Origin of the sequence: Snodgrassella sp. ESL0323 (assembly GCF_013346865.1) — a bacterium.
Taxonomy (GTDB): Bacteria; Pseudomonadota; Gammaproteobacteria; order Burkholderiales; family Neisseriaceae; genus Snodgrassella; species Snodgrassella alvi.
The window spans coordinates 57,672-115,342 of the sequence record NZ_JAAEDT010000028.1 but is presented as its reverse complement, the minus strand read 5'-3'; the positions used below and the strand labels follow the sequence as shown (position 1 = coordinate 115,342).

At 40.7% G+C, this 57,671-nt stretch carries 55 protein-coding genes (2 of these 55 cut by a window edge); 35 read left to right on the top strand and 20 right to left on the bottom strand.

Translation table 11 applies throughout. The annotated features are described in order from the left end of the window. From miaB to GY065_RS11825, 12 genes are all read left to right on the top strand, one after another. Nucleotides 1–987, top strand: partial view of a tRNA (N6-isopentenyl adenosine(37)-C2)-methylthiotransferase MiaB gene (gene miaB, locus GY065_RS11880; protein ID WP_037394635.1) — the 3' portion only. Its footprint begins 342 nt before the window's first position; only the last 987 of its 1,329 coding nucleotides appear in the window; its start codon lies beyond the left edge, outside the window; its stop codon occupies nt 985–987. 204 nt (nt 988–1,191) lie between these two features. Further along, nucleotides 1,192–2,505, top strand: coding sequence for an NCS2 family permease (locus tag GY065_RS11875; protein WP_174834260.1), 1,314 nt, complete (start codon nt 1,192–1,194; stop codon nt 2,503–2,505). 125 nt (nt 2,506–2,630) lie between these two features. Continuing rightward, nucleotides 2,631–3,194: a carbonic anhydrase gene (locus tag GY065_RS11870; RefSeq protein WP_025331681.1), complete on the top strand. Its 564-nt coding sequence runs from the start codon at nt 2,631–2,633 to the stop codon at nt 3,192–3,194. After that, a complete protein-coding gene (nadD, locus tag GY065_RS11865; protein WP_037394640.1) occupies nt 3,191–3,826 on the top strand; it encodes a nicotinate (nicotinamide) nucleotide adenylyltransferase in 636 nt (211 codons plus the stop codon). The genes GY065_RS11870 and nadD overlap by 4 nt, the downstream gene beginning before the upstream one ends. A 62-nt stretch (nt 3,827–3,888) precedes the next feature. After that, nucleotides 3,889–4,278 (top strand): ribosome silencing factor, encoded by a 390-nt coding sequence (rsfS, locus tag GY065_RS11860; protein WP_025331679.1) that lies wholly within the window; start codon nt 3,889–3,891, stop codon nt 4,276–4,278. 32 nt (nt 4,279–4,310) lie between these two features. Continuing rightward, complete coding sequence (gene rlmH, locus GY065_RS11855; RefSeq protein ID WP_174832401.1) at nt 4,311–4,781, top strand: 23S rRNA (pseudouridine(1915)-N(3))-methyltransferase RlmH; 471 nt, start codon at nt 4,311–4,313, stop codon at nt 4,779–4,781. A 206-nt stretch (nt 4,782–4,987) separates the two neighbouring features. Then, complete coding sequence (dxs, locus tag GY065_RS11850; protein WP_174834259.1) at nt 4,988–6,865, top strand: 1-deoxy-D-xylulose-5-phosphate synthase; 1,878 nt, start codon at nt 4,988–4,990, stop codon at nt 6,863–6,865. A 607-nt stretch (nt 6,866–7,472) separates the two neighbouring features. Next, nucleotides 7,473–8,477: a tRNA dihydrouridine synthase DusB gene (dusB, locus tag GY065_RS11845; protein ID WP_174834258.1), complete on the top strand. Its 1,005-nt coding sequence runs from the start codon at nt 7,473–7,475 to the stop codon at nt 8,475–8,477. Between the two features lie 43 nt (nt 8,478–8,520). After that, the gene (locus GY065_RS11840) at nt 8,521–8,757 is read left to right on the top strand and encodes a Fis family transcriptional regulator (protein WP_037394816.1); all 237 of its coding nucleotides are present in this window, start codon (nt 8,521–8,523) and stop codon (nt 8,755–8,757) included. 32 nt (nt 8,758–8,789) lie between these two features. After that, nucleotides 8,790–10,364 (top strand): bifunctional phosphoribosylaminoimidazolecarboxamide formyltransferase/IMP cyclohydrolase, encoded by a 1,575-nt coding sequence (gene purH / locus GY065_RS11835; RefSeq protein ID WP_174834257.1) that lies wholly within the window; start codon nt 8,790–8,792, stop codon nt 10,362–10,364. 32 nt (nt 10,365–10,396) lie between these two features. Beyond that, nucleotides 10,397–11,203 (top strand): sulfite exporter TauE/SafE family protein, encoded by an 807-nt coding sequence (locus tag GY065_RS11830; RefSeq protein WP_174834256.1) that lies wholly within the window; start codon nt 10,397–10,399, stop codon nt 11,201–11,203. 25 nt (nt 11,204–11,228) lie between these two features. Beyond that, complete coding sequence (locus GY065_RS11825; protein ID WP_037475018.1) at nt 11,229–11,864, top strand: MBL fold metallo-hydrolase; 636 nt, start codon at nt 11,229–11,231, stop codon at nt 11,862–11,864. A gap of 193 nt (nt 11,865–12,057) precedes the next feature. On the opposite strand, the gene GY065_RS11820 is transcribed toward GY065_RS11825, so the two are convergent. The 4 genes from GY065_RS11820 to rfbB form a co-directional block, all read right to left on the bottom strand. Beyond that, the gene (locus GY065_RS11820; RefSeq protein WP_174834255.1) at nt 12,058–13,344 is read right to left on the bottom strand and encodes an AmpG family muropeptide MFS transporter; all 1,287 of its coding nucleotides are present in this window, start codon (nt 13,342–13,344) and stop codon (nt 12,058–12,060) included. 198 nt (nt 13,345–13,542) lie between these two features. Next, nucleotides 13,543–15,138: a DNA recombination protein RmuC gene (gene rmuC, locus GY065_RS11815; protein ID WP_371731967.1), complete on the bottom strand. Its 1,596-nt coding sequence runs from the start codon at nt 15,136–15,138 to the stop codon at nt 13,543–13,545. A gap of 180 nt (nt 15,139–15,318) precedes the next feature. Next, on the bottom strand, nt 15,319–15,891 hold the full coding sequence (gene rfbC, locus GY065_RS11810) for a dTDP-4-dehydrorhamnose 3,5-epimerase (RefSeq protein ID WP_174834253.1): 573 nt from the start codon (nt 15,889–15,891) through the stop codon (nt 15,319–15,321). A gap of 93 nt (nt 15,892–15,984) precedes the next feature. Beyond that, nucleotides 15,985–16,971: a dTDP-glucose 4,6-dehydratase gene (gene rfbB / locus GY065_RS11805; protein WP_174834252.1), complete on the bottom strand. Its 987-nt coding sequence runs from the start codon at nt 16,969–16,971 to the stop codon at nt 15,985–15,987. A 1,097-nt stretch (nt 16,972–18,068) separates the two neighbouring features. Here rfbB and msbA point away from each other — a divergent pair. Then, on the top strand, nt 18,069–19,817 hold the full coding sequence (gene msbA, locus GY065_RS11800) for a lipid A export permease/ATP-binding protein MsbA (protein ID WP_174834251.1): 1,749 nt from the start codon (nt 18,069–18,071) through the stop codon (nt 19,815–19,817). Between the two features lie 286 nt (nt 19,818–20,103). Here the strand turns inward: msbA and GY065_RS11795 are convergent, their stop codons facing one another. Then, nucleotides 20,104–21,195: a glycosyltransferase family 8 protein gene (locus GY065_RS11795; RefSeq protein WP_174834250.1), complete on the bottom strand. Its 1,092-nt coding sequence runs from the start codon at nt 21,193–21,195 to the stop codon at nt 20,104–20,106. Nucleotides 21,196–22,002: 807 nt separating this feature from the next. Between GY065_RS11795 and GY065_RS11790 the strand changes: the two genes are divergently transcribed. After that, entirely contained in the window at nt 22,003–22,821 is an 819-nt protein-coding gene (locus GY065_RS11790; RefSeq protein WP_174834249.1) for a glycosyltransferase family 25 protein, read from the top strand. Nucleotides 22,822–22,837: 16 nt separating this feature from the next. Beyond that, entirely contained in the window at nt 22,838–23,842 is a 1,005-nt protein-coding gene (locus GY065_RS11785) for a glycosyltransferase (protein WP_174834248.1), read from the top strand. A gap of 42 nt (nt 23,843–23,884) precedes the next feature. Here the strand turns inward: GY065_RS11785 and GY065_RS11780 are convergent, their stop codons facing one another. Together GY065_RS11780 and GY065_RS11775 are read right to left on the bottom strand one after the other, a co-directional pair. Further along, a complete protein-coding gene (locus GY065_RS11780) occupies nt 23,885–24,460 on the bottom strand; it encodes a hypothetical protein (RefSeq protein WP_174834247.1) in 576 nt (191 codons plus the stop codon). 12 nt (nt 24,461–24,472) lie between these two features. Next, nucleotides 24,473–25,240, bottom strand: coding sequence for a glycosyltransferase (locus tag GY065_RS11775; protein ID WP_174834246.1), 768 nt, complete (start codon nt 25,238–25,240; stop codon nt 24,473–24,475). A 324-nt stretch (nt 25,241–25,564) separates the two neighbouring features. Between GY065_RS11775 and sstT the strand changes: the two genes are divergently transcribed. The 3 genes from sstT (at nt 25,565) to GY065_RS11760 (ending at nt 29,030) form a co-directional block, all read left to right on the top strand. Beyond that, a complete protein-coding gene (gene sstT, locus GY065_RS11770) occupies nt 25,565–26,800 on the top strand; it encodes a serine/threonine transporter SstT (RefSeq protein ID WP_037474365.1) in 1,236 nt (411 codons plus the stop codon). A gap of 131 nt (nt 26,801–26,931) precedes the next feature. After that, nucleotides 26,932–27,927 carry an LLM class flavin-dependent oxidoreductase gene (locus GY065_RS11765; protein WP_174834245.1) on the top strand — a complete coding sequence of 332 codons (996 nt, stop codon included), beginning with the start codon at nt 26,932–26,934 and terminating at the stop codon, nt 27,925–27,927. A gap of 206 nt (nt 27,928–28,133) precedes the next feature. Then, the gene (locus GY065_RS11760) at nt 28,134–29,030 is read left to right on the top strand and encodes a glycosyltransferase (protein ID WP_037474369.1); all 897 of its coding nucleotides are present in this window, start codon (nt 28,134–28,136) and stop codon (nt 29,028–29,030) included. Nucleotides 29,031–29,051: 21 nt separating this feature from the next. On the opposite strand, the gene GY065_RS11755 is transcribed toward GY065_RS11760, so the two are convergent. Continuing rightward, a complete protein-coding gene (locus GY065_RS11755) occupies nt 29,052–31,232 on the bottom strand; it encodes a primosomal protein N' (protein WP_174834380.1) in 2,181 nt (726 codons plus the stop codon). Nucleotides 31,233–31,485: 253 nt separating this feature from the next. Here GY065_RS11755 and pyrB point away from each other — a divergent pair, with 253 nt between their 5' ends. Next, a complete protein-coding gene (gene pyrB / locus GY065_RS11750; protein ID WP_025331649.1) occupies nt 31,486–32,427 on the top strand; it encodes an aspartate carbamoyltransferase in 942 nt (313 codons plus the stop codon). Between the two features lie 6 nt (nt 32,428–32,433). Then, nucleotides 32,434–32,892: an aspartate carbamoyltransferase regulatory subunit gene (gene pyrI / locus GY065_RS11745; RefSeq protein ID WP_025331648.1), complete on the top strand. Its 459-nt coding sequence runs from the start codon at nt 32,434–32,436 to the stop codon at nt 32,890–32,892. Nucleotides 32,893–32,916: 24 nt separating this feature from the next. Here the strand turns inward: pyrI and fghA are convergent, their stop codons facing one another. The 7 genes from fghA to GY065_RS11710 form a co-directional block, all read right to left on the bottom strand. Beyond that, nucleotides 32,917–33,750 (bottom strand): S-formylglutathione hydrolase, encoded by an 834-nt coding sequence (gene fghA / locus GY065_RS11740; protein WP_174834379.1) that lies wholly within the window; start codon nt 33,748–33,750, stop codon nt 32,917–32,919. 90 nt (nt 33,751–33,840) lie between these two features. Further along, entirely contained in the window at nt 33,841–34,950 is a 1,110-nt protein-coding gene (locus tag GY065_RS11735) for an S-(hydroxymethyl)glutathione dehydrogenase/class III alcohol dehydrogenase (RefSeq protein WP_037394712.1), read from the bottom strand. Between the two features lie 433 nt (nt 34,951–35,383). Beyond that, complete coding sequence (locus GY065_RS11730; RefSeq protein ID WP_174834244.1) at nt 35,384–36,016, bottom strand: hypothetical protein; 633 nt, start codon at nt 36,014–36,016, stop codon at nt 35,384–35,386. A gap of 2 nt (nt 36,017–36,018) precedes the next feature. Then, nucleotides 36,019–36,642, bottom strand: coding sequence for a condensation domain-containing protein (locus GY065_RS11725; RefSeq protein ID WP_174834243.1), 624 nt, complete (start codon nt 36,640–36,642; stop codon nt 36,019–36,021). A gap of 657 nt (nt 36,643–37,299) precedes the next feature. Beyond that, nucleotides 37,300–38,136, bottom strand: a complete 837-nt coding sequence (locus tag GY065_RS11720; RefSeq protein ID WP_174834242.1) for a PHP domain-containing protein — start codon at nt 38,134–38,136, stop codon at nt 37,300–37,302. Next, entirely contained in the window at nt 38,133–38,306 is a 174-nt protein-coding gene (locus GY065_RS11715) for an oxidoreductase-like domain-containing protein (RefSeq protein ID WP_174834241.1), read from the bottom strand. Before GY065_RS11715 ends, GY065_RS11720 begins: the two co-directional genes overlap by 4 nt. Next, nucleotides 38,303–38,527 carry an RNA-binding S4 domain-containing protein gene (locus tag GY065_RS11710; protein ID WP_174834240.1) on the bottom strand — a complete coding sequence of 75 codons (225 nt, stop codon included), beginning with the start codon at nt 38,525–38,527 and terminating at the stop codon, nt 38,303–38,305. The genes GY065_RS11715 and GY065_RS11710 overlap by 4 nt, the downstream gene beginning before the upstream one ends. A gap of 129 nt (nt 38,528–38,656) precedes the next feature. Here GY065_RS11710 and argE point away from each other — a divergent pair, with 129 nt between their 5' ends. After that, nucleotides 38,657–39,823 (top strand): acetylornithine deacetylase, encoded by a 1,167-nt coding sequence (gene argE, locus GY065_RS11705; RefSeq protein ID WP_174834239.1) that lies wholly within the window; start codon nt 38,657–38,659, stop codon nt 39,821–39,823. A gap of 72 nt (nt 39,824–39,895) precedes the next feature. Continuing rightward, on the top strand, nt 39,896–40,294 hold the full coding sequence (locus GY065_RS11700; protein WP_025331641.1) for a cytochrome b562: 399 nt from the start codon (nt 39,896–39,898) through the stop codon (nt 40,292–40,294). Between the two features lie 493 nt (nt 40,295–40,787). Here GY065_RS11700 and GY065_RS11695 read toward each other — a convergent pair whose 3' ends face one another. The 5 genes from GY065_RS11695 to recQ all read right to left on the bottom strand — a co-directional run bounded on the left by GY065_RS11695 (nt 40,788) and on the right by recQ (nt 47,743). Then, nucleotides 40,788–40,958, bottom strand: coding sequence for a hypothetical protein (locus GY065_RS11695; RefSeq protein ID WP_174834238.1), 171 nt, complete (start codon nt 40,956–40,958; stop codon nt 40,788–40,790). Nucleotides 40,959–41,480: 522 nt separating this feature from the next. Continuing rightward, nucleotides 41,481–42,038 (bottom strand): hypoxanthine-guanine phosphoribosyltransferase, encoded by a 558-nt coding sequence (locus tag GY065_RS11690; RefSeq protein ID WP_025331639.1) that lies wholly within the window; start codon nt 42,036–42,038, stop codon nt 41,481–41,483. A gap of 372 nt (nt 42,039–42,410) precedes the next feature. Next, nucleotides 42,411–42,881 carry an anaerobic ribonucleoside-triphosphate reductase-activating protein gene (nrdG, locus tag GY065_RS11685; protein ID WP_084587387.1) on the bottom strand — a complete coding sequence of 157 codons (471 nt, stop codon included), beginning with the start codon at nt 42,879–42,881 and terminating at the stop codon, nt 42,411–42,413. A 2-nt stretch (nt 42,882–42,883) separates the two neighbouring features. Continuing rightward, a complete protein-coding gene (nrdD, locus tag GY065_RS11680; RefSeq protein WP_174834237.1) occupies nt 42,884–45,025 on the bottom strand; it encodes an anaerobic ribonucleoside-triphosphate reductase in 2,142 nt (713 codons plus the stop codon). Nucleotides 45,026–45,952: 927 nt separating this feature from the next. Then, complete coding sequence (gene recQ, locus GY065_RS11675; protein WP_174834236.1) at nt 45,953–47,743, bottom strand: DNA helicase RecQ; 1,791 nt, start codon at nt 47,741–47,743, stop codon at nt 45,953–45,955. A gap of 93 nt (nt 47,744–47,836) precedes the next feature. On the opposite strand from recQ, the gene GY065_RS11670 reads away from it, so the two are divergent. The 13 genes from GY065_RS11670 to atpG all read left to right on the top strand — a co-directional run. Beyond that, entirely contained in the window at nt 47,837–48,274 is a 438-nt protein-coding gene (locus GY065_RS11670) for a surface-adhesin E family protein (RefSeq protein WP_174834235.1), read from the top strand. A gap of 40 nt (nt 48,275–48,314) precedes the next feature. Beyond that, complete coding sequence (locus GY065_RS11665; RefSeq protein ID WP_025331633.1) at nt 48,315–48,638, top strand: hypothetical protein; 324 nt, start codon at nt 48,315–48,317, stop codon at nt 48,636–48,638. A gap of 148 nt (nt 48,639–48,786) precedes the next feature. Continuing rightward, a complete protein-coding gene (mnmG, locus tag GY065_RS11660) occupies nt 48,787–50,679 on the top strand; it encodes a tRNA uridine-5-carboxymethylaminomethyl(34) synthesis enzyme MnmG (RefSeq protein WP_174834234.1) in 1,893 nt (630 codons plus the stop codon). Then, on the top strand, nt 50,672–51,307 hold the full coding sequence (rsmG, locus tag GY065_RS11655) for a 16S rRNA (guanine(527)-N(7))-methyltransferase RsmG (RefSeq protein ID WP_174834233.1): 636 nt from the start codon (nt 50,672–50,674) through the stop codon (nt 51,305–51,307). The genes mnmG and rsmG overlap by 8 nt, the downstream gene beginning before the upstream one ends. Continuing rightward, the gene (locus GY065_RS11650) at nt 51,304–52,074 is read left to right on the top strand and encodes a ParA family protein (RefSeq protein ID WP_025331630.1); all 771 of its coding nucleotides are present in this window, start codon (nt 51,304–51,306) and stop codon (nt 52,072–52,074) included. The genes rsmG and GY065_RS11650 overlap by 4 nt, the downstream gene beginning before the upstream one ends. Before the next feature lie 87 nt (nt 52,075–52,161). Next, the gene (locus tag GY065_RS11645; RefSeq protein ID WP_174834232.1) at nt 52,162–53,016 is read left to right on the top strand and encodes a ParB/RepB/Spo0J family partition protein; all 855 of its coding nucleotides are present in this window, start codon (nt 52,162–52,164) and stop codon (nt 53,014–53,016) included. Between the two features lie 206 nt (nt 53,017–53,222). Then, complete coding sequence (locus GY065_RS11640; protein WP_172338527.1) at nt 53,223–53,555, top strand: ATP synthase subunit I; 333 nt, start codon at nt 53,223–53,225, stop codon at nt 53,553–53,555. Further along, on the top strand, nt 53,552–54,412 hold the full coding sequence (gene atpB / locus GY065_RS11635; RefSeq protein ID WP_025331628.1) for a F0F1 ATP synthase subunit A: 861 nt from the start codon (nt 53,552–53,554) through the stop codon (nt 54,410–54,412). Before GY065_RS11640 ends, atpB begins: the two co-directional genes overlap by 4 nt. A 56-nt stretch (nt 54,413–54,468) precedes the next feature. Next, nucleotides 54,469–54,699 (top strand): F0F1 ATP synthase subunit C, encoded by a 231-nt coding sequence (gene atpE / locus GY065_RS11630; protein ID WP_025331627.1) that lies wholly within the window; start codon nt 54,469–54,471, stop codon nt 54,697–54,699. 64 nt (nt 54,700–54,763) lie between these two features. Further along, nucleotides 54,764–55,234 carry a F0F1 ATP synthase subunit B gene (locus GY065_RS11625; RefSeq protein ID WP_025331626.1) on the top strand — a complete coding sequence of 157 codons (471 nt, stop codon included), beginning with the start codon at nt 54,764–54,766 and terminating at the stop codon, nt 55,232–55,234. A gap of 4 nt (nt 55,235–55,238) precedes the next feature. After that, complete coding sequence (locus tag GY065_RS11620) at nt 55,239–55,775, top strand: F0F1 ATP synthase subunit delta (protein WP_078475494.1); 537 nt, start codon at nt 55,239–55,241, stop codon at nt 55,773–55,775. 10 nt (nt 55,776–55,785) lie between these two features. Further along, on the top strand, nt 55,786–57,330 hold the full coding sequence (gene atpA / locus GY065_RS11615) for a F0F1 ATP synthase subunit alpha (RefSeq protein ID WP_025331624.1): 1,545 nt from the start codon (nt 55,786–55,788) through the stop codon (nt 57,328–57,330). Between the two features lie 24 nt (nt 57,331–57,354). Continuing rightward, nucleotides 57,355–57,671: the start of a F0F1 ATP synthase subunit gamma gene (gene atpG / locus GY065_RS11610; RefSeq protein ID WP_025331623.1), read on the top strand. Its footprint extends 559 nt past the window's final position; 317 of the gene's 876 nt are visible here — the first part of the coding sequence; the start codon lies at nt 57,355–57,357; its stop codon lies off the right edge, out of view.

The window sequence follows — 57,671 nt, the reverse complement described above, 5'->3', positions numbered from 1 at the left end:
CTCGATAAAGAAACCAGTGGTCTGTCACAGGTAGATATTTCTTTTCCGGAAATAGAAAAATTTGATCATTTACCGCCTGCACGTGTTGAAGGTGGAGCAGCGTTCGTATCTATTATGGAAGGCTGTTCCAAATATTGCAGTTTTTGTGTTGTACCCTACACGCGCGGAGAGGAATTTTCACGTCCACTTGACGATGTGCTTACTGAAATTGCCGGTCTGGCACAACAGGGTGTCAAAGAAATTAATCTGCTGGGACAAAACGTAAACGCCTATCGCGGCGATATGGGTGATGGTGAAATCTGTGATTTCGCAACGTTACTGCGCATAGTGCATGAGATACCCGGTATTGAACGCATGCGCTTTACGACCAGCCACCCGCGAGAATTTTCTGATGCAATCATTGAGTGTTATCGTGATTTACCTAAGCTGGTATCACATTTGCATCTTCCGGTACAGTCTGGTTCCGACCGTGTTTTAATGGCAATGAAACGTGGCTATACAGCTTTAGAGTATAAACATATTATCCGTAAGTTGCGGGCTATCCGGCCGGATTTATGTTTAAGTTCAGACTTTATTGTTGGCTTTCCGGGAGAAACTGAGCGTGAGTTTGAGCAAACTCTGAAGTTAGTACAAGACCTGGCTTTTGATTTAAGCTTTGTATTTATCTATAGTCCGCGTCCGGGAACACCGGCAGCAAATTTACCGGATGATACTCCCCATGCTGAAAAAGTACGTCGTCTGGAAGCATTAAATACAGTGATTGAAGCTGAGACAGCGCGTATTAATCAATCTATGCTTGGTAGTGTACAGCGCTGTCTTGTAGAAGGTGTATCTAAAAAAGATCCTGATCAGTTACAGGCGCGTACAGCAAATAACCGGGTAGTTAATTTTACGGGCCATCCTCGTCTGATTAATCAGATGGTAGAGCTGGAAATCACTGAGGCACATACTTTTTCTTTACGCGGGAAAATGGTTTTAGCCGATTAAATGATTAATCTTTCTAATAAGGGGAAACGCCGCATTAATCCATTTATCTGGATACCGGAACATGTACATTAATACAGTATAAAGGCTGTGCTTGTTGTCGGAATGTAATGCTATATTTATTTGTTTTTCGTCTGGTTATCAGTAAACATTTATTAATGATAACCGGTTTTGTCTGGCCTTTGTTCGGTATTAAAAGGAATTGGCATGAGCCCAGCGGGTACTTCTTTTCTGGATCGTTTTTTTAAAATTAAAGAAAGTGGCAGCAGTGTGCGCACTGAAGTGTTAGCCGGTCTGACTACTTTTCTGGCAATGAGCTATATTCTGGTAGTTAATCCTTCCATTCTTAAGGATGCCGGAATGGATTCTAATGCGGTATTTGTCGCTACCTGTATTTCTTCAGCTTTTGCCTGCATGATGATGGGATTGGTAGCCAATTATCCGATCGCACTCGCACCCGGTATGGGACTGAATGCTTATTTTACTTATACTGTTGTAAAAGGAATGGGTATCTCATGGCAGGTGGCACTGGGTGCAGTTTTTGTTTCCGGTATTGTTTTTATTATCTTAAGCCTGTTTAAGGTGCGCGAAGCGATTGTTAATTCACTACCAAATTCTCTCAAGTATTCTATTGGCGGCGGTATTGGTTTATTTCTGGCTCTGGTAGCGCTCAAAAGTGCCGAAGTAGTGGTATCTAATCCGACCACTCTGGTCAGTCTGGGTGATATTCATTCTCCTCAGGTGCTGCTGACGATCGTGGGCTTTTGTTTTATTGTTACTTTGGAGCATTTCCGCATACGTGGCGGAATTATTATCGGTATTTTGGTAATTACGGCTATTGCTTCAGTAGCAGGTCTTAATGAGTTTAAGGGAATATTTGCGCCGGTTCCCTCTCTGGCTCCGACCTTTTTACAGCTGGATTTTCATGATTTATTTAGTATGAGTCTGGTTAGCGTTATTTTTGTGTTTTTCTTTGTGGATTTATTTGACAGTACCGGTGTGCTGATTGGTGTTGCCGGACGCGCCGGTTTGTTGGTGGATGGCAAATTACCACGGGTAAAAAAAGCGTTGCTGGCCGATTCAACGGCAATTGTAGTCGGTGCCGGGCTGGGTACTTCTTCTACTACTGCTTATGTAGAGTCGGCAGCCGGAGCAGCTGCAGGCGGCCGTACAGGTCTGACAGCAGTGGTGGTTGGTCTTCTGATGCTGGCCAGTTTGTGGTTTTCCAAGCTTGCTGCCAGTGTACCGGCATATGCAACTGCGCCTGCTTTGTTATATGTGGGTGTACTGATGATGCGCAGTATGACGGAAATTGACTGGAAAGATGTATCGGAAGCTGCACCTGCATTTTTTACACTGATTTTTATGCCTTTCGCTTATTCAATTGCAGATGGTATTGCAATGGGTTTTATTAGTTATGCACTAATTAAACTGTTCTGTGGCAGAGTTAAAGAAGTTTCTTATATGGTGTGGATTATTGCTGTACTATGGGCTTTTAAATTGCTCTGGTTAGGTGCATAGACAGTTCGGTTTGTTAACAGGCAGCCGTTGGGCTGCCTGAATATTTTATGGTTTTTGTTCTTCAGGCTGATGTATCAATGTAATAAGATTCATGTAACGATTAAATAAATGCAGAGGGAGAAATTATGTCTTTAATCGATGAAATTATGGACTTTAATCAAAGATTTGTTGATGCAGAAGAGTATGAGCAATTTTTTACAGATAAATATCCGGAAAAAAATCTGGCGATTGTTTCCTGTATGGACGCACGGATTCTGGATTTATTACCCCGTGCTCTGGGATTGAAGAATGGAGATGCTAAGGTAATTCGTAACGCCGGTGCTTTAGTCACCCATCCCTGGGGTTCCGTGATGCGTTCATTACTAGTGGCTGTATTTGAAATGAATGTAACTGAAATTATGGTGATCGGGCATTATGATTGCGGCATGCAGGAATTACATGTGCCTGATATGCTTGACCGGATGCGCGCCCGGGGGATCAGCGATGAGCGCCTTGAAATTCTGGAAAATGCCGGCGTAGATTTCCATAAATGGTTAACTGATTTTGATTGTGTAGAAGATGCTATTATGCATTCGGTGAATATGATACGTAAGCATCCTCTGATGCCCAGTGAGATTAGGGTACATGGTCTAGTTATTCATCCGATTACCGGTAAGCTGAATATTGTGGTTAACGGAAATAAAGTATGAAACGTATCGGTTTGTTCGGCGGCACTTTTGATCCTCCGCATAATGGACATATTCATATTGCACAGGGTTTTGCGGATGAGTTAATGCTGGATAATGTTATTTTTATTCCGGCTGGTGATCCGTATCATAAACCGACGGTTGCCTGTACGCCGGCACTACAACGTCTTGCTATGGTGGAAAAGGCAATTAGTACAGACAAACGTTTTAGTGTATCTGATTGCGATGTACTACGTAATGGGCCTACATATACTATTGATACGGTATCTCTGTTTCATCAGGTATTTCCGCAGACTCAGTTATGGTGGTTGCTGGGAATGGATTCATTGTTGCAATTACCTCACTGGCATCGCTATCAGGCTCTGCTACAAAGTGTGAATCTGGCAATTGCTCAGCGCGGTCAACAGGGATTAACCGATTTGCCGGAATCATTGCAGCAATGGTTGCCAGATGCACTGGCTAAAAATATGACTGTACCGGATGGTAGTGATGGCGGACGTGCTGTTTTATTACAAACGTCATTTTTACCAGTCAGCTCAACTGATATTCGTGCAAAATGGTCATCAGGTCATCATGATGATGTTCCGGAGACTGTGGCTGAATATATCGACCATGAAGGTCTTTATCAGGCATAATTTATATTTATAGAGTATTTCTAAGCTGGAAATGCTTTTAACATAATAGGGTATTTTACTATATGGATGAAAATCTTATCGCTCAATGGGAAAATATGGTAGCCGTTAGCGTTAATGCACTTGAAGATATTAAAGGAAAAGATATTATTGTGCTGGATACTTCAGCACAAACTTCGCTGTTTTCACGCATGATTATTGCCAGTGGTGACAGTACACGTCAGGTAAAGGCTCTGGCCAATAATGTGGCTGTCGATTTGAAGGAGGCTGGTTATGAAATTATCAGCACTGAAGGTCTTGATAGCGGTGAATGGGCATTAGTTGATGCCGGTGATCTGGTTGTTCATGTTATGCAGCCGGCAGTACGCGATTATTATGATATTGAAGCTTTGTGGGGTGGTGAAAAACCTTCCTTTCATGCTGGGGCAGCTAAGCCATGGCAGGCTGCAGATTGATTTGTGCCGGATACTAATTTTACTGAAATTGAATGAATATTACTGTGCTGGCGGTAGGAACGAAAATGCCGCAATGGGTAGATTATGCTGTGACCGATTACAGTAAAAGATTTGGTCGTGAAATTCAGTTTCAGCTTAAAGAAATCAAGCCGGAAAAACGTGGTCCCGGAACTAGTACAGCGCAGGCAATGGCTGCAGAAGAGGCGCGTATTGTTGCAGCCATTCCTGCGCATAGTTACCTGATAGTTCTGGATGAGCGCGGAAAAGCACCAACTTCGATGGAACTCGCTGACTGGTTAAAAAAATGGCAGCATCAGGGTGATAATCTGTGTTTTGTTATTGGTGGTGCCGATGGTATGACTGATGGTTTAAAACAGCGAGCGAATTTGTTATTGCGGCTCTCCAGTCTTACTTTACCTCATGGTATGGTGCGGGTATTGCTGACAGAGCAGCTTTATCGTGCACAGTCGATTCTGAATAATCATCCATATCATCGTGAGTAATTCAATAGTGTGGATTGGTAATTTAAGATTGAATTGTTTTGATTGACTGAAATTATTTGGATGAATCCGGATAAAAATAATTTTTCGTCATATAATGAAATACCCCCGTGCAGGGGGTATGCTGGTATATAATTACTCTGCATTTATTTGACAGGTATTTGATCTGTCACCCGGATTAATAAATTAATAATAAGCAAAGTCTGATCATGAATCCTACACCACTGCTTGATACCATTGATTTACCGCAGGATGTTCGTCGTTTACAAAAAACACAGTTACCTGAGCTGGCCGATGAATTACGTGCCTATTTACTGGAATCAGTAAGTAAAACAGGTGGACACTTTGCCAGTAATCTCGGGGCAGTTGAGTTAACTGTTGCTTTGCATTATGTATATCAGACGCCATATGACCATCTGATTTGGGATGTAGGGCATCAGAGTTATCCGCATAAAATTCTGACCGGACGTAAGCAACGCATGAGTACAATGCGTCAATGCGGAGGTCTGGCCGGTTTTCCTAAACGAAGCGAGTCTAAATACGACGTGTTTGGCGTCGGTCATTCCTCTACTTCGATTGGTGCTGCTCTGGGTATGGCTGTTGCTGATAAATTACAGCATAAAACCAATCGTAGTGTGGCTATTATTGGTGACGGGGCAATGACGGCTGGGCAGGCATTTGAAGCGTTGAATAATGCCGGAGATATGGACATAGATTTGCTGGTTATTCTCAACGATAACGAAATGTCTATTTCACCTAATGTGGGAGCTTTACCCAAATATTTAGCGAAAAATCCTTTGCATGATGTAAAAGACTTAGTGAAATCTATCAAGCACAAATCAGAAAAAGTGCTGAGTCTGGTTCCGGGTGCTCTGGATGTGGCTCAGCGGGTAGAAAATAAAATTAAGGGGCTGATTGAAGAAAGCACCAGCTCTGAAACTTTATCATTATTTGATAATTTTGGATTTACCTATTCCGGTCCGGTTGACGGGCATGATGTGATTCAGCTGGTAGATGTATTGCAGGAAATGCGCAGCCGTAAAGGGCCGCAATTGTTGCATATTATTACTAAAAAAGGGCATGGCTATAAACTGGCAGAAAATGATCCAGTTGCATTCCATGCTGTCAGTGCATTTGATCCTCAGCAGGGTTTGTATTCATCTGCCGGGGCTGCTAAACCCACTTATACACAGATTTTTAGTCAGTGGATAATCGATCAGGCCGCAGCAGACAATAAATTACTGGCCATTACTCCGGCAATGCGTGAAGGCAGTGGTCTGGTAGAGTTTGAGAAGCTTTATCCTGAACGTTATTTTGATGTAGGTATTGCAGAACAGCATGCGGTTACTTTTGCTGCCGGACTTGCCTGTGAGCAGATGAAGCCGGTTGTAGCAATTTATTCAACTTTTCTGCAACGTGCTTACGATCAGCTGATTCATGATGTGGCATTACAGAATTTGCCGGTTTTGTTTGCTATTGATCGCGGCGGAATTGTCGGTGCAGATGGTCCGACACATGCGGGTGTCTATGATTTAAGCTATTTGCGCTGTGTACCCAATCTGGTAATTGCTGTTCCTAGTGATGAACGCGAATGCCGTTTACTATTATCAAGCTGCTATCAGCTTAATCAGCCGGCAGCTGTGCGTTATCCGCGTGGTACGGGTACCGGTATCGAAGCGGGATCAGATTTGTCCACAGTAGCAATTGGTAAGGGAGTAGTACGCCGCAAAGGAAGTAAAATTGCTTTGGTAGCGTTTGGTAGTATGGTACAACCGGCACTGACTGTAGCTAATGCTATTGATGCTACAGTAGCAGATATGCGTTTTGTCAAACCACTGGATACAGAGTTATTAGTACAGCTGGCAGCAGAACATGATTATATAGTTACGCTTGAAGAAAACAGTAAAATTGGCGGTGCAGGAAGTGCTGTGCTTGAAGCGCTGGTACAGCATAATCTGACTAAACCTGTTTTGACACTCGGAATTCCTGATATTGTTACTGAACATGGTGATACAGCACGATTGTTAGCGCAAATGGGATTAAGTGCAGAAAAAATTCAGCAACAAATTCTTCAATGGATAGAATAATTGTTATCTGAATAGTATCCGGCAGCTTAATAGAGTTTTTTATCTTAATAAAACTTTATTAAGCTGCTCTTTTAGTATGATGGACTGTATTTGTAGCTTTCAATATCTTCCTGCCAGTTAACTGTACCTAAGATCATTTAACTTCACACAAAATAAAATAAATATTGCCAGCAAGCTTTAAAATCACTTTAAATATCACCTGTAATCTGCTTGTGGTTATTTGACCAACAAGTCGACAGGCTGTTTTATATCTTCTTATCCAAGTGCTGACATTTTGACATAGTCGCTTTATTACAGCAGAGATAAATATAAATAGATAGCATAAAATTTATTATATTCTGGCCTGTTGGTTAGTATTTTACACATAATTGATTAATCGGTATTTAACCGATGCAGCAAATATCTATTTCGAACATCTGAAAGCAAGTCGCGGAATACAAACTGAGCTATAGTATTATCTGGCTAAAACTATTTTATATTTAAGAAATAATTTTTTTAAATTAATCAATGTACTAGATTAATAATATTATTTATATTTGGAGTGAGTGCCTAAAAAATGTACAATATTTAGATATTTATTCTTCTTTCTCCGTTTGATTTAGCAATTATGCAAATTGGTTGTTATCAGCTTGCTACTCCGTTTGCCTTAGCTCCGATGGCAGGTATAACTGATAAACCTTTCCGTCAGTTATGCCGTGAATTTGGTGCAGGCTGGGCTGTAAGTGAAATGATTACAAGTGATCCATATTTACAGAAAACTCGTAAGACTTTGCAGCGGGCAGACTACGACGGTGAAAGCGGGGTCAGAGTAGTACAGATTGCGGGTAGTGATCCGCAGCAGCTGGCCGAGGCTGCCTGTTATAATGTAGCTCGTGGTGCTGAAGTAATTGATATTAATATGGGCTGCCCGGCAAAAAAAGTATGTAATGTATTGGCTGGCAGTGCTCTATTACAAAATGAATCGCTGGTTAAGGCTATTTTGCAAACCGTTGTCGGCGCAGTTGATGTTCCGGTAACGCTGAAAACCCGTCTGGGATGGGATGACGATCATCGTAATATTTTAACCATTGCGCAAATAGCTGAACAGGCAGGAATTGCTGCTCTTGCTATCCACGGCCGAACACGAACGCAAATGTACCGGGGAACGGCAAGTTATGATCTGATTACACAAGTACGACAGAAGATAAACCTGCCATTATGGGTTAACGGTGATATTACCAGCCCGCAAAAAGCGATTGATATAAAACAACAAACCGGAGCCGATGGTGTGATGATCGGGCGCGCTGCACAGGGACAGCCATGGTTGTTCCGTGATTTGGTACATTACTATAAGCATGGTTGTTTACCGCAGGCACTGACCGTAGCGGAGCATGCACAGATTATAGTTAATCATGTTTCTGCTATACATGATTTTTACGGGATATTTACGGGGGTGCGCATTGCCCGTAAACATATTGGCTGGTATGTGTCTGGTTTACCGGAAGGTGAAATTTTTCGCAGACAGGTGAATACGAGAGATGATGCGCAAATACAGTTGCAGCTGGTTAATGATTTTCTGGACAGGCAAGTAGCACAATTAACAGAGTGGCCATGTGATTACCGTGAGCAATAAGCAGTTTGCCCTGAGTTATATAAGGAAAATGTAAATGAGTGAAATGCCTAAAGTTAGTATCGCTCAATGTATAGAGGCAAATGTACGTCAATATTTTGCTGATCTTGATGGTGAAACACCTTGTGCAGTATATGATATGGTATTACAGCAGATGGAACTACCGCTATTACGTTGTGTAATGGACGTATGTGATAACAATCAGACACGTGCAGCACAAATTCTTGGTTTGAACCGCAATACTTTACGTAAAAAATTAATCCAGCATCATCTGCTGGATTAAATCAGTAATATTCGCATATTAAGGGAGAAATTATGGCTGTAATCAAACGGGCACTGCTGAGTGTATCAGACAAAACTGGTGTAATTGAATTTGCGCATCAGCTGGCACAATTAGGAGTTGAATTGCTGTCAACCGGCGGCACAGCCAGTTTACTGGCTGATGCCGGTATTGCTGTCACCGAAGTGGCAGACTATACCGGTTTTCCGGAAATGCTGGACGGACGGGTTAAAACATTACATCCGAAAATTCATGGCGGTATTCTGGGACGGCGTGACTGTCCTGAGCATGTAGCACAAATGGCAGAGCATGATATTGGAACCATTGATCTGGTTTGTGTAAATTTGTATCCATTTGCGGCAACAGTAGCTAAACCTGACTGCACACTGGAAGATGCTATTGAAAACATTGATATTGGTGGTCCGACAATGGTGCGTTCTGCGGCCAAAAACTGGCGGGATGTAGCCATTGTTACAGATTATCATGATTATGAAGCCGTTATTGCCGAAATACAGCAGCTTGGCAGTTTATCTATGCAAACGCGTTTTAATCTGGCACGAAAAGCTTTTGCCCATACAGCTCAATATGACGGCATGATCACTAATTACCTGACTTGTATTGACGATAAGAATCTGTCCGGAAAGCCGCAATTACACATTTTTCCTCAGCAATATAACCAGAACTGGTTGAAAGTGCAGGATTTACGCTATGGAGAAAATCCTCATCAGCAGGCAGCATTTTATCGTGATGTGAAACCGGCTGCCGGTAGTCTGGCTAATTATCAGCAATTGCAAGGCAAAGAATTATCGTATAACAATATTGCTGATGCCGATGCAGCGTGGGAGGCTGTTAAATCTTTTACTCAGCCAGCCTGTGTTATCGTTAAGCATGCTAACCCTTGCGGAGTAGCAGTTGCAGCGGATACGTTAACCGCTTACCGTCTGGCATTTGCTACCGATACAACCAGTGCATTTGGCGGTATTATCGCGTTTAACCGTGAGGTAGATGCAGCAACAGTAGAAGCAGTTACCGGTCAGTTTCTTGAGGTATTAATGGCACCCGGATTCAGTGCAGAGGCAAAAGCCATTATTGCTGCTAAAAAAAATGTACGTGTGCTTGAAATTCCCTTGTCAGCCGGAGCCAATCAGTTTGAATTAAAGCGTGTTGGCGGTGGTCTGCTGGTACAGACACCGGATAATCATCAGATCGAAAAAGCACAATTGCAGGTAGTCACATTACGATCACCGACTGAACAGGAAATGCATGATTTACTGTTTGTATGGAAAGTGGCGAAATACGTAAAATCGAATGCAATTGTTTTTGGCAAAGACGGTCAAACCTACGGTATCGGGGCCGGTCAGATGAGCAGAGTCGATTCAACCAGAATCGCTGCCCGTAAGGCACAGGATGCAGGTTTTGAGCTGGCAGGTGCCTGTGCTGCCTCAGATGCATTTTTTCCTTTCAGAGATGGCGTAGATGTAATTGCTGCGCAGGGTATTAAAGCCATTATTCAGCCTGGCGGTTCTGTACGGGATGAAGAGGTGATTAATGCAGCCAATGAGCATGGTATAGCAATGGTCGTAACCGGAGTACGCCACTTTCGCCATTAATATACAGTATTAGTGCAGCAAAAAAATAATCTATGGAACTGCTTGCTTATTTAATAATCGGTGCGGTAGCCGGCTTTGCTGCCGGTCTGTTCGGAGTAGGCGGCGGTTTAATTGTTGTTCCTATACTCTATATAGTCTTTATGCATGCGGGCTATGGTGAGGCTGTCACCATGCATCTTGCGCTTGGCACATCCTTAGCCACTATTATGGTTACATCAGTCAGTTCCATGCTGGCTCATAATAAAAATCATGCAGTGCTCTGGCCGGTGGTAGGACGGTTAACTCCTGGACTTGTATTTGGCTCATTCGCAGGTGCGGCTATTGCCGATGCTTTATCCGGTCAGAAATTGCAACTGGTTATCGGTATTTTTACTTTGTTCGTTGGCAGCAATATGCTTCGCAGTGTCCGGGTAAAATCCAGCAGACAGAACAGGCCGTTAATTAATCCACGCTGGCACTGGTTGGCAGGTGTTGTTATTGGCCTGGCATCTGCTTTATTTGGTATCGGAGGCGGAAGTTTAACAGTGCCTTATCTGAATCGAAGCGGAATAGCAATGCAACAGGCAGTAGGATCCTCCGCTGCATGTGGTTTGCCGATTGCGATTGCTGGGGCATTAGGCTTTATATTCTTTGGAGCGCATGAACACATTGATATAGCTCATACCATTGGTTATGTTCATATTTACGCATTTATTGGTATAAGTATTATGAGCTTTATCACTGCCAAACAGGGTGCTAAAGTAGCTCATCGGCTTTCACCGACAATGCTGAAACAATGTTTTGCCTGTTTACTATTATTCATGAGTATATATTTTTTAAGCAAAGCACTATTCTTATAAATTTGTAGCAAAATAAGAGAAAATAATGGCTTTACAAATTCAAGTGATACCAGTAACACCATTTCAACAAAATGCAGCATTGCTTTGGGATGATGTCAGCAGGGAAGCTGTACTAACTGATGTTGGCGGAGAGGCTGAACGTTTATTATCTGCAGTCAGCCAGCACCAGCTTAAACTGCAGGCTATCTGGTTAACACATGGACATCTTGATCATGCCAGTGGTGTAGCCGATTTAACTGAGCAGCAAAGTGTCCCTGTGTTGGGGCCGCATCAGTCTGATGATTATTGGTTGCAGGCATTACCTGAAATTACCGCTAATTATGGTTTTCCGGTTAGTAAACCACTTACTCCCACAAGCTGGTTGGAAGATGGCGATGAATTATCCGTTGGTGAACATAAATTTATTGTTTATCACATACCCGGTCATACGCCCGGTCATGTTGTGTTTTACAATCAGGAAAATAATTTATTGATTGCTGGTGATGTTTTATTCCGTGAATCTATCGGCCGTACTGATTTTCCAGGCGGAAATCATGCTGATTTAATTCATGGGATTCAAAGTAAACTACTAACTTTGCCAGATAGTACTCGTGTTTTGCCGGGGCATGGTCCTATGACTACTATCGGTCATGAGAAACTGCATAATCCATATTTACGCTAATCAGGCTTGCATTTAACTGACAAAGAGTTCAAATTTATCCTGCAAAACCTGATTATTGAAGCTTTAATGCAAATATGCAGAATTATATATTCTGAATTGAACCAGATCATTCAGTTTGCCAATTGGCTTTTGAATCAGGCACAAACTAAGTTCTGATAATCTCTTTTTAGTTTAATTATATGTACAAGCAGTACTAAGTATCTGTTACGTTTTTATTCCATGGCGCAACTGTTATTAATAACAGCATACCGGGTAATGCCAGAAAAAAGCATAACCAGAAAAAATTGACGTAGCCCAGCCAGTTAATCAGATAACCGGTTGTTGCATTAATCAAAGTTCTTGGTACTGCTGCCAGACTGGTAAATAATGCCAGTTGTGTGGCAGTAAAAGCAGGATTGGTTTCACGTGCCATATAAGCCACAAAAGCAACCGTACCCAGACCCACACCAATTGCTTCAACGCCAATAACGGTTGCCAGCATTAACTGCTGCTTTAAACCGATTACGGCAAAAGGTCCCTGACTTGCCAGCCAGACAAATCCCAATATAGAAAAAACCTGTACCAGCCCGAATAGCCATAAAGCACGATTAATACCTAATTTAATCATCCAGATCCCGCCCAGAATGCCAGCAATAATTGTTGGCCACAAACCGGCATTTTTAGCAATAAGACCGATATCTTTATTACTGAAGCCCATTTTTTGATAAAAAGGTGTAGCCAGTGCAGTAGCCATACTGTCACCCAGTTTATACAAAAAAATAAAACACAGTATCAGCAACGCACTTTCAACACCTTTACGATTAAAAAATTCATTAAAAGGCTCAGTAACTGTTTGTTTAAAAGATTTATGAGTAATTACCGGAAGTTTGGGTTCTTGTGCCAGAAAGAGCGTCATAAACAGACCAGGAAGCATAAATAATGCGGTAATGGCGAATACTGTCGACCATGGATATGTGTCAGCCAGAATCAATGATAAGGAACCCGGTACAAGTGCGGCAATACGATAGGCATAAACATGAATCGTATTACCTAATCCTAACTCATTATCCTGCAATATTTCACGCCGGAAAGCATCCAGAACAATATCCTGACTGGCCGCAAAAAAGGCTACGAACACAGACAGGATTTTTATAGTTGTCATATTCTGATTAGGATTAAGCCCGATGTAACCGAGTAAAGTCAGCAATAATGCAACTTGTGTGATAAGCATCCAGCCACGCCGTCTCCCCAGCCATGGTAATTTAACTGAATCCATCAATGGGGACCATAAAAATTTCCAGGTAAAAGGCAGGCCGATAATGGAAAATAAACCAATAGTAGCCAAATCTATATGTTCACTACTTAACCATGCCGGAATCAGATTAATCAGAAAATATAACGGCAAACCGGAGCTGAAACCTGTAAATATACATATCAGCATATGTCGGCTAAAAATTCTGCGTAATAATGGAACAGATGATTGAGAATCAGTTTGAGTCATTCGGATACAATCCAGCATCAAATGATATATGCCTGAAAGACTACATAAATATTAATTATTTATGTAATTGGCAAGATGGTTAAAAATACTGTCTGTCAACAGCTCTTGTAAGTTAGTTTATAATTTAAGTTGCTGATATATACTTAAACAAAATCATATTTAAATCATCAATACATTAAAATAAATGGCGAACTTTTTTCAAAGTGAATCAGGAATAGACAGCGTTAGTTCTTCCTCGTCGTCTTCTGAGATTTGATAATGTTCTGGTAAAATTTTACCGCTTTGTACACCTAATTGACGTAATTTATTGGCTTTACTTACCAGATTACCACGTCCGTTTACTAATTGCCCCATTGCTTTCTGAAATTGTCCCTGAGCCTGATCCAGATTTTTACCTACACCTTCAAGCGTATTCACAAAACCAACAAATTTGTCATATAGTTTGCCGCCTTCTTTGGCTATAGCCAAAGCATTCTGGTTTTGCTGTTCATTACGCCAGATATGCGCAATTGTACGTAATGTCGCCAGTAAGGTGCTGGGTCCGACCAGCATAATCCGTTTCTGAAAACAATCATCAAAAAGCTGATTATCCTGTTGCAAGGCAAGTAGGTATGCCGGTTCAACCGGAATAAACATGAACACAAAATCCAGTGTATTTAACCCGTCAATTTCATCATAGCTTTTAGCTGAAAGATCCTTAATATGCTGGCGTACCGACTGAATATGGGCTGCCAGTGCTTTGGTCGCAGAACCGGGATCTGTTGCCTGAGTATAGCGTACATAAGCAGTTAACGAAGTTTTTGCATCAATAACGATCTGTTTATTCTCCGGTAAATTCACCAGAACATCCGGTTGCAGCCGGCGCTGCCGGCCATCCTCATCAATAACAGTAGAGGATGCCTGTAAAACATATTCACGCCCCTTATGTAAACCTGAATTTTCCAGCACTTTTTCCAGAATCATTTCGCCCCAGTTACCCTGATTTTTATTCTGGGTACCAGTTAATGCATCTGTAAGTGCTTTAGCATCATTGTGCAGCTGCGCATTTAACTGCTGTAAATGTTTCAGTTCTGTTTCAAGAGTAGTGCGCTCTTTAGCTTCTTTTTCATAAGTATTTTGTACAAGCTGACTAAATCCCTGCATACGTTCATGTAAGGGAGTTAATAACTGATTAAGACTAGTTTGATTCTGTTCACTGAAACGTTTACTTTTTTCTTCAAGTATATCATTGGCCAGTGATTTAAACTGATCAGTCAGACTAACACGGGCTTCATTAAGCAAAGTCAGCTTTTCATCATAAGTTTCACGTTCATGCTTTAACTGTGTAGTCAGACGACTATTTTCCACACGCACATGATTTAATTCTTCCTGTACCTTTAGAAACTCTTCTTCACGCAAATGCCATTCCTCACTACGTAACTGCCAGTCTTGTAGTTGCTGTTCTGCTGCTGCCAGTTGGGTAGAAACAGACCGGCACATTTGCTGTTCCCGCTCTAAAGCACTCTGAATATCGGTTAATTGAGCATTAACAGCTTCGGCTGCACTTAAACGTTTATGTACGATCTGTAACTCTTGGCGGCAATTACAAAGCTCAGCATTATAATTCTGATTGATTTGGTGTAGATTATTTACTTCTGCCTGGATTCGACTTAGATCATTTTGGGCTTCAGATAAGAGAATATGTCCGGCCTGGCGTTCCTTTAGTAACTTTTGATAAGATATTAAATAAACCAAAAAAGATATTAATAAAAGTAAAATAATCCAAACAAGCCATATACCTAAAGGAACAGCCATCATAATAAATTTATACCGAACAAACTGAATCACAGAAGATGTAATAGTATCACGCCTGAATTTTCACAGGAACTATTTAAAATCATTCCCGTAAACCATTTATCCAAGCAGTATCGAACGATGAATTAATTGTAGTTCAAATGATAAAGTTAATGGTATTGTTAAAATAAAATAAAGGTCTTAACCTAATATATATCGTTTAAAATGTGCGAAATCTGGTGCCTGAGCATCTTTAACTGTTTGGCTAACTACCATATCAGAGCTTATAGGCCATGTAATGGCTAGCTCAGAATCATTCCATAACAGACAACGCTCACATTCTTTTGAATAAAAATCAGTAGTTTTATATAAAACCTGAGTATTGTTTTCCAGAGCGATAAAACCATGCGCATAGCCTGCTGGTATCCAGAACTGACGATGATTTTCTGCAGAAAGTTCTACTCCGTACCATTGACCGAACATAGCAGAGTATGGTCGTATATCAACAGCTACATCCCAGGCACGTCCCTGAATTACTCTAATTAGTTTACCTTGTTCATGTGGAGTAGTTTGATAATGCAAACCGCGAATCACCCCTTTGTGTGATAGTGAATGATTATCCTGAACAAAAACAGGACAGGTATGTTTACGAGTCTGAAGAGCCTGTTCAAATTGATATTGATTGAAACTTTCCATAAACCAGCCCCGATTGTCAGAAAAGATATCGGGTTCAAAAATTAATAAATCATCAAACGGAGTATCAATAATATTCATAATCAATATACAATTGCGAGCATACAAATAATTTTAACTATTTTATATATATAGAAATTAGAGGCATATATTTAAAGTGTGAAAATTTACTATTTAATAGTTATTGAGATACCAGTTAACAGTTTTATATAATGATGAATAAAATGACTTTAAGGGTTTCCAGCCTAATTCACCTTCAATTTTAGATCTGTCTAATGCATATCGCACATCATGACCAGGTCGGTCATTTATGAAAGTAATTAATTGTTTATAATCGCCAGGTCGTTTTAGTGCAAGAATATCACAGATCATTTGAATAATTTCAAGATTCTGGTATTGATTATTTCCGCATATATTGTAGGTTTCACCAATTCGTCCTTTTGTGACTACCAGATAAAGGGCACGTACATGATCTTCCACATACAGCCAGTCACGTATTTGTTTACCATCACCATATACTTCAATCGGCATATTGCGTATAGCATTTAAAATGGTCAGGGGAATTAATTTTTCCGGATATTGATACGGACCAAAATTATTAGTGCAATTGGTAATAATAACTGGTAATCCATATGTTCGATGCCAGGCTCTTACCAGATGATCTGCACTTGCCTTACTGGCAGAGTAAGGTGAACTAGGTCTGTAGGGCCATAGTTCTGTACAAAAGTCATTTGGATGTTCTATATCACCATAGACCTCATCAGTTGATATATGGTGAAAGCGGAAAGCCTCTTTATGAATTGAATCAAGTTGTTGCCAATAATTCAAAACCATTTCCAGCAATGTATATGTACCGATAATATTGGTTTTAATAAACGTTTCTGGTGTATTAATAGAACGATCAACGTGGCTTTCAGCTGCGAAATGCATCACAATATCTGGTCTGAAAGATTTGATAATGGTAGTTAATTCAGTCTGATTACAAATATCAGTTTGACAGAATTGGTAACGAGGACTATTTGAGACAGTTTTCAATGAATCAATATTTGCAGCATAAGTAAGTTTATCAATATTTAATACGGAATGATTGGTTTGATTAATCAAGAATTTAATCATTGTTGAACCAATAAACCCTGCACCGCCTGTTATTAAAAAATTCATAATTAAATCTCTGTGTTTCTGTATTAATTTAAATATTTTTTAAATTAATTCCGAGCATTTTAATGCCAAAACCACCGATGGCGCTAAATGATTTTATGTTGTATGTATAATAGATATCTTGATATAGCAGAAAAAAATTAAAAAGCTTTAATATTTAATTGGCATTTAATATTAAAGTAACTTAGATAAATGCTTCAGATTTATCAGTGAAAGTATACTGACTAAATGACAAATTTATTAATCAGAGACAATTACTATTACAGTAGTTAGCATCACAATTAAAGAATTATCAAATAAAGTAGTCTATTTTATTATAAATACAGATTAATATTATTTAGCCAAGGAACATTTGAGTCTTTAAAAGTAAAAATATATACCAGTTATGAAATAAACTCATTGGTTATAATATAAATTTGCTTATACTTAAATCAGAATCTTACTTTGTTATATAAAGAGGCAGCTATGCGCACTGTGTAGCCAGTAAAGAATGCTAAAACTAAATAGAGCAATCCGCTTCTGAAAGCAATCATGAGAAAGCTGATTATCCTGTTACAATGTGGTTAAACATGTCGGTTCAAAAGGAATAAACATAAATGCAATATCCGCTAAGTTTAATTTGCCGATTTCATCATAGCTTTTGGCTAAAAGTTTCTAAATGTGGAGCGTAAATATGCAAATTACATATAACTTAACTATAAAATATTGCCGGCATAAGCATTTAACGAAATTTTGGTAGTAATAATATATGTTTATGTGCGGTAAATTTACCAATACATCCGGTCACAGGCAGTTTAATTCAATAATAACAGTAGATGATGTCTGTATACATATTTATACTTTTGATGTAAACCTGAATTTCCCGTACGTTTTCAGAATTATTTTATTCCAGTTAGCCTAATTTTTATTCTGGGTAACCAGTCAAAACATTATTGAGTACTTGATATGATCGGACAGTAGTGTATTTTAATACTGTAAATGTTTTGACCTGTATTAGTATAAATATACATACTAGGATAGATAAAAATTGGCACAATGTCTTTTTACAGCCAATATAATTTATAATTCAATAAGTATTGATCGTAATATGATTGAGTTTAATGAAAAAACACAGTGATTTTTACTCTTTGAGAGAGTTATACCGTAATTTATATCCTTATATGAGTAAATTACTAGGTTATTTTTTTATTTCAATTTTTGCCATGATAACTGTTGGTATTGCCGGTCCGTGGTTTGCTGCATTATTGAAACCTATCATAGATAATGGCTTTGTTGATAAAAATATTGAAGCCATGAAATGGGTACCGCTGGAAATTATTGGTCTATTTATTTTGCGAGGTATTGCAAATTATATAAATGAGTATACTAGTGCATACATCTCCAATATTATGGTGCAAAATATTCAACGTGACCTCTTCGCAAAAATGATGATGTTACCTATAGGTTATTATAGTGAACATAGCCGGGGACATATGGTTTCACGTATCACGAATGATGCCAGAAGTATTACCGGAGCCGGATTTGATGTTATCACTATAATAGCTAAAGATGGTGTAACGGTTTTAGGTCTATTATGCTGGTTATTCTGGCTTGACTGGAAATTAACCTTAATTACATTTGTTACTATTCCATTAATTGCATTGTTAGTAAGAAATATCAATAGTCGTATCCGTAAATTAGCATCAAGAGCACAAAATGGAATGGGTGAAGTTGTACAGATACTCACCGAGGCCATAGATGGTACACGTGTAGTGCGTGTTTATGGTGGTCAAAAATATGAAGCAGGACGTTTTGAGAAAGTTAATAAAGAATTGCGCTCTATTGCTGTGCGGCGACAATCGTATACTTCAATTGCCAGTGCTTCAACACAATTGCTTATTGCCACGTCTCTCTCAGCTATTTTGTATGTAGCAGCACAACGTGCTGCGCATGCTGGTTTTACTGCTGGCGATTTTATGTCTTTTTTAACAGCAATGTTAATGATGTTTGACCCCTTAAAACGTATTACTAATGTTAATTCTGTTTTACAGGGCGGTATTATTGCTGCAACCAGTGTTTTTTCTTTTCTGAAATTAAAAGATGAAGATAACTCCGGCACTATAACGATGTCAGATGAACCAGGCGATATTGAGTTAAAAGATGTAGTCTTAAAGTATAGGGATGCGGAAAAAAATGCATTAGATCATATTGATTTAATAATTAAAAAAGGGACTGTTGTTGCTTTAGTAGGGGAATCTGGCTGTGGTAAAACCTCAACAGCAAATTTAATTCCAAGATTTTTTGAAATAACCAGTGGTCAGTTAACGATTGATGGCATCGATATTAATAAATATGAATTAACGTCTTTAAGAAGTAAAATGGCGTTAGTGAGCCAGGATGTTGTTTTATTTAACGATACTATTGAAAATAATATAAAATATGGTTATCCGACAGCCACAAGAGAGCAGATTATAGCAGCGGCAAAAGCTGCTAATGCCTGGGGGTTTATTGAAAAATTATCAGATGGTTTGGAAACTTTCGTTGGTGATATGGGTATGAAATTGTCGGGTGGACAAAGACAAAGAATAGCAATTGCCCGAGCATTGCTGAAAGATGCACCTATATTAATACTAGATGAAGCCACAAGTGCATTAGACAGTGAGTCTGAGCGGCTCGTACAATCAGCATTAGATTTGTTAATGAAAAATCGAACTACTATAGTAATAGCACATCGACTATCAACAATTGAAAAAGCAGATAATATTATTGTTATGCATGAAGGAAAAATAGTAGAACAAGGTAAACATAAATTTTTATTACAGCATAACGGACGTTATGCGAAATTATATAATATGCAATACGATCAATAAATTATATAGAGAATGTTTGTATTGCTAATGTAAGGTTAAAGATGATATGAAGATATGGTTGTTTAACTGGTCGGTATATTCAATGTAACCATAAAAGAATTATTTTAATTTATTTTTGTTTATCTGGCTTTAATTAACTAAGACATAATAATATTACTATGCCTTAGTTAATTAACAAAAACAGCTGGCAAATTTGTTTTATTCGACTTAATAAAAGTAATTTGATAATTTTTTTCAATAAAGAATTGAAACTAATTTCAGTATTAAAAATTTTAAAAATCAATATTCAAAAGTAAGTTTTTATTTTTAATATTGGAATATTAAATAAATAATAAATTTTAGAGCGTTCTAGTTGTTTAACTTTAAACATTCTAAGATTAAATATATATATCCTTTTGGTATTATTTACATTATTTGTCAATTTATTGCTAGTAATGGATTTCTTTGCTTGCAAAATTAATAATTTAGTAAAAATTTCAGTTCTAGATGCTGTTGACCACCATTCTTCTGCCAGATACTCTAGTACATGTACATCTGAATGTGGTCCATAGATATTCCACGGTTTGACGCTTGATGTATAGTGAATAATTTTTATCTGATTAATTTTCTCATTATATTCTTTTATAACTTCGTTAAATATATTTGATTTAGTTATTGCTTCAAGATTCTCTAATTGTGCATGCCAGACATAATTCCATTCAACAGGCAGTTTATAGATATCTTCTTGTTTAATAACTGCATTTAATACACATTGATCTAATACTCTTGGTACACCAATTTCACCTAACTTATCAAGACATTTTTGAGTTAAATTTGCTTTTCTCCATTTTTCTAAATTAATTAATAATACGCCGGCATTGAATTCTGGTACACCTTTGGGTAAACCAATAACATTTTCAGTGTAAGATACTTCGTTACGTTTATTGTAATATAGTTCACGAGCGTAACAGGCATCTACAGCAGCAGCAACCATATAATTGTTAATATCAATCTCATATAGTTTTGATATGTCTGACTTAATTAATAGGTCAATGTCTAAATAAATAACTTTGTTAATATTTGGTAATATATCAGGTATGAAAAAACGGATATACGTAGAAACAGTAAAATGCGCAAATGTAACAAATAAATGTCTATATTTATTTACAAAATTATCAATACATACATAATTGATTGTAAATTCAGAATAATTTTTTGCATTATTTGCAATAGATTCTTTTATATCATTTGATATATTAGCATCCGCTATAGTAATGATATATTTATAATTTTTTGAGGCTGTATTGTATATTGATTCGAGTAATACGGGGATATAAATAGCATAATTGTCGTCTGATGATAAAACAATGTTTATTTCTTGATTGTTTGGTTGTTCCATCTACTTATCCTTTATACTTAAGTAGTTTGGTTTGATGTATAAAATATTAATATTATATTAATAATAATACTTATTTATCTTGTAGTCAAAATTTTATATTTAATATTATGTGGTTATAAATTACATAAGCTTAAAAGAATAGATATATTTTTGAAAATATTTAATTTATGAATAAATAATTTAATTCTGGCTCAGAAGAAATCATTGTATTTTGATTGATCCAATATTGAATGTTCAGTTAGACTTATTTTGCCTTTTAAAGGGCTGTATAAAGTAAATAGCTGATATATTTTTATATATATGATTAATTTAATATTCTAGAATATAGTAAATAATTTATTATCTTTAATAATTTTAATTTATCCAAAAAATATAAATTGGTTAATATGGACCTTATATTTTTGATACCACTTCCTAATAAATGATATGCTTTATAATATATATGTATGTTTCAAATATTATAATGAGAAAATATTTATTAGCTGAACTTATGTATATGCTAAGCTAAAGTATAATAAATTTGAACCGGGCGGTATACTTAGTAAAACTTCATGTAAATTAAATTAATTATATCTATTTTTAACTGAATATTTATTGAATAATTAATTCTGTTTTTTTTATAACATATGTAATTAATAAACTATTAAATAAAATTGAAAATATATTTATTATTTTATTTGAATAAGGTTTTATTTATCTATATTTTTGCTTTTATATTGTATATTAATGTTAATTTATCTGATATCTTTTTTATAAGTTAGTCTGTTTCCTTTTATAATAGCTAAATTTAATTTTGACGATATACAAATGATTCCGGTACTTCTTATCAATCTTGATAGATCTAAAGATAGACTTAATTTCCAGAAAAATCAACTGGAAAAATTACAAATTCCTATGCATAGATTGGCTGCCGTTGAATGTTCTGATTTTACTGTTTCTGAATATGAAATGCTAGCCAACAAATGGCAGCGGAAATTACGCAGAGCAGAAGTTGGTTGTTTTCTAAGTCATAAAAATGCATGGCAACATGTACTGAATACAAATAAGCCATGGTTGATTTTGGAAGATGATGCGTTGCTCTCTAAACAAGTACCAGATATTCTAAAAGTCTTAGGACATGAATATTCGGAAAAAGATTATGTTAATCTGGAAACCCGCTATCGACGTAAATGGCTGGGAAAAAAATCAATTGATTTGATTCCGGATTATCAATTAAGACGTTTATATCAAGATCGTAACGGTTCTGCAGCATATGTATTATTTCCGTCAGGAGCGAGAAAGCTTTTAGATAGAGCTGAAAAATTTGGGCCTGCTTTGGCAGATGCTTTTCTAAGTCAGTCTTATGAATTAGATGCATGGCAGATATATCCGGCTGCTGCCATTCAGATGGATCAGTGTGAAAATTATAATCTTGATTTAATGTTGCCCTTTACTTCTACTATTGCTTCTATTAATGATACCAGGCCTATGGCTAATAATCGGATTCAGTACTGGATTTTTAAAATACGCCGTATAGTAGCCCAAATACGAATGGGATGGCGTCAAATTTCAGTATATAAAAAAGGGAAACATAGTTATGTGCCGATTTTAAAATCAGACTTTGAAAATCAATTTAATCTAGAATAATTATTGAAAGATATAAATGCGTTTAAGTATTTTGATTCCAGTTTACAATGTTGATATCTACTTACCTGAGCTGCTACAAAAGCTATCATTAAATTTATTACCAAATATAGAAATAATTTTCTATAATGACGCGTCCACAGATAATTCTTTGAGTTTAATAAATGATTTTAAATTAACTTATCCAAATGCAAATATACATATATTGTGCGGTTTGGAAAATGTCGGCTTAACTCGAGCCAGGGGTAAGCTGATTGATGCAAGTAATGCTGAATATATATGGTTTATTGATGCCGATGATATAGTAGAGTCATCTTTTTTTGACAGGATTTTATCAATATTAGAACAAGACAAACCTGATTTAGTGTTATTTAATTATGATGTTTTTTTTGATGGCACAGGAAAAATTAAGCATCATGAAAAATTGTCATTTTATCCTGAAAATAGATTGGTAAAGACTTCGGCGCAACGAATTTATCGTACATCAGTTTTAGACGGTAAACATTATTTCTGGAATAAAATATTTCGCCGGGAATTGATTCTGGATAAAGTAAGTTTTGACATAAAGGCATATGAAGATATTGCTTATACCCCAATATTCTTACAGCAGTGCCAGAATTTTTATTATTTAACTGAAACAATTGTACATTATCGCATTAGAAATAATTCAATTGCACAAAAAATGTCTGTAAATCAAGTTTATGGTATTCAAGCCTATATTGATCAGGCACGATATGCTGCCGAAGTAGTTCATGATACAAAAGCTCAGGCATATTTATTATATAAAGTATTTATTTACTATTATAGAATATTGAAAAATATTAACAAATCCAATCTTTCTATAAATGAGAAAGGTGAGTTAATAAAATTGTCAAATGAACTTTTTGCTTTAAAAAATATTTCTATTTGGCAGATAATTAATTTATTAATTAATCAAAAAATGTATGATAAAGCTATAAAAATTTCAGTATTATATGTTGGTTTTAAATTTAAATTTAAATTTAAATTTAAATTTAAATTATAAGATTTATTCCGAAATAAATTATACCTGTTTGAAATATATATTTTAAATAAACTCCAGTTTTTTTTCACTTATTAAGGTCTGGATAAGAGCTTTTTCCTTATTCCAGTTGTGCCCTTTCCAGCCCTGATAAGTAAAATTGTGAAGAAATATTTTATGTTTTGGATGATATTGTAATATATAATAAATAGCCAGAAGTCCTGTACTGGGGAAAATATTAGGATATAGCAATTTTATACATTCGTAATGTACACTAGGAGGGATTATATGAGTCAAATATTGATCCAGTTGGAACTTTTTTTTCCACCGGAAGAAGTACCAACAATACTTTAATTTTTTATTGATAGGTATATTTTCATATCTGGATTTTAAAATATCATTTGTTTTATAGCGAAAAAAAATTTCTGTGTCTGGTCTGAAAAACTGATGCTCTATACTTAAATGTCGTATTTGTATTGTTCCATTGGCAATAAAAACCCAATCTGCCATAAGCTGACAAGTTGGATTTGGATTATTAAATCTTATGACTATATCATCTTTATTGATTTTGTCAGCAATATTATTGTGTTCATCAGCATTACCAATGATAAAAAAACGACCATGTGCTTGTACTGTTTTCATAGATTTGATCGCTTATTGCCAATAATCTTTTAACCACGGGGCTGGTAATATTTTACGATACCATTTACCTCCTCCTCCCTTGATGGCATCCGGAGGATTAACTTCGCCGTGAAAGATAATAATTTTGCCGTAATCCGGTTTTTTCGGTGGCTGCCATAGTGCATAAGGCATTTTTTTTAATACGTCATATTTATAGCTCAGGCACCAGTTTTCAGGCCAGTAACTTAGTTTATGATTTTCACGCACATACCATGATAAAAATGCTTGTTCATGACGAAATTGCTGACGGATAGTTTGGAAATGCTCGCGAAAATAGTTCATTAAATCTGGTAATGCACCAATCTGAAATCGGTATACCGAGCTATTACCTACTTTTCGCCACGGCTTTTTCCAGTCACGAATAATCCATACTTCGTCCTGACGGCTGGAAGGATGTGTGAAGAAGCAGTCTATGTTATCAATGATGACTATATCTATGTCAAGAAATAAAGCTGTACCGTGTAAACCATATAAATCTGCACTGAATGTTGTCAGTTTGTTCCAGCCACGTTCAGGCAGACCCTGAGGCAGATCCAGTGGTATTAGCGGATAACACTGAACAGCCGGATTGATACCTCTGGAATCATCTGTCAGGCAAATCATAGTAAATGGAAGCGTTAAATGGCGTTTTACCATGTTATAAAGGCGATTAACATATTCGGCATTATATTTTTGCCCCCATTTCATACATAATATGTAGTTTTTTGCAGGTGAGTCCATTGTTTGCTTAGTCAAAGACATCTTGATCTGTAATGAAGTATAGTATTTTAGTTTTGTTTTTTTGTTTTATCCAGTCAATAATGATTAATAACATTATGATAAATTTTAATTATTTTAAATATTTGATTTATTATTAACTGTTTTTGTATATTTTAATGCTAAACTTGTTATCTATTCAGTAACCTGAAATGATTTGTGTTAAATTTTTATAGAGTTGTAAGGGCGAGTTATAACAGATTCGATATATGGGCATGATTTATTGCTGGTAAATTTATACATTTGTCTCATGATATCTGATATCTGGTTTTCAATATATTTATAGCCGGTTATAACCAAGGATTGTGAATGAAGAAGCTTTTATGGGTATTATTTAAGAGTAATCTGATTGTGCGCATGCTGGTATGTATGATTATTGGCGCATTTATTGCTGCTTTTTTGCCGCAATATGGGGTAAAACTGGAATTTTTGGGTAAAGTATTTATTCAGGCTTTACGAGCAGCTGCTCCGATCCTGGTTTTTGTATTAGTCATATCTTCTATTGTTAATAATAAATTTGATAATGTTTCCAGTATTAAGTCAGTCGCCTGGTTATATGCTGTTACTGTTCTGATTTCTGCAGTACTGGCATCAACGGTGAGTTTTTTATATCCGCTTCATTTGGTGATGGATGTGCCGCCGATATCCGAAAAACCACCGGAAGGCGTAGCAGAAATTCTTATGAATATTGTGCTCAAGTTTGTAGATAATCCTGTTGATGCATTGGCAACCGGTAATTTTCTGAGTATTCTAGCATGGTCGACGGCATTAGGCATTGCATTACGCCAGAGTAGTGAGGCAACGAAATCAGTGATTAAAAACTGGTCGGATGCCACTATCTGGGTAGTTCGCCTTGTCGTTGCAATTGCGCCTTATGGCGTACTTGGTCTGGTTGCTTCCCACTTTACGAGTGATGGTTTGGCTAAACTGAAGAATTATCTTGAGCTGATTGGTGTATTACTGGGACTGATGGTGTTTGTGGCACTGGTGATTAATCCGCTGATTGTATTTTTGAATTTTCGTAAAAATCCATATCCGCTGGTGTTTACCTGTTTGCGTTATAGTGGAATTACAGCGTTTTTTACCCGTAGTTCAGCGGCAAATATTCCGGTAAATATTCGTCTGGCTCAGCGTATGCAATTGCCGGAAGAAATTTATTCGCTGTCTATTCCTCTGGGCGTAACAATGAGTATGAATGGAGCAGCTATCACGATTACGACGATGACGATGGCTACTGTGCATACTTTGGGTATGGATGTGAGCTTTATTCAGACATTGTTGCTAAGTATTCTGGCAACGGTATGTGCTCTTGGTGCTTCCGGAGTGCCCGGCGGTTCGCTGTTACTGATTCCGGTAGCATGCAGTATGTTTGGTATTGATCCGGCTATATCCGCTCAGGTGGTAGCAATAGGGTTCGTTATCAGTGAAATTCAGGACTCAGCTGAAACAGTTTTGAATTCTTCCAGCGATATGCTGTTTACCTCTGTGGTGTCACTCAAGCAGCAGGGAAGAGATCCGAGTAAAATTGAGTTACTGCCGGAATAAGCCTGTATCATGATTGTGTATAAGGCCGCTGTATAATTTATGCAGCGGTTTTTTATACGCAGGCAGAGTATTCTTTTTCTGCATAGGACGAATTTAATTTATATCTGTTTTTCTTCAATGTGAGGAAATTTATGGCTATTCCTGTCTCTATACTGAATCTGGTACCACGTCGGGATAAAGGTACTGCTGCTGAGGCCATACAGGATATGTTGCGTCTGGCCCAGGCTGCCGAACAGTCAGGTTTTGTGCGTTACTGGATTGCAGAACATCATAATATGCCGATGGTTGTCAGCTCTGCCACTCAGGTATTGATTAGTCATACGCTGGCACATACCCACAAGATAAGGGTAGGCAGCGGAGGGGTAATGCTGCCTAATCACAGTCCGTTAATGGTTGCAGAACAGTATGGCACTTTAGCAACCATTTATCCGCACCGGCTTGATTTGGGATTGGGGCGTGCACCCGGTACTGACAGGGTAACAGCTACAGCTTTGCGTCGGCAGTTAAATGATGTTTCATTACAGTTTGCTGATGATGTGGTGCAGTTGCAACGTTATCTGGGTGATGAGAGTTGTCAGGGAATAGTAAAGGCCTATCCGGGTATTGGTACACATATTCCGCTCTATATACTTGGGTCCAGTACGGATAGTGCTTATCTGGCGGCGCAAATGGGGCTGCCATATGTTTTTGCTGCACATTTTGCGCCACGTTTTCTGGAAGAGGCCGCAGCGATTTACCGTGAACGTTTTCAGCCTTCTGCACAGCTGAGTAAGCCTTTTTTTATGCTGTGTTTAAATGTTGTTGCTGCGGCAACAGATGAAGAGGCTCGTTACCTACAAACTACGCAGTTTCAATCAGTATTGGGGCTGGTTCGCAATAGCCGGACGCCGTTACAGCCACCGGTACCTCATATGCATGGTTTATGGACAGCTGAGGAGGAAACTTATGTGCGTAACTTTACTGCCTGCACATTACTGGGTGCTCCTGATACCATTCGTCAGCAGCTGGAGGAATATCGCCTGCGCTTACAGCCGGATGAGGTAATGGCTGTGAGTTATATTTATGATATGGATAAATTAATTGAGTCTTATTATATTTTTAAGAGTATGGCAGATATTGTCGGCTAATCTGTTAACCTGCCTTATTAAAACGAATTAATAATTAATAATTGATAACCAGTATGTGTCGGTCTGATTTGGTCTGATATTTATAATTTGATGGATATTATTTGTTTCATGTCAAATATTAATTAGTTAATATTATCTTTTTTACTGGTATTTTTGCGGTAGGATTACGATTATCTTTATAACGTAAGCAAATCGGGAGTGTATGCATGAGCAACGATGTAATTAAGATCTTTGTAGGTTGTGACCCGAATAACTGTGATCTGGAACAGATGATGGTAGTGGATTACAGCATTCATAAACATACATCGCGGCCAGTGGAAATTGTCTGGATGCAGTTAAGCCATGATCCTGAAAGCTTCTGGTATTCAGATCCTCAATCTGGTGCCGGCTGGCATACTGAAATGTGGGCGACACCGTTTTCAGGCTTTCGCTGGGGTATTCCTGCAGCCTGTAATTATGAGGGGCGTGCTATTTATTTAGATGCGGATGTAATCGTTTTATCAGATATTAATGATTTGTGGCAGCACCCGATTGAGGGAAATGCAATTGTAGCTGCTAAGGAAGTACATGATCATGCTAAAGGCAAACACTTTACCCGTTTATGTACTTGTATCTGGGATTGCGCTAAAGCCAAATCAAAACTTCCCGATATTAGTGTGTTGCGGGCAGATCCCGATTCCCATATAAAAATGATGACTAAATTCAAAAAGCATCCTGAATGGGTTCAGCCATACACTGAAGCATGGAATTGTGTGGATGGTGAAGGTATGCCGATTGAGCAAATAAAAATTTTGCATTATTCAGATATGGGAACTCAATTTAGCCATAAATATTCTCTTCCACGTCTAGCAGCTTCAGGTCAGAAGCATTGGTTTGATGGTGAGATTCTGACTCATCCGCGCAAAGATTTGATAGCACTATATGATCAATATTATCAGGAGGCACTGCAGGCAGGTTATAGACTTGAAAATTATGCTATTGAACCTTTTGGCGCTTTTCCAAAAGCTTCTCAGGCTGGTTATATTGGGAATGAGGTTACCCGGCAAAGTAGACCAAAATCTTTTCTTTCACGTGCATGGAAACGGTTGATGCGCCGAAAATAATTATTAACGGTATTGGAAGTATCACATTTCCAGCGGATCTACATCAATCAGCCAGCGTGTGTGCGGGCTGGTTTTTTCCAGATGCAGTAGCCAGCTTTGCCATATTGTAATGCTGTGATGTAATTCGCGTCGATTATGACTTTCCAGAAAGACCTGTGCCCGTTCATAACCGGCCAGCCGTGCCATTAACATTGGTACTGGTCCGAAAATACTGACACTGGGCGGTAAAGACTGTTGCTGTCCGATACCCTGTAATGCCTGTCGCAGGAGTTCCTGTGCTTCACGCATGGTTCTGGCGTCAGCACGAATAGCTGCCATATAGCTGAATGGGGGCATGCCCAGTTCCTGTCTTTCCGTCAGTTCTGCTGTTGCAAAGGTAACATAATTTTGTGCAGCCAGCGCCTGATAAACTTTGTGTTCGGGTTGTCTGGTTTGTATCCAGACTTCGCCGCTGCATTCTGCTCTGCCGGCACGGCCGCTTACTTGCATCAATTCGGCAAACAAGCGTTCTGGTGCGCGAAAGTCTGCACTGTAAAGACTGTTATCTGCATTTAAAACAACAACCAGATTCAATTGCGGAAAATCATGGCCTTTGGCCAGCATCTGGGTGCCGATCAGAATATCTACCTGCCGGTTAATGATTTTACTGTAAATATCTGACCAATCCTGCCGGTGTGCGGTACTGTCGCGGTCTACCCTCAGAATACGTGCCTTAGGTAACAGATATTGCAGGTTTTCTTCTATGCGTTGTGTTCCTTGCCCGACAGCCGTTAAATCCTGATTACCGCATTCGGGGCAACAATGTGGAATACGCTGGTGAAAATCACAGTGATGACAGCGCAGCTGACCGGCATGCTGATGTAAAACCATCTTGGCCGAGCAGTTAGGGCAGCCAAAAGTATGCCCGCAGGCGGCGCAGAATAAAGCCGGAGCAAAGCCGCGACGGTTCAGATAGACCATACTTAAGCCACCATTGGCAAAATTGGTCTGTAATTTTTGTTTGATAATATCGCTCAAACCATTATCCAGTGGTAACCGGCGAATATCTACCAGATGAATTTGCGGTAATTGAGCACTGATATGGGCGCGTTCGCTTAATTGCAGTAGTTGATAATCTTTTTGCTGGGCTTTATACCAGCTTTCCAGAGACGGAGTGGCACTGCCCAGTACAATAGGACATCCTGCCTGCTGTGCACGCCACACAGCCAGATCCCGTGCCTGATAACGCAGTTCGCTTTCCTGCTTGAATGAGTAATCATGTTCTTCATCAACTACAATTAATCCCAGATTATGCATGGGAGTGAAAACAGCCAGTCGGGTGCCAATGATCAAAGCCGCCTGTCCAAGTGCTGCCTGAAGATAATTAGTTGTCCGTTGTCCGGCAGCAGTCTGACTGTGCAGCAGAGCAGTAATAGTATGTGGAAATCGCTGGCGCACACGCTGCAACAATTGCGGGGTCAGATTGATTTCGGGCAGCAAAAATAAAACCTGTTTGCCCTGCTGCAATATTTTGGCCATGATGTCGAAATAAACTTCTGTTTTGCCGCTGCCTGTAATGCCATATAACAGAAATGGAGCAAACTGGCCGAATTTATTCTGTACTGTTGTACTGGCAAGCAGTTGTTGCTGATTAAGCTGATGCTGGCTTTCCGGAATGCTGCCGCAGGCCGGAACTGAAGTAGCCTGTATCCAGCCTTGTAGTTGCCACTGATTAAGATAATGTGCAGCCTGAGAATGTATGGTCTTAAGTTGTTGTAATGTAGCAGATATTGTTTGCAGATGTTGCCATAATGCATTTTGTTTGTGAAAGCGTGCCGGTGGAGGAGGCTGTTCACGCCCCAGAGCATTTAACGTGTAAATTACTTCCGGTCGGGGCAGTTGCACGACTTCAGGCTGACGCAGTCCTTTTGGCAACGCCGCCATTACTGCCTGCCCGAGAGGATAGTGATAATAGCGGGCAGTAAAACTGAGTAATGTGCGCCAGTCTTCAGGCAATTGCCAGTCATCAGAAAGTACTGATTCTATTGGTCGTATTTTGCTGATATCAATTTCCGGTTCTACATTACTTTCCCATACTATGGCGGCTATCAGACGTTTGCGAAAGCGTACTGCTACCCGTGTACCGGCGGGCAGGGCTGTGGTATGAGCATAAGTAAGCAGCGAATACAGGGGCACATTCAGTGCCAGTTGATGGTAAATCAATGTAAGCAGAAATAAAAAAGGCAATGAAATGCTGATTGTAACTCAATTTGGTCAGCTTTTATCATTGCGCTGTTTATGCGATAATTTGTATTAATTTATTATTACGGGAATGATAGCGTGATGCAAATACTGGCAGCAGATGTTCAAGATTGTCTGGAACAGGTATTACATCAGTACAGCTAATTTCCGTAAGATATTACCCGTTTGAAGACGGGTTTTTTTGTGCCTATTGATAAATGCTGAAGGTTAAATTATGGCTAATCCGCTGTATCGGCAACATTTCATTTCTATTAATGATTTATCTACTGCGCAGCTGGAATTTTTGCTGGCGCTCGCTTTACAGTTAAAACAGCAGCCTCAGGCTGATTTATTAGACGGACGTTTAATTGGTTCGTGTTTTTTTGAACCATCTACGAGAACCCGTTTGTCATTTGAAACTGCTATCCAGCGGCTGGGCGGTAAAGTTATTGGTTTTGCTGATGGTGCCAATACCAGTGCCAAGAAGGGAGAAACGCTTGCTGATACCGCCAGAATTATCAGTAATTATGCAGATGCAATTGTAATGCGCCATCCGAAAGATGGTGCAGCCCGGGTAGTCAGTGAGTTTGCCCGGGTGCCTGTTATTAACGCAGGAGACGGTACGAATCAGCATCCGTCGCAGACATTGCTGGATTTAGTCACCATTTATGAGACGCAGGGGCATTTACAGAATCTTAAAATTGCTTTAGTTGGTGATTTGAAATATGGCCGTACTGTACATTCACTGGCGCAGGCTCTCAGTCGCTGGGGGTGTGAATTTATTTTTGTATCTCCGCCAACTCTGGCAATGCCTGCTTATATTTGTGAGCAGCTGGATGATAATGGCGTACATTACCGGACTTCCGGCAGTCTCGAAGAAGCGTTGGCCTGGGCTGATATTCTGTATATGACCCGTATTCAGCGTGAGCGGTTCGATGAACAGGAGTTTGCCAGAATCAGTGGTCATTTTAATTTGTGTGCGGCTATGCTCGGGCAGGCTAAACCGAATATGCGTATTTTGCATCCTTTACCGCGTGTGGATGAAATCCATGCAGATGTCGATGACAGTATTCATGCTTATTATTTTCAGCAGGCCAATAATGGTATGTATGCGCGGCAGGCTATTCTGGCGGCGATTCTAAATGAACATATTGATATAGTTGGAGCAAAAGGATAAACAATGATGAATCAGACCAGACTGAGTGTTGAGGCAATAAAAGATGGTACTGTGATTGATCACATCCCGGTAGGGCAGGGGCTGACTATTTTGCGCCAGTTTAAATTGCTGCATTCCGGTGATGCGGTTACGGTAGGGTTTAATCTGAGCAGTAAATCCACAGGCAGCAAGGATATTATTAAAATTTCCGGTCAGTATCTTGATGATGCTGCGGCTAACCGTTTGGCTTTGTTCGCGCCGCAGGCTACAGTTAATGATATTGAAAATTTTCGGGTAGTACGCAAACGTACACTGACTTTGCCGGAAAGTATCAGTGAAGTGTTTCGTTGTCCGAACAGCAATTGTGCCAGCCATGGAGAACCGGTAAAGAGCCATTTTTCTGTTCGGGTGAGCCATGGCGAAACCCGTTTATGCTGTCATTACTGTGAAAAAACGTTTGCGCGCGAATCCGTGATTGAAGCTTAGCTGTTAATTTACCGGTCTGGTGATTTATAGTCCGAATGCTTCGGCATGAAAGCTGATATGGCTTTCTATAAATGTACTGACAAAATAATAGCTATGATCATAGTTTTCACGCAGATGATACCGAATGTTAATGCCTTTGGCTTTGGCTGCCTGAACGAAATCCTGTGGATTTAATTGCTCAGGATAGTATTCATCCACGCTTCCCTGATCGATAAGAACTGGTAATGAAAACGGATACCGGCTGATCAGTTCGGTACTGTCATATGCAGCCCAGTCTTGCTGATTGGTTCCCAGATAGGTTGAGAATGCTGCCTGACTCCATGATCCGGCTACCGGATGGGCGATAGGAGCAAATGCCGATACAGCAACGTAGCGCTGAGGATTTTTCAGGGCAATCATCAGCGCACCATGACCACCCATACTGTGGCCGCATAAACTACGCTGTTCGTTGACCGAAAAATGTTTTTCGATAAGTTCGGGCAGTTCTGTGACCACATAATCATACATCTGGTAATGCTGAGCCCATGGCTGCCGGGTAGCATTAAGATAAAAACCGGCTCCCTGTCCCAGATAGTGAACATCTGCATCAGCTACATCAGTACCGCGCGGACTGGTATCCGGCATAACCAGAACAATACCCCATTCAGCAGCAAAACGCTGTGCACCACTTTTCATCGAAAAATTTTCATCAGTACAGGTGAGCCCGCTCAGACAATACAGTACAGGCAGCCGGTAGCCTTGTAAGGCACGTGACGGAAGATAGACAGAAAATGTCATGTCACATTGATTGGAGTGACTGTAATGCCGGTAACGTCGTTGTTCGCCGTTAAACAGTTTATGGGTGGTCAGGAGAGTAATTTCAGCCATTTTAAAGGATCCGTATTGAGTTTATAACATGATGAAATACAGGCAATTACATTAATAATGTGTATGCACATACGCATATTATTAATAATAAATGACTGTACGAATTGATTCGCCGGTATGCATCAGCTCGAATGCCTGGTTAATATCAGTCAGCGGCAATGTATGAGTAATAAATGGTGTCAACTCGATTTTACCCTGCATGGCTTCTTCCACCATCTGCGGCAGTTGTGAGCGTCCTTTAACCCCACCGAAAGCAGATCCTTTCCATACCCGTCCGGTAACCAGCTGAAAAGGGCGTGTGGCTATTTCCTGACCGGCACCGGCGACACCGATAATAATGCTTTGTCCCCAGCCCCGATGAGCGCATTCCAAAGCAGCACGCATCACTTCTACATTACCGATACACTCAAAACTATGATCTACGCCCCATTCAGTCAGACCAATAATTACCTGTTGTATAGGTTCCTGATAATCGTTCGGATTAATACATTCTGTGGCACCAAAATGTCTGGCAAGGGCAAATTTAGCCGGATTGGTATCAACAGCAATAATTCGTCCGGCTCCGGCCTGTCGTGCCCCCTGTACTACAGCCAGCCCGATACCACCCAGCCCGAATACGGCAACAGTATCACCTGCCTGTACTTTAGCAGTATTGTGTACTGCACCAATACCGGTAGTGACTCCGCAGCCTAGCAGACAAACCTGATCATGTCTGGCTTCAGGATTGATTTTAGCCAGAGATACCTCTGCCACAACGGTATATTCGCTGAAAGTTGAACATCCCATATAATGGTAAATTGGTTTTCCCTGATAGGAAAAACGTGTTGTGCCGTCAGGCATCAGCCCCTTACCCTGTGTTGCTCTTACTGCGGTACACAGGTTGGTTTTACCCGAACGGCAAAACAAACACTTCCCGCATTCGGCGGTATACAAGGGAATAACATGATCACCGGGTTTGACAGAAGTGACGCCTTCACCAACTTCTACCACAATACCGGCACCTTCGTGCCCCAGAATAACCGGAAATACACCTTCAGGATCATCGCCCGACAAAGTAAATGCATCAGTATGACAAACACCGGTATGGGTAATCTTTACCAGTACTTCACCAGCCTTGGGCGGAGCAACGTCTACTTCAACAATTTGTAATGCTTCTCCCGGAGCAAAGGCAACTGCGGCACGAGATTTCATACTCTATCCTCTGAATTAATAAGCACATGTATTCGGCTAACATAACGGGATTGCAGCAATAAATCAATTGTCAGATTCTTAATTGCCAGTCTGATAGTCTGAATATGAGATCAGAAAAGCTGTGCAGAATAAATATTATGAGTATAAAAATCTGATTTATATTGATATTTTAATGAATTTTATTTGTATGCCAGTATGGATAGTATATTTGTATGTATAAATAAAATTATTAACCGGAAAGCGCCACTATCAATCTTAATATATCGATGTGGTGCTGACTGATGTGCAAGCATAAAAATCAGCCCGAAATGCTTGGTTTCTTTTTAAAAAATGCTGATAGCTTACTCATTATTTTTAAAACAAGGATTTTCCAAGCCAAATGCAGCAATTACAGCTATATTTTGAGCATTTAATTTATTGACTTTTTAAATGCTCAATACTCTTTTATGGCGAAATTTGTTAGCTGTCTGGCAATTCTTTCCATCAACTGGCTGATAATTTTACGTTGTAATATTTTAGTGTAATAAGAAAGGCAAAGTATCAGGCAGCCATTAAGAAAAGCCAGATGAAAGGTGGCAGTCAGAGTGCCGCTGTTCATATTGGCTCCGGTACGAAAGTTATGCAGCTTGAAGTTTGGCGGTACGGTTATTTTGTTAATCCGGCCATTATTGGTATATATAAAAACCAAATCTTTTTGCAGATTTTGTAACGTTATCGGTGACAGCATTTTATTTGCTGCAACTGTTGCTTTGGCATCCAGAATATCTTGTTTAATTTGCTGTGCACTGGTGTAAATATCTCCGGAAATGGTGGTTATTGCCTGCTGAATTAAGCAGGTAAAGCTGTCTTCTATGTTGAGTATAGGATGACAGGTAATCGCAGTTAATATGGGAAATGAATCCAGCTTAAAAAAATCTGTATTGGTCTGTTGAATCAGGGCAGTCAATAATGAATTCATGGTCAGATTATGTCTGCTTGCTATAGAGTTTAATTTTTCAACAGTTTCTGCTTCAATTATGGCCGTATAGCTTGCTGTTTGGATTTCCCTGGCAGGATTACTCCACATTTTTACAGCTTGTTGATAATCAGGATAACTGTGTCCTGTCTTATTTGCAGAACTAAAACCTGCATTTTCCAGGGATATATTTCGGCCAATAGTTTTATCATAGTTTTATCAGAAAAATTTTGTGCAGACAGACGTAATATTTCAGAAAAAATCTTTAGACCGGCTGTGGCGTCTGCAATGACGTGAGCCAGTGTCAGTATCAGTAAATGGCGATTAAAATTATCCTGACTCAGCATGGTCAATCTGCATAATTGCTGATGGATATCTAACGGATTATTTACCTCTCTTTCCAGCAATTCATCAAAACAGCGAACATCATTTGAGGGTAATTCCGGTACGGTAATGACGGTGAATATTATGGGAAAAGATAAAGAGGATTTAACCAGATGCCATTGACTTTCCTGTAGAAGAATTTTGGAGGCAAGCGCCTCATATTGCTTTTGGATAATTTGTAAAGCTTGTTCTACTCTGCTCGGTTCCAGTTTACCTTCAACCTCCAGAATTAAAGTAAATTGTGTTGTTCCTGAAAAATTAGTATGCAAATTTGCCATACCACTTTCCAGCCTGTTCAAGGGGCGGATAAAATTTAACGCCTCTGATTGATTATCAGAGATCTGAGTGCTCATTTTTTATTTCCTTTATATTAACTTGAATAAGTTCAGAAAAGCGATTAATAATTTTTTGTTAAAAAAGAAATCGATAGGAAAACACAAATTTAAAATAAGATAGGTCTAATACTGTTATTTTATTTATTTTTTAATCTTATTTTATTTTGTAGATAATTTGATATTAAAGTATTGTATATTTAGATATATTTTACATTTTATTGGGATGATAATGCCTATTAAGAAACACTATTTATAATATATAAATAAAATAAATTTATCTGTAATAGGTCAATTATTCATTAACATTAAAAGCGAAGTAAGCACACATATCTGGTAAGTAATAAGACTGTACGTTTTTTCAGCAAAATTGATAGACAATTAATATTTTTTAAAGCGGATTTCCGTATATATCTTACTTTCCCGGTCATACTGGCTATTTCTGTACAGGCAATAAAAACTTGATTTATTGTTTAATTCTTATTATCTGAATTTTTATATGATTTTTGCATATTTAAATGTAAAAATATTCTGTATAGGCACAGAATATACAAAAAACAATAATTACGCCTTTTATAGTATATTGGCATATTATAATCAAACATTTTGTGATTGGTTTATAACTGAAACAAACTTGAAATACCTTGTTTGATTTAAAATCTATCAGAGATAATACGGTTAATCAGCTAAATGATCCCATACTGGTTTACAGATAGGTGGTAGTTCAGGACAGCAGCCGAGCAGGCCACCACCAAAATCACCATCACGATGAAAATCACTGCCACAACTGGCTAAAAAATCGAATTGTTGTGCCAGTAAGGCATAGTTCAGTCTATCGTTCAGATTAGAACGCCCACTATGCACTTCAATCGCTTCGCCACCACAAGCCTTAAAATCACTGAACAGATTGCGGCGTGCAGTAGCAGACAGCTCATAGCGCATTGGATGCGCAATAACTGCAATTCCGCCTGCATGCCGGATAGCAGTAACAACCTCAGCCAATTCTGCCCACTGATGTTTAACACTGCAGGATTTGCCGTCACCAAGATATTTGCGAAATGCATCAGCTTTTTTATTTACATGGCCGGACTGGACTAAAAAATCAGCAATGTGCGTACGTGTTACCATATCTATATTCGTAGCAAGTGCCAGTGTACCTTCATAAGCATCACTAATTCCTTTTTTAGCCAGCTTATCGGCAATAGCCTGTAGACGCTGTAAACGGCCGCTGCGAAGACGTCCGAGTAAAGTTTGTAATACTTCATCTTCCGGAGATATATTCAGACCGACAATATGTATAGTACGTCCGCGCCAGCTTACTGAGATTTCCACCCCGTTAATCAAAGTGATTCCTGACTGCTTGGCCTGTGCATGCGCGGCGGCCAGACCGCCGGTATGGTCATGGTCTGTTAATGCCAGCAATCTGCAACCATTAGCAGAAGCACGCAGGACAACTTCGGCTGGCGTCAGTGCGCCATCAGAAACCGTGGAATGACAATGTAAATCAATACTCATGAGCTTTTTTCGTTATTAGAAGATGATGTAGACAACTGTGCCTGCATCGCTTCATATGAAGCTTTTTCGCGGTAATAAATTTGCCAGACACAGGCATCACCACAGTCACTATTGCAGCATTCCCAGTCTTCCGGTGGTACTGGCGGAGTTAATAATTCCGGTGCGCTCATAACTCACTATTAATGACATTGATTTCACTGTCACCCAACCGGATATTGTCTCCGGCAACGATTTTCGCGGTTTTACGGGTTTCCGGCTGCTGATTGCGCAGTACTTTACCTTCGGAAATCAATTGTTTGGCTCTGCCGCCACTTTCTGCCAGCCCGGCCAGTTTGAGCAGATCACATAGTGCAACATGCGGATGTCCGGCTAAGTCAAATTGCTGTCTCATCTGTTATACCTTTCCATAAATAGCTATTGTAGCTATTATCAGCGTCGAAGAGGATTTTGTTTTATGTATTGGTTACGCTAAAAGCATAAAATATGCTATGGTTTAACTAGAGTTAACCGGAGATTTGCCGTGGATACACTTAGCTGGTTATGTCAGCTGATTGCTTTTGATACCACCAGCCGTCAGAGTAATCTGGCCTTGATTAATTATGTGGCCGATCATCTGGAGAGCCGTAAACTGTCGCCATGGCTGGCACATAATGAAAAGGGGGATAAAGCCAATCTGTTTGTCACTATCCCGGCTGCTAATGGCAGTACTTCCGGTGGGATAGTACTTTCCGGTCATACTGATGTTGTGCCGGTAGACGGGCAAAAATGGTTATCAGATCCGTTTGCAGCAAATATACGCGATGGCCGCGTATATGGTCGTGGCAGTAGTGACATGAAAGGTTTTATTGCCAGTGTACTGGCTGCGGTTCCAGACATGCAGAAGGCAAAGCTGAAAGTCCCATTACATATTGCTTTGTCTTTTGATGAAGAAGTCGGCTGTCTTGGTGCACCGGTGATGCTGGCTGAGCTGGAAAAAAGAGGTTTGCAGCCGCAATCCTGTATTGTTGGTGAACCTACATCCATGCAAATGGTAGTAGCCCACAAAGGGATTCATACTTTCTGTTGTGAAGTACATGGTAAAAATGCCCACTCTTCGCTCACGCCTGATGGTGTGAATGCAATTGAATATGCAGCCCGTCTGATTGTATTTATCAACCAGCTGGCTCAGCAATTACAACAGCGGTCTGATTTGGATCATGCTTTTGATGTCCCGTTTGCTACTGTTTCAACCGGCCTGATTCGTGGCGGTACTGCTATTAATATTGTGCCGGATTATTGTACCTTTGAATTTGATTATCGTAATTTGCCGCATATGACGGTAGAAGAGCTGACTGAACCGATTCGGCAATATATTGCAACGACCCTTTTACCCGCTATGCAGGCAGTGGTACCGGAAGCATCAATTAAGCTAACCCATAATGTACAGGTACCTGCTTTAAATGACGCAAATAATCAGCAGCTGCATGCCTTGATTACTCAACTAGTGGATAATAAACAGCAGGCCAAAGTGGCCTATGCGACTGAAGGCGGCCAGTTTCAGAATAGTGGTATCAATACTGTTGTATGTGGTCCCGGTAGTATTACAGTGGCTCATAAGGCTGATGAATATATAGAACTGGAGCAGCTTGAACGCTGTGATCACTTTTTACGTAAGCTGATTCAGGTGCAAAGCTTGTCATTTACTTGATACGGTATTATCAAACTCTGCGCTGTTTTATATATAAAATGTTTAGGATTAACTGAGGAACAGGAAAGTCAGATGGCAACCAAAAAATTTCTCTCTGCAGGGATATTGTTATTATCACTGATACTATCAGTGATGACTGTTCAGGCGAATGGCGTAAACGTTTATATGAGTGCTATTAATATGAGTTATGCGCGTTTTAATTCAGCGCAAACAGTCGCAGATGCCAGTAAAGCTCTGGCCAGTATGCGTGCTGCTGCCGTGGCTGCTAAAGCAAAAAAACCTTCCGGTCTGGAAAATGCTGCACCGAATAATCCAAAATTGAGAGCATACTATGCTGAGATGGATAAATTGATTGCAGAAATTGATAAAACCAATAATCTGGTTAAAGCGGGAAAGATGGTACAGGCTAAAGCGGAGGGTAAGAAAATATTGCAATTACGTGATGAAGGGCATAAAGCGATGAGGCAATAAAAGATACTAGGGCGGTATAGCAGTAAAAACGATAGTTCAGAATGCAAAAAGCCTGGTTCCGCCCCTTAAAAAGCTAAAGAACCAGGAAACATAGACAAACAAACCGGTTATAGATAATGACCAGAATCAGAGATTCTGTGATGACATTATCTTAAATTGTTTAGATAATCCTTTTGTTGAACCATTTTTAATCCCCTTTCTACAATCAGATAATCGTAGCAATTAATACAAAAAATACTAAATACAGTAAATATAATATGTTATAAAAAACTAATTATTGCATTACTGATTATAATACTCAATTAGTTGAGTTGTCAGGCTTGACTGCCTAATTAATCACTTTTTTAAGGTATTTCAGTTCATATCTGATAAATGAGTGTATATCAAATATAAAAATGTTGTTTTTACGCAAATTGATATAAAAAAAACTGGTAAAACCTGCGTATTGATGATTGGAACCATCGCTGGCGGAAACAGGCGTAACATATACGCTTCAAAATGGCGGTTTCCCGCCGAAAAAGTAGTCATAGACACTGCCTTTCCTGATTATTCTAACCAAACCGCTATGCGCTTCCAGACGCATCGGGCGGTAGAAGAATGGCAAGGCTGGAAGACCGTTAATCAGAACCGGCAGGCGTAAAGCCTCCCTGCCATTGTCTACCATCGAAAGGTATGTCAATGACTTGGTAAACAGAATATGAAAAAACCATAATATAAAAATATCAATGGTTTATCTGTCTGATAAACAGCCTTCCAGAGCTGACCGTACTATTTAATACGGTACTATCATCATACTGGCGGATAATTAAATTTGTCAACAATTCGTTAATTAAATAATATTATTAATATATAATGTAAATTTAAAAATAAATTATAATAATAAATGTAAAGAATAAAAATATTATATAAATAATTATTTTTTTAAATATTTTTATTTCAATATAGTTCGGTTTTTATTTTATAAAAATATTAATAAAAATTTATAAATATCTGTGAGAATTAATTCTGCATTTAAATCGGCATAATTTTTTAGATGAAGTATTCAAGAATAGTGATTATATTTGCAATAGTAATAAAATTTGTTTTATCAATGTTACTGGCATTAAGAGAAGTGAGAAATATCATTAAAACAGATGGTCACAGTATATAGATTACTGTGACCGAATATAGATCCTGTTCGTAACGATTACTCAGCCAGAGCGTAAATTTCGTCCAGATTACGCCATTTACCTTCAGCATCCATGCCATACCCGAAAACATAACGATTGGGAACATCCAGTCCGACAAAATCAGCCATAATTGGCTTTTCTTTGCCAATCAGTTTGTTGGCAAAAACAGCTGTAGAACAGCTGGCTGCACCCATTTCCAGTATCTGTTTTTTTACGGCTGCCAGTGTATGTCCCTCATCCAAAATATCATCCAGCACTAGAATGTGGCGTCCGACTACCGCATTCTGCGGGGCACGCAGCCACTGATAATTACCACCTTTTAGTTTATCACCGTAGCGGGAAATATGGATGTAATCGAAATCCAGCGGAAAACGCAGTAATGGCAGTAATTTTCCGGTGAAAACAACTGCCCCACCCATTACTGGTAATACCAGCGGGTATTTATCACTTAATGCTGCAGTGATGTCCGCAGCCATTTGCTCCAGCCTGGTTTCACAGGTTCTGCGGTCAAACAATAGATCTGCTTTATCCAGCATTGCCTGAGTTTCGGCGCGTCTGTCAGTTACATCAATTATGCTCATTGGTATTGTCCATGTGTATCCGGGTAAGTAAAACCGTATGTCACTATTAATTGACCACCAATATGCTCAGAATAGATGCAGGTAGTGTTGTCTACGGTTTAATTGAGTAAATTTGTACTGCTCTGGTGATTTGGCAGCACTAAGACGAATGTGTTTTGATTGTTTAAACCAGAATATTAAAGGTAAATTATCCCAGAATTTTACTTGCAATATGCGAATTTTATGCCATTTCGGGCAGTCTGAGAACAAGCGAGTAAAATAATTGACTGGTTTATTAGAAAAATTTTCTGGCAGCAAGGGGTAAAGAAGCACCATTGCTGTTATGCAGAATTAATCTGGTAACTACAATGGTGCCAAATGGTTGAATTATACCGGATGCAGGTAATGAATCTGCTGGTTACTGCTGCCGCGCCAGACTAATGCCGGATCTTTCAGTTCCTGTATGAATTTACCGTCGATAAGAGTGTTGATTTCATTTACAACTTGTATTTGCGCCGGTGATAATTCTGCCAGCGTGTAGCCTGTCCATAACCAGATGTCTTTATGTTCGGTTTCCTGCCGCACCCGTCTGACAAGTTTCAGGATGGCATTCAGGTTATGCGGGTGCAGCGGATCCCCGCCGGTGAGCGACAGACCCTGACGCACAATACGTTTGTCGTTAAGGTCGCTGATAATCAAATCTTCCATCTGCTGGTCAAATGGCTTACCGGAATCTGTCCGCCATGTGGTGGCGTTATAGCAGCCCCGGCATTTGTGCTCACAGCCGGCTACGAACAGTGTACAGCGGGTTCCGGGACCGTTGACAACATCAACCGGATAATACTGATGATAATTCATACTTACAGTGCACCACATTGCTGACCAAGGTGTTTGACCCGTCGTTTAACCTCTTCCTGTTTGCCAGCATTAAACGGGCGGGAATCCGGACTGCCCAGATAACCGCATACACGTCTGGTAACGGATACCCGTGCAGGATCATGATTGCCACATTTCGGGCAGACAAAACCTTTACTGGTACAGGAAAATTCACCGCTGAATCCACAGTCGTAGCATTCATCGATCGGTGTATTGGTTCCGTAATAGGGAACGTAACGGTAGCTGTAGTCCCACACGTCCTCTAATGCTTTAAGATTGTGCTGTAAATTCGGATATTCCCCGTAGCAGATAAAACCGCCACTGGCCATTTTCGGATAGGGTGCTTCAAAATCGATTTTATCGTAAGGATTAACCTTTTTCTCAACATCCAGATGGAAGCTGTTGGTATAGTAACCTTTATCGGTCACTCCATCGATAACCCCGAATTCGGCAGTATCAAGCCGGCAGAAGCGATCACACAGGTTTTCACTGGGTGTGCTGTACAGGCTGAAACCATAACCGGTTTCGGCTTTCCAGCGGTCGGCAGTGTCACGCAGTTTTTGTACGATAGCAATGGCTTTCTCGCGCAGGGTTTCACTATCAAAAACATGTTTTTCGGTACCATACAGGGCATTAATGGTTTCGTGCAGACCGATATAGCCCAGTGAAATTGAGGCGCGGCCGTTTTTGAATATTTGAGCTACTGAATCATCAGCATTCAGACGTACCCCGCAGGCACCCTCCATATACAGAATCGGAGCCACTCTGGCTTTGACATTTTCAAAACGGGCAATGCGTGTCATCAGTGCTTTGCGGCACAGTTGCAGACGTTCATCCAGTAACTGCCAGAAACGTGTTTCATCATATCTGGTTTCTATGGCGATACGGGGCAGATTCAGGCTGATAACCCCCAGATTGTTTCGTCCTTCATGGATTTGCTTACCGTTTTCTTCATAGACACCAAGGAAGCTGCGGCAGCCCATCGGGGTTTTGAAGGAACCGGTAACAGCGACAACCTGATCGTAGTTAAGAATATCCGGATACATACGTTTGGAAGCGCATTCCAGAGCCAGTTGTTTAATGTCGTAGTTAATATCACCGGCTTTGTGGTTAATACCATCTTTTATGCTGAATACCAGTTTGGGGAAAACGGCTGTTTTGCCATTTTTACCAAGGCCTGCGAGGCGATTGCGTAAAATAGCGATTTGTATCAGCCGGCTTTCCCAGCTTGTGCCCAGACCAAAGCCAAAGGTTACAAAAGGAGTCTGACCATTGGCCGTATGCAGGGTATTAACTTCATATTCCAGTGACTGAAAGGCGTCATAACACTCTTTTTCAGTACGTGCACGTGCATACTCGTTTGCATTGGCAATCTGCCATTCAGTTGCAACTGCCAGATGTTTGTTGTAGCTGGCACGAACAAAGGGAGCCAGTACTTCATCAATACGGTTGATGGTGCTGCCGCCATAAATATGGCTGGCTACCTGCGCAATGATCTGTGCGGTTACCGCAGTGGCAGTGGCAATTGATTTCGGCTGCTCGATTTCGGCATTACCCATTTTGAAACCGTTAGTCAGCATGCCTTTCAGGTCAATCAGCATGCAGTTAAACATCGGGAAAAAAGGCGCATAATCCAGATCATGGTAATGGATTTCACCCCGTTCATGCGCCAGTACCACATCGCGTGGCAGCAAATGCTGCTGTGCATAGTGTTTGGCGACAATGCCGGCCAGTAAATCGCGCTGTGTCGGAATAACTTTACTGTCTTTGTTGGCGTTTTCATTGAGCAGACTAAAGTTGGTTTGTTCAACCAAACCCTGAATTTCACGATTTAGACGACTGCGTGATTCACGTGCCACATCTCGGGAATGGCGATATTCAATATACGCACGGGCCAGCTCCTTGTACTGTCCGGCCATTAACTGGTCTTCAACAGCCTGCTGGATATCATGAATATCAATATATTTACGCTCGGCAAGATGACCGGCCACACTTTCTGCCACCTGATGGCAATAATCGATATCGTTAATCTGTACTGCTTTGGCTGCTTGTTGTATGGCTTCTTTGATGCGGGCTGTATCAAAAGGTACGTGACAACCATCTCTTTTAATTACAATGGGTTTCATGCTGATTATCCTTCTGCCGCCTGTAATAACCGGCAGCAGTTACTGCATTGTTATTAAATAATAACAATTTATCTGATCACAGTGCTTATATGTAAAAAAATACTATATTTAGTGTTTAAATGCTGTTGTTGCGCTTTTTTTTACTATATATGGGATTTATATGATGAATAAAGCAGCATTTTTCACATTTATTTGATATAGCGCATCATTCATGGTTGACATGGCTATTTATTATAGATAAATCATTGGTTTATATTATTGAAAATAAAGTGTAAAAAATGGTCATTTCTTGCTTGAGATTGAAATACTGATGTCTGTAACCAACTCGTCTGAAATCTCTGTTAGAAGGTAACAGGTCTGAATTAGATAATTTTATTTTCAGTAATATGCTTATTGTCATTATCTGATGATTGCTATGCAAGTAGCCTAAGTTAAGGCTGATGGGGATACTTATAATTGACAACCGGGTAAACAATACAGTTTGCCATCGGTAATGATAGTGAATCTATATAACAGATAAATTTGAGCATGGTAGGTGCCTGATAAAGGCAGGAATGCCTATCAGGCGAAATTGAGCTGCTATGCTTTTATAAATGTGCAGACAAGTGATGGCTGTAAAAACGCATACAGCCAAAATAATTAGATGGATGGGTAAATGAACCCTAGAATAGATGCGATAAATTGCCAAAAAACAAATAAAAAATAACAATCAGATAATGGCAGGATACCGGCAGCAGAATGCCCGCATTACCGGACATTCTCATGCACATAAAGTAGGCAAAATCAGGTGTTATTTTGCCGATAATCACCTGTTATGAAAAACTATTTGCTTTGCTGGTATAAAGGCAGAATCATGACCGGATAAGCAAAGATAAAAGGTATAAAAATAAGTGATTTATGAGCAGAATCGCAGAGACGCTTTGACTGCTACTGCGCCCATTTGCGACACAGAGCCAGAATATCTGCACCGAAATTTCTGATTTTACTTTCACCTAATCCATAAATATGGTTTAAATCAGCCAGTGTGACCGGCGGATGCCGGACTAAATCCTGTAATGTCCGGTCGGCAAAAATGGTATAGGCTGGTACATTGTTTTTGCTGGCGCGTTCTTTACGCCAGTTGCGCAGCGTTTGCCACAGACGTTCTTCGCGTTCAGTACGCAGCCAGGTATCAGTATTGCGATTGTTGCGGGTTTTATCATGCTTCAATGGTCGCAGCCAGACCTGTTGCTGGTTTTTTAATACTGCCCGTGCTTGCTCAGTAAGCTGTAATGCCTGATTGGCTATATCAACATTCAGATACCCTGACGCAACGCATTGCCGTACCACTGTACGCCACTCTTTAACTGTTAATTCACTGCCTATACCGAAAGTAGATAAATGCTGGTGTCCGCAGCGTATTACCAGGTCTGTTTCGCGACCGCGCAAAACATCAATCACATGTCCGGTAGCAAAACGCTGTTTTACCCGATACACGCACGAAAGTAATTTTTGTGCCAGTACAGTGCCGTCAAATCTGCTGGGCGGATCAGTGCAGTTGTCGCAATGTCCGCAGGAATCACCTTCCTCTCCGAAATAGCGCAGCAAGAGCCGGCGGCGGCAGTCTGCAGTCTCACAAAAGGCCAGCATGGCATCGAGTTTTTGTAAATCAATGCGTTTTTGTGCTTCATCGCGCTCAGCAAGCTCAATCCGTTCGCGCAATAGTACCCAGTCATTCAGGCCATAACACAACCAGCTGGTGGCAGGCAGGCCGTCACGGCCGGCACGCCCTGATTCCTGATAAAAATGTTCAATGCTGGCAGGCATATCAAGATGGGCAACAAAACGTACATCCGGTTTATCTATACCCATACCAAATGCTACTGTTGCTACAATAATAATGCCATCTTCCTGTGTGAAGCAACGCTGATTCCGGCTGCGTATATCCCAGTCCAGTCCGGCATGATAGGGCAGGGCGGTCAGACCGTTTTCGCTTAGAAAAGCAGCAATATCTTCTACACGCTTGCGTGACAGACAGTAAACAATACCGTTCTCTCCAGACATCTGGCTGCGGATGAATTGTAATAACTGTTTCTTACCGTTGTTTTTTTCAATAACCTGATAGTCAATATTCGGGCGGTTAAAGCTGGAAACAAATAATCGTGCGTCTGTTAAATCCAGATAGTGCTGAATATCTGCTCTGGTGGCATTATCTGCTGTGGCAGTAAGGGCAATACGCGGAATATCGGCAAATTCGTCTGCCAGAATGCTCAGTTGCTGATATTCAGGACGAAAATCATGTCCCCACTGGCTGACACAATGAGCCTCATCAATCGCAAACAGGCTAATACGGGTATTATGTAAAAACTGTAAAAAACGCGGCATAACCAGACGTTCCGGTGCTACATATAATAGCTTCAGATGCTCAGTCGCGATTTCATCAGCAATGCGCTGTATCTCTTCACTACTCGTGCCTCCGTGTACACAGGCGGCAGAAATACCATTGACATTCAGAGCTGTAACCTGATCCTGCATCAGTGCGATCAGTGGTGAAATCACAATAGCGACACCATCGCGCATTAATGCCGGAATTTGATAACATAAAGACTTGCCCGCGCCGGTAGGCATCAGTACCAGTGCATTATGACCGCTGGCTACTGTGTCGATAATTTCTGCCTGTTGTCCGCGAAATTCCGGATAGCCGAAAACATCGTGTAAAATTTGCTCGGCATGGGTCACAAAACACCTGTTACATTTAATCTGAAACGGGTATTGTACTGCAATTTACCTTTATTTCCGACAGTTACCTGATGGCTGTTGCAAGGAATTAGCATGAAAATCATTTATTTCCGTCACCTGATAACCAGTTTGGCTGTTTGTGCTATTCTGGCTGCATGTACTACCACCAATGTTCCGAAAGCCAGCGGCAGCTGGGTTGAGCTTGGTGTATCCGCCAGTGGTAATATCCAGTATGCGCTTGATAGCGGCAGTATTAAACGCCAGGGTAATCTGGTTACTTTCCGCGATCGCAAAACTGTTATCGACCCTAAACAGCAGTATTACAGTAATACACCGGCTTATAAAACCGCACTGAGTACAACGCAGATTGACTGTAATCGTAAAATATTCCGGGTGCTTGATGTAGAGTTGCTGGATGCGCATGGCGAACTGATTCGTCAGGATCATTTTGGTGAAACAGATTTGCGCCCGATGGGTATTACCAGTGGTTCAGCTTCCGAACAGCAATATCAGCATGTATGTGCACATTAATTCTAATTAAGATTAATTCTGATTAAGAAAGTTAGCAGGCATGAAAGTAAAATATAGCTTGTGGTTGATTTTAGGTCTGGCGGTTACGGCATGGGCTGAATCTCCTGCCGATGTTGAATTACTCAGTGCTCAGAAAGCTTATCAGGCAGCACTGTCAGCACAAAGTGCCAGCCAGAGTAAAGCATTGCAATTGCAAACTCAGTTGCAATCGGCGCAGTTACAGCTGAAAAATGCACAGGATAATGTTACCCGTCTGCAAAATGATTTTAATCAGGCTGATGTTCAGCGCCAGCAAGCTGATGCTGCATTACAGGCAGCCGGTACCAGACTGGATGCCGCATGGCAGGGTGTGCACGGCCGTTAAAACAGACAGGCTGCAATAACTGCCGGGGTGGAAAATCTCTTTGCATTTTTACATGCCTGACAAATGGCAACAGCTCGCGTAAAATAGCACTATTTTGCTCAGGCATTGTTTCTTGAAAAAACAATGCTATGGAATCAACTGTTGTCAAATGAATTATCCGATTGAATACGATGTAATTGTGGTGGGCGGCGGACATGCCGGTACAGAGGCGGCTTTGGCCGCTGCGCGCATGGGTGCGCAAACATTATTACTTACCCACAATATCGAAACTCTGGGACAAATGTCGTGTAATCCGTCTATCGGCGGCATCGGCAAAGGTCATCTGGTGCGCGAACTGGATGCGCTGGGCGGAGCAATGGCGCTGGCCGCTGATTACGGAGGTATTCAATTTCGTCGCCTGAATGCATCAAAAGGACCCGCAGTACGTGCAACACGGGCACAGGCCGACCGCATTCTGTATAAAGCAGCTATCCGTTCCATGCTGGAGAATCAGCCGAACCTGCAATTATTTCAGCAGCAGGTAGAAGATATTGTTGTGGAACATGGCCGTGCTGTCGGAGTAATGACGGCAATGGGTGTTATATTCCGTAGTCGTGCGGTGGTGCTGACGGCTGGTACCTTTCTGGCTGGTAAAATTCATATTGGTCTGGAAAACTATGCCGGTGGCCGTGCTGGAGATCCGGCTGCACAGCGTTTATCAGGCTGTCTGAAAGAGCTGAATTTGCCGCAGGGACGTCTGAAAACCGGTACTCCGCCAAGAATTGATGGACGCAGTATTGATTTCAGCCAGCTTAAAGAACAACCGGGCGACAATTCGGCACCAGTATTTTCAGTACGTGGCAGCCGGGAGATACATCCGCAGCAGATTTCCTGCTGGATTACTCATACTAATAGTCACACCCATGATATTATCCGTAGCGGTTTCGACCGCAGCCCGATGTTTACCGGTAAGATTGAGGGAGTCGGTCCACGTTACTGCCCTTCTATAGAAGATAAAATCAATCGTTTTGCCGATAAAGAAAGCCATCAGATTTTTCTGGAACCTGAAGGGCTGAAAACACACGAATATTATCCGAACGGTATTTCTACCAGTCTGCCGTTTGATATTCAGTTAAAGCTGGTGCATTCAATGCCCGGATTGCAGAATGCACATATCCTGCGCCCTGGTTATGCCATTGAGTATGATTACTTTGATCCGCGTAATCTCAAGGCCAGTCTCGAAACCAAAAATATAGCCGGACTGTTTTTTGCCGGACAGATTAACGGTACTACCGGCTATGAAGAAGCCGCCGCTCAGGGCTTACTTGCCGGAGCCAATGCTGTATTATATCTGCGTGAAGCTGAACCACTCGTATTGCAACGTGATCAGGCTTATTTAGGTGTACTGGTGGATGATCTGATTACTAAAGGCGTTACTGAGCCGTACCGCATGTTTACCAGCCGTGCCGAATACCGTCTGCAATTGCGTGAAGATAATGCTGATATGCGTCTGACCGGTCTGGGACGAGCTGTTGGTCTGGTAAATGATGCGCAATGGCAAATATTTCAGCGAAAACAGGAAGCAGTTGAGCGCGAACTGCAACGCATGAGCCACACATGGTATACACCATTGAATCTGCCACTGAGTGATCAGCAGCGGGTGCTGGGTCAGCCATTGAGTAAAGAATCCAGTTTGCTGGATATGCTGCGCCGGCCCAATGTCAGCTATGCTGACTTAATGACTTTACCTAATGCACAGCAAGAAGTACTTGAAGCCGATGCGGCTGAGCAGGTAGAAATTCAGGCCAAATATCAGGGTTATATTGAGCGGCAAAATGAAGAAATCAGCCACCGTCAGAATCTGGAAAAACTAAAATTACCGGCCAGCATTGATTACACACTGGTAAAAGGCCTTTCCGCAGAGGTACAACAAAAACTGAATCAATTTCGTCCCGAAACAGTTGGACAGGCTTCACGTATATCCGGTATCACACCGGCGGCAGTCGCATTACTGATGGTGCATCTGAAACGGGGTTTTGAGGGAGCAAAAAAATATGAATGACATGAAAACTATGTTGCAACAAGGTTTGCAGCAGATGAATATCGAACTGACTGTTCCGCAGCAATTACAATTACTGGCCTTTGTAGAGCTGTTGAAAAAATGGAATAGTACCTACAATCTGACTGCACTGCGCAATGATCAGGATGTTATCAGTCATCATATTCTCGACAGCCTCACTCTTTTGCCTTATGTAGAGCATGCCAGAGGCCTGATTGACGTAGGCAGCGGCGGTGGTATGCCGGGCATACCCGTAGCTATAGCACGCCCTGATTTGGCAGTCGCCCTGCTTGATGCTAACAGCAAAAAAACATCATTCCTACAACAGGCAGTAATCGAGCTGGGCTTAAGTAATGTGCAGGTTATAACGGCACGGGTAGAAGCCATGGTTGGTGAGCAGTTCGATGTCATTACCAGCAGGGCTTTTGCTGAATTGAATGATTTTGTTACCATCACTAAACAGTTGATGGCAAAAGGCGGTTACTGGGCGGCTATGAAGGGAGTTTATCCCTATGAAGAAATTGAACGGTTACCTGAAAATGCAGAGCTGATCCGGGTAGATAAACTCAGTGTACCGCATCTGGATGCAGAGCGGCATATGGTTCTGGTACGCAAGAAAGAAAGTGCATGAGTGCGCATATTATTGCAGTAGCCAACCAGAAAGGCGGGGTAGGTAAAACTACAACCGTAGTTAATCTGGCCGCTTCGCTGGTGGAAAAAAAGTCCAGAGTTCTGATAGTTGATCTCGACCCTCAGGGTAATGCCACGACTGGTAGTGGCATTAATAAAGCCAATGTAACCAGCGGAGTTTATGCTGTGTTGCTTGGTAATGAAACTATTCAGCAGGCCATTACTTCTGCTCAGCATGGCGGCTTTGATGTTTTGCCTGCTAATCGTGCTCTGGCAGGTGCTGAGGTGGAGCTGGTGCAGGAATTGGCGCGGGAAATGCGCCTGAAAAATGCACTGGCACAGGTGGCAGACCAGTACGATTACATTATCATTGACTGCCCGCCGACACTGACTTTATTAACCATTAACGGTCTGGTTGCAGCACAGCACATTATTGTACCCATGTTGTGTGAGTATTATGCACTAGAAGGTATTTCTGATCTGATTGCCACAGTTCGTAAAATCCGCCAGGCCATCAATCCGCAACTGGATATTTTAGGTATTGTCCGTACCCTGTACGACCCGCGCAGTTTGCTGGCAAAACAGGTGGACGAACAGCTGGGTACCCACTTTCCCGATAAGCTGTTCAGTACACCGATTCCGCGTAATATACGTCTGGCTGAAGCACCAAGCCATGGCATGCCGGCCTTGCAATATGATCCTCGTGCCACTGGTACCAGAGCCTATCTGGCACTTGCTGATGAGGTATTGCTGCGTACCAGCAAATAAGCAGTTAATAAGCATAAATTAAATGTATTTATGTAATAACAGCCTTTGCCACAATGTGGTGTTAATCCGGAAATTAAAGAGCGATACATGGTAAAAGCAAAAGGTTTGGGTGCAGGACTGGATGCCCTGCTTGGTTCCGGTAGCGATATTACCGGAGGGGATCGTTTAACAACAGTAGCAGTTACAGATATTATTCCCGGGCGTTATCAGCCTCGAACCCAGATTGATGATGAAGGGTTACAGGAACTGGCTGATTCAATTCGTGCTCAGGGCGTTATTCAGCCAGTAATCGTACGTGAAATGGGGCTGCATCAGTACGAACTTATCGCTGGTGAGCGTCGCTGGCGTGCTGCTCAGCTTGCCGGGTTGCAGGAAATACCTGTAGTCATCAAAAGCATTACCGATGAAGCTGCGCTGGCAATGGGGCTGATTGAAAATATCCAGCGGCAGAACCTGAATCCTATCGAAGAAGCCCAGGGGTTGAAACGTCTGGTAGATGAATTCGGACTTACACATGATACAGTAGCCAAAGCAGTCGGTCGCAGCCGCAGCAGTATTTCTAACAGTCTCCGTTTACTTAATCTTCCTCAACCGGTTCAGGATCTGATGTATGGCCGTCAGCTGGAAATGGGACATGCCAGAGCTTTATTAACTCTGTCGGTAATCCAACAGATTGACCTGGCACAGAAAGCGGTACAAAATGGCTGGTCAGTGCGGGAAGTTGAACGTCGCTGTCAGCAAATTCAGGCCAAACCGGAGACTGCCAAACGTCATCCGGCAGAAAAAAGCAGTGAAGTTCAACAAATAGAAGCGGCGCTTGAGCAGCGTTTTTCTGTGCCTGTGCAGGTACAAAGTAAAAATCAGCGCAGCGGCCGGATTATTCTGCAATTTGATAATCCGGAAACTTTAAGTCATTTATTACAGAAACTAGGACTAGAATAATTCATGCAAACAGAAATTAACTGTGGCAAAATTGTTTAGTTGGGTTATCAGTTTAAGCAATTTTGTAGAAATATATAGAAAAATTAATTAATTAGGTGTAGTTAATTTAACAAAATTTCACAAAATTACTTGACGATATTGTATTAGTTGATTATATTATCGCAGCTTACCGAAGTGTTTTTCAGGGTAGCAGAATGAAGTGGATCATGTTTTGGCAAACAGTCATGTTGTTTGCCGCAGTTTGCGTGTCCGCGTGGTTGTGGAATTATTCTGCTATCTGGTCAGCAGTATTGGGTGGGTTGAGTTACCTGATACCTACATTACTGGCGATATTAACTATTATTGCTGCAAAAAAATTACCGGCGCTATTACCTGCAACACTGTTAATGGCCGAGATTAGCAAAATTCTGATGATATGCCTGATGATGTTGCTGGTGTATGTATGCTATTCCGCTGTTAACTGGTTTGCTTTCCTGACAGGACTAATACTGGTCAGTCAGGCTGGATTGTTCACATTTAGAAAAAGATTGTTATTATGAGCGGCACAGAGATGACTCCGGGCGAATATATTAGCCATCACTTAATTAATTACACCCAGAAATCACCAGATTATCAGACAAATATGGTTGATTTCTCATTTCTCAATCTGGATACACTATTCTTTTCCATTCTGACCGGTGTAATCGCTTCTGCTATCTTGTTTATAGCAGCCAGACGTATGAAAGCAGATGTGCCAACCCGTTTTCAGGCTGCAATTGAGCTGCTAATTGAATTCGTTAGTGGTATCTGCAAAGATATGATTCATAACGAGAAATCTCGTAAGATTATTGCTCCTCTGGGGCTGACTGTATTCATGTGGATTCTCTTCATGAATATCATGGATTTATTGCCGGTGGATTTACTGCCATGGGCATGGCAGCATGCTACCGGTGATCATCATGCTTATCTGCGTGTAGTGCCTACCGCCGATCTGAATACCACCATGGCCATGGCTATTTCAGTCTTGTTTTTATGTATTGTTTATAATATTAAAATCAAGGGGCTGGGTGGCTGGATTCATGAATTATTCAGTGCGCCGTTCGGTAACAAAGTTTGGTTGTTTATCCCAAACTTTCTGATGAATATTATTGAGTTTTTCTCCAAAACCCTTTCACATGGTATGCGACTGTTCGGTAACATGTATGCCGGTGAAATTCTGTTTATGGTTATTGCCTTAATGGGTGGTGCATGGGGTATGTCCGGTGCCGCCGGTGTCAGTGATGTTGTGCTGTTTATCCTGCAGATTATTGCAGGTCTGGCATGGGCTATATTCCATATTCTGGTAATCGCCCTGCAGGCCTATCTCTTTATGGTACTGACTTTTGTTTATCTGGGTCAGGCTCACGATTCCCATTAAGGGTCAGTTTATTTGTTGTAGTATTCTCTTTTCTTTATATTTAAGGAGTTAAGTAAATGGGTGGTTTAATCGCTATCGCTTGTGGTCTGATGATTGGTATTTCTGCAATGGGTGCCTCTATCGGTATTGGTATGCTGGGTGCAAAATACATGGAATCTTCTGCCCGTCAGCCTGAATTAATGAACTCATTGCTGGGTAAATTCTTCATTATCATGGGTATGATTGATGCTGCGTTCATTATCTCCCTGGGCGTATCATTCTTATACTTTGCCAAAATTGGCGGCTGATAAACTTGGATTTGCTGGTTGTTAACTGTTTTAATTAATAAACACAAATTCTAAAGGTTTAATCGTGAATATCAATGCAACCCTAATTGCACAAGTACTCGTTTTTGTCATGTTTGTGCTATTTACGATGAAATTCGTATGGCCGCCCATTGTCAAAGTACTTGATGCCCGTGCCGACAAAATTGCCGAAGGTTTGGCTGCTGCCGAACGCGGGAAAAACGATTTTGCTCAGGCGGAAAAACGTGTTGCTGATATCTTAGCCGAGGGTCGCAGTCAGGTCTCCGAAATGGTGGCCAATGCGGAAAAGCGTGCCGCGCAGATTGTTGAAGATGCCAAAACGCAGGCATCAGAAGAAGCTGCCCGTATCATGGCTCAGGCAAAAGCTGATGTTGAGCAGGAAGCCAACAGAGCCCGTGAAGCACTGCGTCAGCAGGTAGCTGATTTGGTTGTTAAAGGTGCCGAATCTATCCTGCGCAGCGAAGTTAATCCTTCACGTCACGCTGATTTACTGGCGAACCTGAAACAGGAGCTGTAATCCCATGGCTGAGTTCGCAACCATAGCCAGACCATATGCAAAGGCATTATTCAGTCTGGCACAAGAACAGAATCAAATTGAGTCTTGGTTGGACGAACTGAAAACACTGGCTGAAATTATTCTGCAACCTAAAGTGCAGTTACTGATTGACGAGCCGGAATGCGAATACACAGAAAAGGCAAAACAAATCCTGTCATTAGTGGATTTTACGCCGGCTGATGAATTAAAAAATTTCATCTTTCTGTTAGCGCAGAACAAACGCTTAACAGTTTTGCCAGAAATTTATACGTTATTCCAAGACTATGCTTTGTCCCTAAACGACATAAAAGAGGCCACTGTATATACGGCTTATCCCATTGACGAACAACAATTTACACAAGTCGTTTTAGATATGGAAGCCCATTTCAAAAGCCGGTTGAAAGCGCGTCAGGTGGTTGCCCCGGAATTGATTGGTGGCGTAAAAGTAGAAGTTGGTGACCAAGTATTGGATTTGTCGGTGCAAGGCAGATTAAACAGCCTGCATACGGCATTGATGAATTAGGAGAGTTTTCATGCAGCTTAATCCTGCTGAAATTAGCGATTTGATTAAAGCTAAAATCGCAAACCTGAACGTTGATTCAGAATTACGTACCCGCGGTACTGTAATGTCTGTAACTGACGGGATTGTGCGCGTTCACGGCTTATCAGACGTGATGCAAGGTGAAATGCTCGAGTTTCCCGGCAATACATTTGGTCTCGCCATGAACCTGGAGCGCGATTCTGTAGGTGCCGTGATTCTGGGTGAATCAGAACATATTAAGGAAGGTGACGAAGTTACCTGTACCGGCCGAATTCTGGAAGTACCGGTTGGTCGTGAACTGATTGGTCGCGTAGTTGATGCACTTGGCCGCCCGATCGATGGCAAAGGTCCGATTAATACTACACACACCGCTCCGGTAGAAAAAATTGCTCCCGGGGTGATTGCGCGTCAGTCCGTAGATCAGCCAATGCAAACCGGTTTGAAAGCCATTGACTCAATGGTACCGATTGGTCGTGGTCAGCGTGAGCTGATTATTGGTGACCGTCAGACTGGTAAAACAGCCGTGGCACTTGATGCCATTGTTAATCAGAAAGATACCGGTGTTATCTGTATCTATGTTGCTATAGGTCAGAAAGCTTCTTCCATTGCCAGTGTAGTACGTAAACTGGAAGAACATGGTGCCATGGATCACACCATCATTATTGCTGCTACTGCATCAGAAGCAGCTGCACTGCAATATATTGCGCCATATGCCGGTTGCAGTATGGGTGAATATTTCCGTGATAACGGCGAAGATGCGCTGATTGTATACGATGATTTGTCTAAACAGGCTGTGGCGTATCGCCAGATTTCCCTGCTTTTGCGTCGTCCGCCAGGCCGTGAGGCTTATCCGGGTGATGTATTCTATCTGCATTCACGCTTGCTGGAACGCGCTTCCCGAATTAATGCACATGAGGTAGAAGAACTGACCAAAGGTGCTGTTAAAGGTAAAACCGGTTCTCTGACTGCTTTGCCAATTATTGAAACTCAGGCCGGTGACGTATCTGCATTCGTACCTACTAATGTAATTTCGATTACAGACGGGCAGATATTCCTGGAAACAGACCTGTTTAACTCTGGTATTCGTCCTGCTATCAATGCCGGTATTTCAGTATCCCGTGTAGGTGGTGCAGCACAGACTAAAGTCATTAAAAAGCTGGGCGGCGGTATTCGTCTGGCACTGGCACAGTACCGTGAACTGGCTGCATTCTCGCAGTTTGCTTCTGATCTGGATGAAGCTACCCGTAAACAGCTGCGTCATGGTGAAGTTGTGACGGAACTGATGAAACAGAAGCAGTTCAGTACACTGAGCACAGGTGAAATGGCGCTGACACTGTGGGCGATTAATAACGGCTCTTATGATGATGTGCCGGTATCAAAAGCATTGGCCTTTGAAGCAGAATTTTTAAGCTATGTGCGTACCCAGTGTCCGAATGTGTTACAGGACATTGATACTACCGGCGCTTTGAGCGATGATAATGCCAAAGCATTGGACAACGCCATGAAGACCTTCAAATCGTCTTACAGCTTTGCGTAAGCGTGTTATTGAAAGGAGTCTGAAATGGCAGTAGGAAAAGAGATTCTCACCAGAATTCGCAGTGTTCAGAATACTCAAAAGATCACTAAAGCGATGCAGATGGTGTCAACCTCTAAAATGCGGAAGACTCAGGAACGGATGCGTCAGGCGCGTCCGTATGCCGATAAAATTCGTCTGGTGATGAGCCATCTGGCACAAACCCACTCTACTCATAACGTACCTTTATTGCGCAGTAATAATGACAGCAAGCGTGTTGGCTTTATTGTCATTACCACAGATAAAGGCTTGTGCGGCGGATTGAATGCAAATATTTTAAAAGCGTTCTTTCATAAGGTGCAGGA

Bases quoted from the DNA above. Each gene is read 5' to 3' on its own strand.
- GY065_RS11875 (WP_174834260.1), top strand. From the start codon at position 1,192: ATGAGCCCAGCGGGTACTTCTTTTCTGGATCGTTTTTTTAAAATTAAA.
- GY065_RS11870 (WP_025331681.1), top strand. From the start codon at position 2,631: ATGTCTTTAATCGATGAAATTATGGACTTTAATCAAAGATTTGTTGAT.
- nadD (WP_037394640.1), top strand. From the start codon at position 3,191: ATGAAACGTATCGGTTTGTTCGGCGGCACTTTTGATCCTCCGCATAAT.
- rsfS (WP_025331679.1), top strand. From the start codon at position 3,889: ATGGATGAAAATCTTATCGCTCAATGGGAAAATATGGTAGCCGTTAGC.
- rlmH (WP_174832401.1), top strand. From the start codon at position 4,311: ATGAATATTACTGTGCTGGCGGTAGGAACGAAAATGCCGCAATGGGTA.
- dxs (WP_174834259.1), top strand. From the start codon at position 4,988: ATGAATCCTACACCACTGCTTGATACCATTGATTTACCGCAGGATGTT.
- dusB (WP_174834258.1), top strand. From the start codon at position 7,473: ATGCAAATTGGTTGTTATCAGCTTGCTACTCCGTTTGCCTTAGCTCCG.
- GY065_RS11840 (WP_037394816.1), top strand. From the start codon at position 8,521: ATGCCTAAAGTTAGTATCGCTCAATGTATAGAGGCAAATGTACGTCAA.
- purH (WP_174834257.1), top strand. From the start codon at position 8,790: ATGGCTGTAATCAAACGGGCACTGCTGAGTGTATCAGACAAAACTGGT.
- GY065_RS11830 (WP_174834256.1), top strand. From the start codon at position 10,397: ATGGAACTGCTTGCTTATTTAATAATCGGTGCGGTAGCCGGCTTTGCT.
- GY065_RS11825 (WP_037475018.1), top strand. From the start codon at position 11,229: ATGGCTTTACAAATTCAAGTGATACCAGTAACACCATTTCAACAAAAT.
- GY065_RS11820 (WP_174834255.1), bottom strand. From the start codon at position 13,344: ATGACTCAAACTGATTCTCAATCATCTGTTCCATTATTACGCAGAATT.
- rmuC (WP_371731967.1), bottom strand. From the start codon at position 15,138: ATGGCTGTTCCTTTAGGTATATGGCTTGTTTGGATTATTTTACTTTTA.
- rfbC (WP_174834253.1), bottom strand. From the start codon at position 15,891: ATGAATATTATTGATACTCCGTTTGATGATTTATTAATTTTTGAACCC.
- rfbB (WP_174834252.1), bottom strand. From the start codon at position 16,971: ATGAATTTTTTAATAACAGGCGGTGCAGGGTTTATTGGTTCAACAATG.
- msbA (WP_174834251.1), top strand. From the start codon at position 18,069: ATGAAAAAACACAGTGATTTTTACTCTTTGAGAGAGTTATACCGTAAT.
- GY065_RS11795 (WP_174834250.1), bottom strand. From the start codon at position 21,195: ATGGAACAACCAAACAATCAAGAAATAAACATTGTTTTATCATCAGAC.
- GY065_RS11790 (WP_174834249.1), top strand. From the start codon at position 22,003: ATGATTCCGGTACTTCTTATCAATCTTGATAGATCTAAAGATAGACTT.
- GY065_RS11785 (WP_174834248.1), top strand. From the start codon at position 22,838: ATGCGTTTAAGTATTTTGATTCCAGTTTACAATGTTGATATCTACTTA.
- GY065_RS11780 (WP_174834247.1), bottom strand. From the start codon at position 24,460: ATGAAAACAGTACAAGCACATGGTCGTTTTTTTATCATTGGTAATGCT.
- GY065_RS11775 (WP_174834246.1), bottom strand. From the start codon at position 25,240: ATGTCTTTGACTAAGCAAACAATGGACTCACCTGCAAAAAACTACATA.
- sstT (WP_037474365.1), top strand. From the start codon at position 25,565: ATGAAGAAGCTTTTATGGGTATTATTTAAGAGTAATCTGATTGTGCGC.
- GY065_RS11765 (WP_174834245.1), top strand. From the start codon at position 26,932: ATGGCTATTCCTGTCTCTATACTGAATCTGGTACCACGTCGGGATAAA.
- GY065_RS11760 (WP_037474369.1), top strand. From the start codon at position 28,134: ATGAGCAACGATGTAATTAAGATCTTTGTAGGTTGTGACCCGAATAAC.
- pyrB (WP_025331649.1), top strand. From the start codon at position 31,486: ATGGCTAATCCGCTGTATCGGCAACATTTCATTTCTATTAATGATTTA.
- pyrI (WP_025331648.1), top strand. From the start codon at position 32,434: ATGAATCAGACCAGACTGAGTGTTGAGGCAATAAAAGATGGTACTGTG.
- GY065_RS11735 (WP_037394712.1), bottom strand. From the start codon at position 34,950: ATGAAATCTCGTGCCGCAGTTGCCTTTGCTCCGGGAGAAGCATTACAA.
- GY065_RS11730 (WP_174834244.1), bottom strand. From the start codon at position 36,016: ATGTGGAGTAATCCTGCCAGGGAAATCCAAACAGCAAGCTATACGGCC.
- GY065_RS11725 (WP_174834243.1), bottom strand. From the start codon at position 36,642: ATGAGCACTCAGATCTCTGATAATCAATCAGAGGCGTTAAATTTTATC.
- GY065_RS11720 (WP_174834242.1), bottom strand. From the start codon at position 38,136: ATGAGTATTGATTTACATTGTCATTCCACGGTTTCTGATGGCGCACTG.
- GY065_RS11715 (WP_174834241.1), bottom strand. From the start codon at position 38,306: ATGAGCGCACCGGAATTATTAACTCCGCCAGTACCACCGGAAGACTGG.
- GY065_RS11710 (WP_174834240.1), bottom strand. From the start codon at position 38,527: ATGAGACAGCAATTTGACTTAGCCGGACATCCGCATGTTGCACTATGT.
- GY065_RS11700 (WP_025331641.1), top strand. From the start codon at position 39,896: ATGGCAACCAAAAAATTTCTCTCTGCAGGGATATTGTTATTATCACTG.
- GY065_RS11695 (WP_174834238.1), bottom strand. From the start codon at position 40,958: ATGGTAGACAATGGCAGGGAGGCTTTACGCCTGCCGGTTCTGATTAAC.
- nrdG (WP_084587387.1), bottom strand. From the start codon at position 42,881: ATGAATTATCATCAGTATTATCCGGTTGATGTTGTCAACGGTCCCGGA.
- nrdD (WP_174834237.1), bottom strand. From the start codon at position 45,025: ATGAAACCCATTGTAATTAAAAGAGATGGTTGTCACGTACCTTTTGAT.
- GY065_RS11670 (WP_174834235.1), top strand. From the start codon at position 47,837: ATGAAAATCATTTATTTCCGTCACCTGATAACCAGTTTGGCTGTTTGT.
- GY065_RS11665 (WP_025331633.1), top strand. From the start codon at position 48,315: ATGAAAGTAAAATATAGCTTGTGGTTGATTTTAGGTCTGGCGGTTACG.
- mnmG (WP_174834234.1), top strand. From the start codon at position 48,787: ATGAATTATCCGATTGAATACGATGTAATTGTGGTGGGCGGCGGACAT.
- rsmG (WP_174834233.1), top strand. From the start codon at position 50,672: ATGAATGACATGAAAACTATGTTGCAACAAGGTTTGCAGCAGATGAAT.
- GY065_RS11650 (WP_025331630.1), top strand. From the start codon at position 51,304: ATGAGTGCGCATATTATTGCAGTAGCCAACCAGAAAGGCGGGGTAGGT.
- GY065_RS11645 (WP_174834232.1), top strand. From the start codon at position 52,162: ATGGTAAAAGCAAAAGGTTTGGGTGCAGGACTGGATGCCCTGCTTGGT.
- GY065_RS11640 (WP_172338527.1), top strand. From the start codon at position 53,223: ATGTTTTGGCAAACAGTCATGTTGTTTGCCGCAGTTTGCGTGTCCGCG.
- atpB (WP_025331628.1), top strand. From the start codon at position 53,552: ATGAGCGGCACAGAGATGACTCCGGGCGAATATATTAGCCATCACTTA.
- atpE (WP_025331627.1), top strand. From the start codon at position 54,469: ATGGGTGGTTTAATCGCTATCGCTTGTGGTCTGATGATTGGTATTTCT.
- GY065_RS11620 (WP_078475494.1), top strand. From the start codon at position 55,239: ATGGCTGAGTTCGCAACCATAGCCAGACCATATGCAAAGGCATTATTC.
- atpA (WP_025331624.1), top strand. From the start codon at position 55,786: ATGCAGCTTAATCCTGCTGAAATTAGCGATTTGATTAAAGCTAAAATC.